This is a genomic window from Herminiimonas sp. KBW02, assembly GCF_003852535.1.
GTDB lineage: Bacteria > Pseudomonadota > Gammaproteobacteria > Burkholderiales > Burkholderiaceae_D > Oxalicibacterium.
Genome location: NZ_QAJP01000008.1, coordinates 179,026 through 236,696 on the forward strand (window position 1 = coordinate 179,026; position 57,671 = coordinate 236,696).

At 53.8% G+C, this 57,671-nt stretch carries 56 protein-coding genes, 1 tRNA gene and 1 riboswitch (2 of these 58 only partly in view); of the genes, 14 read left to right on the plus strand and 43 right to left on the minus strand.

Going from position 1 to position 57,671, the window contains the following annotated elements:
* The 23 genes from nagZ to DBR37_RS14205 all read right to left on the minus strand — a co-directional run.
* On the minus strand, nt 1-193 hold the start of the coding sequence (nagZ, locus tag DBR37_RS14100; protein WP_124575119.1) for a beta-N-acetylhexosaminidase. It extends 881 nt beyond the left edge of the window; the window shows 193 of its 1,074 coding nt (coding positions 1-193); its start codon is at nt 191-193; its stop codon lies off the left edge, out of view.
* Nucleotides 190-582, minus strand: coding sequence for a holo-ACP synthase (gene acpS, locus DBR37_RS14105; RefSeq protein WP_124575120.1), 393 nt, complete (start codon nt 580-582; stop codon nt 190-192). Before acpS ends, nagZ begins: the two co-directional genes overlap by 4 nt.
* Nucleotides 579-1,346 (minus strand): pyridoxine 5'-phosphate synthase, encoded by a 768-nt coding sequence (pdxJ, locus tag DBR37_RS14110; RefSeq protein WP_124575121.1) that lies wholly within the window; start codon nt 1,344-1,346, stop codon nt 579-581. The genes acpS and pdxJ overlap by 4 nt, the downstream gene beginning before the upstream one ends.
* A gap of 13 nt (nt 1,347-1,359) precedes the next feature.
* Nucleotides 1,360-2,235 carry a DNA repair protein RecO gene (gene recO / locus DBR37_RS14115; RefSeq protein ID WP_124575122.1) on the minus strand — a complete coding sequence of 292 codons (876 nt, stop codon included), beginning with the start codon at nt 2,233-2,235 and terminating at the stop codon, nt 1,360-1,362.
* A 63-nt stretch (nt 2,236-2,298) separates the two neighbouring features.
* Nucleotides 2,299-3,201, minus strand: a complete 903-nt coding sequence (gene era, locus DBR37_RS14120; RefSeq protein WP_124575123.1) for a GTPase Era — start codon at nt 3,199-3,201, stop codon at nt 2,299-2,301.
* Nucleotides 3,198-4,166 (minus strand): ribonuclease III, encoded by a 969-nt coding sequence (rnc, locus tag DBR37_RS14125; RefSeq protein WP_124575124.1) that lies wholly within the window; start codon nt 4,164-4,166, stop codon nt 3,198-3,200. The genes era and rnc overlap by 4 nt, the downstream gene beginning before the upstream one ends.
* Nucleotides 4,167-4,199: 33 nt before the next feature.
* Nucleotides 4,200-4,589 carry a DUF4845 domain-containing protein gene (locus DBR37_RS14130; RefSeq protein WP_124575125.1) on the minus strand — a complete coding sequence of 130 codons (390 nt, stop codon included), beginning with the start codon at nt 4,587-4,589 and terminating at the stop codon, nt 4,200-4,202.
* 19 nt (nt 4,590-4,608) lie between these two features.
* The gene (gene lepB / locus DBR37_RS14135; protein ID WP_124575126.1) at nt 4,609-5,532 is read right to left on the minus strand and encodes a signal peptidase I; all 924 of its coding nucleotides are present in this window, start codon (nt 5,530-5,532) and stop codon (nt 4,609-4,611) included.
* A complete protein-coding gene (gene lepA, locus DBR37_RS14140; protein ID WP_124575127.1) occupies nt 5,529-7,322 on the minus strand; it encodes a translation elongation factor 4 in 1,794 nt (597 codons plus the stop codon). The genes lepB and lepA overlap by 4 nt, the downstream gene beginning before the upstream one ends.
* A 219-nt stretch (nt 7,323-7,541) precedes the next feature.
* A complete protein-coding gene (locus DBR37_RS14145; protein WP_124575128.1) occupies nt 7,542-7,796 on the minus strand; it encodes a glutaredoxin family protein in 255 nt (84 codons plus the stop codon).
* A gap of 70 nt (nt 7,797-7,866) precedes the next feature.
* Nucleotides 7,867-9,351, minus strand: coding sequence for a DegQ family serine endoprotease (locus DBR37_RS14150; protein WP_124575129.1), 1,485 nt, complete (start codon nt 9,349-9,351; stop codon nt 7,867-7,869).
* 14 nt (nt 9,352-9,365) lie between these two features.
* Nucleotides 9,366-10,382 (minus strand): MucB/RseB C-terminal domain-containing protein, encoded by a 1,017-nt coding sequence (locus tag DBR37_RS14155; RefSeq protein WP_124575130.1) that lies wholly within the window; start codon nt 10,380-10,382, stop codon nt 9,366-9,368.
* A 5-nt stretch (nt 10,383-10,387) separates the two neighbouring features.
* Nucleotides 10,388-10,936 (minus strand): sigma-E factor negative regulatory protein, encoded by a 549-nt coding sequence (locus DBR37_RS14160; protein ID WP_124575131.1) that lies wholly within the window; start codon nt 10,934-10,936, stop codon nt 10,388-10,390.
* A 65-nt stretch (nt 10,937-11,001) separates the two neighbouring features.
* A complete protein-coding gene (rpoE, locus tag DBR37_RS14165) occupies nt 11,002-11,604 on the minus strand; it encodes an RNA polymerase sigma factor RpoE (protein ID WP_124575132.1) in 603 nt (200 codons plus the stop codon).
* Nucleotides 11,605-11,686: 82 nt separating this feature from the next.
* Complete coding sequence (locus DBR37_RS17430; RefSeq protein WP_370454264.1) at nt 11,687-12,181, minus strand: protein YgfX; 495 nt, start codon at nt 12,179-12,181, stop codon at nt 11,687-11,689.
* A 52-nt stretch (nt 12,182-12,233) separates the two neighbouring features.
* On the minus strand, nt 12,234-13,475 hold the full coding sequence (gene fabF / locus DBR37_RS14170; RefSeq protein WP_124575133.1) for a beta-ketoacyl-ACP synthase II: 1,242 nt from the start codon (nt 13,473-13,475) through the stop codon (nt 12,234-12,236).
* Between the two features lie 29 nt (nt 13,476-13,504).
* The gene (gene acpP, locus DBR37_RS14175) at nt 13,505-13,744 is read right to left on the minus strand and encodes an acyl carrier protein (RefSeq protein ID WP_009664389.1); all 240 of its coding nucleotides are present in this window, start codon (nt 13,742-13,744) and stop codon (nt 13,505-13,507) included.
* A gap of 126 nt (nt 13,745-13,870) precedes the next feature.
* Nucleotides 13,871-14,614, minus strand: coding sequence for a 3-oxoacyl-ACP reductase FabG (gene fabG / locus DBR37_RS14180; RefSeq protein ID WP_124575134.1), 744 nt, complete (start codon nt 14,612-14,614; stop codon nt 13,871-13,873).
* Entirely contained in the window at nt 14,614-15,546 is a 933-nt protein-coding gene (gene fabD / locus DBR37_RS14185) for an ACP S-malonyltransferase (RefSeq protein WP_124575135.1), read from the minus strand. Before fabD ends, fabG begins: the two co-directional genes overlap by 1 nt.
* A 52-nt stretch (nt 15,547-15,598) precedes the next feature.
* Nucleotides 15,599-16,585 (minus strand): beta-ketoacyl-ACP synthase III, encoded by a 987-nt coding sequence (locus tag DBR37_RS14190; RefSeq protein WP_124575136.1) that lies wholly within the window; start codon nt 16,583-16,585, stop codon nt 15,599-15,601.
* Nucleotides 16,586-16,593: 8 nt separating this feature from the next.
* Complete coding sequence (gene plsX, locus DBR37_RS14195) at nt 16,594-17,679, minus strand: phosphate acyltransferase PlsX (protein WP_124575137.1); 1,086 nt, start codon at nt 17,677-17,679, stop codon at nt 16,594-16,596.
* A gap of 147 nt (nt 17,680-17,826) precedes the next feature.
* Nucleotides 17,827-18,009, minus strand: a complete 183-nt coding sequence (gene rpmF, locus DBR37_RS14200) for a 50S ribosomal protein L32 (RefSeq protein WP_012079211.1) — start codon at nt 18,007-18,009, stop codon at nt 17,827-17,829.
* 124 nt (nt 18,010-18,133) lie between these two features.
* Entirely contained in the window at nt 18,134-18,631 is a 498-nt protein-coding gene (locus DBR37_RS14205; RefSeq protein ID WP_124575138.1) for a DUF177 domain-containing protein, read from the minus strand.
* 107 nt (nt 18,632-18,738) lie between these two features.
* On the opposite strand from DBR37_RS14205, the gene DBR37_RS14210 reads away from it, so the two are divergent.
* Nucleotides 18,739-19,353 (plus strand): Maf-like protein, encoded by a 615-nt coding sequence (locus DBR37_RS14210; RefSeq protein WP_124575139.1) that lies wholly within the window; start codon nt 18,739-18,741, stop codon nt 19,351-19,353.
* A gap of 24 nt (nt 19,354-19,377) precedes the next feature.
* A complete protein-coding gene (locus DBR37_RS14215) occupies nt 19,378-20,133 on the plus strand; it encodes an SAM-dependent methyltransferase (RefSeq protein WP_124575140.1) in 756 nt (251 codons plus the stop codon).
* 271 nt (nt 20,134-20,404) lie between these two features.
* Here the strand turns inward: DBR37_RS14215 and DBR37_RS14220 are convergent, their stop codons facing one another.
* From DBR37_RS14220 to DBR37_RS14235, 4 genes are all read right to left on the minus strand, one after another.
* A complete protein-coding gene (locus DBR37_RS14220; RefSeq protein ID WP_124575141.1) occupies nt 20,405-21,409 on the minus strand; it encodes a S49 family peptidase in 1,005 nt (334 codons plus the stop codon).
* A 27-nt stretch (nt 21,410-21,436) separates the two neighbouring features.
* Nucleotides 21,437-21,811: a Rieske 2Fe-2S domain-containing protein gene (locus DBR37_RS14225; protein WP_124575142.1), complete on the minus strand. Its 375-nt coding sequence runs from the start codon at nt 21,809-21,811 to the stop codon at nt 21,437-21,439.
* 6 nt (nt 21,812-21,817) lie between these two features.
* A complete protein-coding gene (locus DBR37_RS14230) occupies nt 21,818-22,477 on the minus strand; it encodes an HAD-IIIA family hydrolase (protein ID WP_124575143.1) in 660 nt (219 codons plus the stop codon).
* Nucleotides 22,478-22,569: 92 nt separating this feature from the next.
* A complete protein-coding gene (locus DBR37_RS14235; RefSeq protein WP_124575144.1) occupies nt 22,570-23,589 on the minus strand; it encodes an RluA family pseudouridine synthase in 1,020 nt (339 codons plus the stop codon).
* A 708-nt stretch (nt 23,590-24,297) separates the two neighbouring features.
* On the opposite strand from DBR37_RS14235, the gene DBR37_RS14240 reads away from it, so the two are divergent.
* Nucleotides 24,298-27,207: an Rne/Rng family ribonuclease gene (locus DBR37_RS14240; protein ID WP_124575145.1), complete on the plus strand. Its 2,910-nt coding sequence runs from the start codon at nt 24,298-24,300 to the stop codon at nt 27,205-27,207.
* Nucleotides 27,208-27,407: 200 nt separating this feature from the next.
* On the opposite strand, the gene DBR37_RS14245 is transcribed toward DBR37_RS14240, so the two are convergent.
* The 4 genes from DBR37_RS14245 to DBR37_RS14260 all read right to left on the minus strand — a co-directional run bounded on the left by DBR37_RS14245 (nt 27,408) and on the right by DBR37_RS14260 (nt 32,768).
* Nucleotides 27,408-27,920, minus strand: a complete 513-nt coding sequence (locus DBR37_RS14245) for a 6,7-dimethyl-8-ribityllumazine synthase (protein ID WP_124575146.1) — start codon at nt 27,918-27,920, stop codon at nt 27,408-27,410.
* A 76-nt stretch (nt 27,921-27,996) separates the two neighbouring features.
* Nucleotides 27,997-28,171: riboswitch (FMN riboswitch) on the minus strand.
* A 123-nt stretch (nt 28,172-28,294) separates the two neighbouring features.
* Nucleotides 28,295-29,764 (minus strand): DNA recombination protein RmuC, encoded by a 1,470-nt coding sequence (gene rmuC, locus DBR37_RS14250; protein ID WP_199739125.1) that lies wholly within the window; start codon nt 29,762-29,764, stop codon nt 28,295-28,297.
* Nucleotides 29,765-29,810: 46 nt separating this feature from the next.
* Complete coding sequence (locus DBR37_RS14255) at nt 29,811-30,215, minus strand: group II truncated hemoglobin (protein ID WP_175626602.1); 405 nt, start codon at nt 30,213-30,215, stop codon at nt 29,811-29,813.
* A gap of 51 nt (nt 30,216-30,266) precedes the next feature.
* The gene (locus DBR37_RS14260) at nt 30,267-32,768 is read right to left on the minus strand and encodes an ABC transporter permease (RefSeq protein WP_124575148.1); all 2,502 of its coding nucleotides are present in this window, start codon (nt 32,766-32,768) and stop codon (nt 30,267-30,269) included.
* 357 nt (nt 32,769-33,125) lie between these two features.
* On the opposite strand from DBR37_RS14260, the gene DBR37_RS14265 reads away from it, so the two are divergent.
* Nucleotides 33,126-33,410: a hypothetical protein gene (locus DBR37_RS14265; protein ID WP_124575149.1), complete on the plus strand. Its 285-nt coding sequence runs from the start codon at nt 33,126-33,128 to the stop codon at nt 33,408-33,410.
* A 15-nt stretch (nt 33,411-33,425) separates the two neighbouring features.
* Here DBR37_RS14265 and DBR37_RS14270 read toward each other — a convergent pair whose 3' ends face one another.
* Nucleotides 33,426-34,112, minus strand: a complete 687-nt coding sequence (locus tag DBR37_RS14270) for an RES family NAD+ phosphorylase (protein ID WP_199739126.1) — start codon at nt 34,110-34,112, stop codon at nt 33,426-33,428.
* Entirely contained in the window at nt 34,112-34,549 is a 438-nt protein-coding gene (locus tag DBR37_RS14275) for an antitoxin Xre/MbcA/ParS toxin-binding domain-containing protein (RefSeq protein WP_124575151.1), read from the minus strand. Before DBR37_RS14275 ends, DBR37_RS14270 begins: the two co-directional genes overlap by 1 nt.
* Before the next feature lie 176 nt (nt 34,550-34,725).
* On the opposite strand from DBR37_RS14275, the gene DBR37_RS14280 reads away from it, so the two are divergent.
* From DBR37_RS14280 to DBR37_RS14290, 3 genes are all read left to right on the plus strand, one after another.
* Nucleotides 34,726-35,115 carry a helix-turn-helix domain-containing protein gene (locus tag DBR37_RS14280; RefSeq protein WP_158610255.1) on the plus strand — a complete coding sequence of 130 codons (390 nt, stop codon included), beginning with the start codon at nt 34,726-34,728 and terminating at the stop codon, nt 35,113-35,115.
* 243 nt (nt 35,116-35,358) lie between these two features.
* The gene (locus tag DBR37_RS14285; RefSeq protein ID WP_124575153.1) at nt 35,359-35,934 is read left to right on the plus strand and encodes a hypothetical protein; all 576 of its coding nucleotides are present in this window, start codon (nt 35,359-35,361) and stop codon (nt 35,932-35,934) included.
* A 303-nt stretch (nt 35,935-36,237) separates the two neighbouring features.
* Nucleotides 36,238-37,923, plus strand: coding sequence for a methyl-accepting chemotaxis protein (locus DBR37_RS14290; protein WP_124575154.1), 1,686 nt, complete (start codon nt 36,238-36,240; stop codon nt 37,921-37,923).
* A 150-nt stretch (nt 37,924-38,073) separates the two neighbouring features.
* Here DBR37_RS14290 and DBR37_RS14295 read toward each other — a convergent pair.
* From DBR37_RS14295 to DBR37_RS14320, 6 genes are all read right to left on the minus strand, one after another.
* Nucleotides 38,074-38,163 (minus strand) — tRNA-Ser (locus tag DBR37_RS14295).
* Between the two features lie 152 nt (nt 38,164-38,315).
* A complete protein-coding gene (hemW, locus tag DBR37_RS14300; RefSeq protein WP_124575155.1) occupies nt 38,316-39,560 on the minus strand; it encodes a radical SAM family heme chaperone HemW in 1,245 nt (414 codons plus the stop codon).
* A complete protein-coding gene (gene rdgB / locus DBR37_RS14305) occupies nt 39,557-40,141 on the minus strand; it encodes an RdgB/HAM1 family non-canonical purine NTP pyrophosphatase (RefSeq protein WP_124575156.1) in 585 nt (194 codons plus the stop codon). Before rdgB ends, hemW begins: the two co-directional genes overlap by 4 nt.
* Nucleotides 40,142-40,268: 127 nt before the next feature.
* Nucleotides 40,269-41,003, minus strand: coding sequence for a ribonuclease PH (gene rph, locus DBR37_RS14310; RefSeq protein WP_124575157.1), 735 nt, complete (start codon nt 41,001-41,003; stop codon nt 40,269-40,271).
* A 6-nt stretch (nt 41,004-41,009) separates the two neighbouring features.
* The gene (locus DBR37_RS14315) at nt 41,010-41,939 is read right to left on the minus strand and encodes a PP2C family serine/threonine-protein phosphatase (protein WP_012079188.1); all 930 of its coding nucleotides are present in this window, start codon (nt 41,937-41,939) and stop codon (nt 41,010-41,012) included.
* Nucleotides 41,940-41,972: 33 nt separating this feature from the next.
* Nucleotides 41,973-42,980, minus strand: a complete 1,008-nt coding sequence (locus tag DBR37_RS14320) for a serine/threonine-protein kinase (RefSeq protein WP_124575158.1) — start codon at nt 42,978-42,980, stop codon at nt 41,973-41,975.
* Between the two features lie 179 nt (nt 42,981-43,159).
* Between DBR37_RS14320 and DBR37_RS14325 the strand changes: the two genes are divergently transcribed.
* From DBR37_RS14325 to DBR37_RS14340, 4 genes are all read left to right on the plus strand, one after another.
* A complete protein-coding gene (locus tag DBR37_RS14325) occupies nt 43,160-44,062 on the plus strand; it encodes a YicC/YloC family endoribonuclease (protein ID WP_124575414.1) in 903 nt (300 codons plus the stop codon).
* Between the two features lie 75 nt (nt 44,063-44,137).
* A complete protein-coding gene (gmk, locus tag DBR37_RS14330; protein ID WP_124575159.1) occupies nt 44,138-44,782 on the plus strand; it encodes a guanylate kinase in 645 nt (214 codons plus the stop codon).
* A gap of 22 nt (nt 44,783-44,804) precedes the next feature.
* Nucleotides 44,805-45,008 carry a DNA-directed RNA polymerase subunit omega gene (gene rpoZ, locus DBR37_RS14335; RefSeq protein ID WP_124575160.1) on the plus strand — a complete coding sequence of 68 codons (204 nt, stop codon included), beginning with the start codon at nt 44,805-44,807 and terminating at the stop codon, nt 45,006-45,008.
* A gap of 41 nt (nt 45,009-45,049) precedes the next feature.
* The gene (locus DBR37_RS14340) at nt 45,050-47,326 is read left to right on the plus strand and encodes a bifunctional (p)ppGpp synthetase/guanosine-3',5'-bis(diphosphate) 3'-pyrophosphohydrolase (protein WP_124575161.1); all 2,277 of its coding nucleotides are present in this window, start codon (nt 45,050-45,052) and stop codon (nt 47,324-47,326) included.
* A 60-nt stretch (nt 47,327-47,386) separates the two neighbouring features.
* On the opposite strand, the gene greB is transcribed toward DBR37_RS14340, so the two are convergent.
* The 4 genes from greB to metE all read right to left on the minus strand — a co-directional run bounded on the left by greB (nt 47,387) and on the right by metE (nt 53,119).
* Nucleotides 47,387-47,938: a transcription elongation factor GreB gene (greB, locus tag DBR37_RS14345; protein WP_124575162.1), complete on the minus strand. Its 552-nt coding sequence runs from the start codon at nt 47,936-47,938 to the stop codon at nt 47,387-47,389.
* 120 nt (nt 47,939-48,058) lie between these two features.
* Complete coding sequence (locus DBR37_RS14350; protein ID WP_124575163.1) at nt 48,059-49,336, minus strand: EAL and HDOD domain-containing protein; 1,278 nt, start codon at nt 49,334-49,336, stop codon at nt 48,059-48,061.
* A 363-nt stretch (nt 49,337-49,699) separates the two neighbouring features.
* Nucleotides 49,700-50,617: a 23S rRNA (adenine(2030)-N(6))-methyltransferase RlmJ gene (locus DBR37_RS14355; RefSeq protein WP_124575164.1), complete on the minus strand. Its 918-nt coding sequence runs from the start codon at nt 50,615-50,617 to the stop codon at nt 49,700-49,702.
* Nucleotides 50,618-50,830: 213 nt separating this feature from the next.
* Nucleotides 50,831-53,119, minus strand: a complete 2,289-nt coding sequence (gene metE, locus DBR37_RS14360; protein ID WP_124575165.1) for a 5-methyltetrahydropteroyltriglutamate--homocysteine S-methyltransferase — start codon at nt 53,117-53,119, stop codon at nt 50,831-50,833.
* Between the two features lie 97 nt (nt 53,120-53,216).
* Between metE and DBR37_RS14365 the strand changes: the two genes are divergently transcribed.
* From DBR37_RS14365 to putA, 3 genes are all read left to right on the plus strand, one after another.
* Entirely contained in the window at nt 53,217-54,140 is a 924-nt protein-coding gene (locus tag DBR37_RS14365) for a LysR family transcriptional regulator (RefSeq protein ID WP_304999920.1), read from the plus strand.
* A gap of 262 nt (nt 54,141-54,402) precedes the next feature.
* Nucleotides 54,403-56,586: a TonB-dependent siderophore receptor gene (locus DBR37_RS14370; RefSeq protein ID WP_124575167.1), complete on the plus strand. Its 2,184-nt coding sequence runs from the start codon at nt 54,403-54,405 to the stop codon at nt 56,584-56,586.
* A 166-nt stretch (nt 56,587-56,752) separates the two neighbouring features.
* Nucleotides 56,753-57,671 carry the 5' end (the start) of a bifunctional proline dehydrogenase/L-glutamate gamma-semialdehyde dehydrogenase PutA gene (gene putA / locus DBR37_RS14375; protein ID WP_124575168.1) on the plus strand. It continues 2,792 nt past the right edge of the window, so 919 of the gene's 3,711 nt are visible here — the first part of the coding sequence; its start codon is at nt 56,753-56,755; its stop codon lies off the right edge, out of view.

Here is a 57,671-nt window from a genome sequence, read left to right on the forward strand (position 1 = left end):
TAGCAGCCGTCAACGCGGTCAATTGCGCGCGATCCGTATAGTTGCGCGCAAACAGAATCACACCACCGGTCAGCGGATGCTGGATACGACGAATATCGTCTGTATTCAGTGTCGTGCCAACCACGTCCAGCATTACCGGGCCAAATTTTTCTGTAGCATTTATAGCTGCTGTACCTAACACCGCTGCGTTCATTTTTTCTCCACAATCACAAAAGCGACCGCATACTCGACTTCATCCGTAATCGAAACCTGTGCGGTCAGTCCATTTTCCTGCATGAATTCTTCCAGCTTGCCGCTGGTTACCACGATAGGCTTACCGCTAGGCGCATTCAGTATCTGTGCCGCGCGCCAGGTCATAGGCATGTGTATGCCCAGCCCTATCGCCTTCGAGAATGCTTCCTTTGCAGCGAAGCGCGTCGCCAGGAAGCGCAAGCCGCGTGCCTCTACCTTGGCTTTGCGTCTATGATATTTCTCCAGCTCTTCCTTGCCCAGAATGCGCTCGGCAAAACGATCACCATGACGGCCCAGCGCCGCTTCTATGCGATCGATTTTAATAATGTCAGTGCCTACGCCGTATATCATTTTTTCATTCCGGCCAGGCGTGCGGCGATCATGATCGCTTTCATTTCGCGCACTGCGTTTTGCCAACCGACAAAGACCGCGTGTGCAACGATGGCGTGGCCGATATTAAGTTCGGCGATATCCCGGATCGCTGCGATGGCCTGCACATTGGTGTAGTGCAAGCCATGGCCTGCATTGACTTTCAAACCACGTGCGATACCTTCCGTCACGCCACGCTGCACGCGCTCCAGCTCCGCCTGCTGTTGCTTGGCATCATGCGCATCAGCATAACGGCCGGTGTGCAACTCTATGACTGGCGCACCTGCTTCAGCCGCCGCCTGAATCTGCTCGGCATCGGCGTCGATAAAGAGACTCACTCGTATGCCTTCCGCTTGCAATTGACGGATTGCGGCAGCAACCACATCGAAATACTTAACGATATCCAGTCCGCCTTCGGTGGTCACTTCTTCGCGTCGTTCCGGCACCAGGCAAACATCTTGCGGCTTGATACGGCAGGCGAAATCGACCATCTCCGTCGTTACTGCCGATTCCAGGTTCATGCGTGTCAACAACCTAGGACGAATCAACTCGACATCCGCATCCTTGATATGGCGGCGGTCTTCGCGCAAGTGTAGCGTGATCGCATCAGCACCGGCCTCTTCCGCCAGCAAGGCGGCTTGCAGCGGATCCGGATAGACGGTACCGCGCGCATTGCGCAAAGTGGCAACGTGGTCGATGTTGATGCCGAGATCGATGATGGTAGAAGCTGGTTGAAGATAGCTCATGGTTGTGGTTCCGTTATAGCTGCAGCAAGTCGATCAATATTTGACGGGTGTTAAGAGGTGCACCATTGAGATGATGCGCCAGCAGGAAACGCATCAGGAATTTACTCTGCGTTTGCGTTTGCGCATCACTGTAATCTTCGTTTTCCATGTCCAGCAAGGTCTTGCCTGAGACGCGCGGCCAGACATCGGATGGACGTGCAGGACGCGGGCCACGCTCCGGGTCCAGCACATAAATTTGCTCAAGGGCGATTGCCTTGCCGCTGGCAGCACAAACACGCCAGTCACTGGCGACGCCGGTTTCCTGCAGCAAGGCACGCTCGAATTTGCGCAAGACGATGGCGGCGGGTTCATCGTGCGCCAACTGGTTCAGGGCACTGATGTAATGATCAAACAAAGCTGGATGCGGATCATCACGCGCCAGCAGTTTCACCAGTAATTCGTTCAGGTAAAAGCCGCACAGCAAAGCCGACTTCTCCAGCGGCAGCAAACCGCCGACCCACTCGGCCGCAGTCAGCGTACGCACTTCCGCCTTACCGCTCCACCCCACCGATAAAGGCTGGAAGGTTTGCAGGACGCCGCGCAATTGCGAATGCGGACGCTTGGCACCCTTGGCGACCAGCGCAATGCGGCCATGATCGCGTGTAAACACGTCGACGATCAGGCTGGTTTCTTTGTAGGGATAGCTGTGCAGCACAAAACCGGGTTGTCCGGCGATGCGAAATTCTTTTTCGGGATTGCGGGCACGGCGAGGTGCCGCTTTGGCAGGCTTGGCGACTTTTTCGACTGGTGCAGCAGACGGATCTGCTGCACTTTCTTCTGCACGCAGCGCCGTCTGCTCCCCGGGTGAAGATTCGTTTTGAGAACTGACGTCGGCGCTGAGTGCAGGCATCTTTAATTAGAAATTCATTTCGTCAACAAGCGAACACAACTAGCCACGAAATGAATACTCACCTTATTCGTATCCGTATGCGCGCAGACCGGCTTCATTATCAGCCCAGCCTGATTTGACCTTGACCCAGATTTCCAGATACACCGGGCCACCGAACAGGCGCTCCATATCGAGACGCGCCTGGGTAGAGATATCTTTCAGACGAGCGCCCTTGTTACCGATGACCATGGATTTATGCGTGTCGCGCTCAACCAGGATCGCAGCGAATACGCGACGCAGATTGCCTTCGACTTCAAACTTCTCGATCAGCACGGTGCTGGTGTACGGCAATTCATCGCCCACGAAACGGAATACTTTTTCGCGCACGATTTCAGCAGCGAGGAATTTTTCGCTGCGGTCAGTGATGTCGTCTTCACCGAAGACAGGTGGATTTTCCGGCAGATATTTTTTGATTTCGCTCTGCAAACCATCCAGCTGGAAACGCAGCTTGGCCGATACCGGCACTACTGCTGCGAAGTCATGCTTGGCGGCGATTTGCTGGGCGAACGGCAGCAACACTGCTTTGTCCTTGGTGCGATCGGATTTGTTAATCACAAGTATGCAAGGAACGTTTTTCGGGATCAGATCCAGCACTTGCTGATCAGCCTGGCCGAAGGTACCGGCTTCTATCACGTACAGGATGACGTCCGCGGCAGTCAGCGTATTCGTCACCGTACGATTCAGTGTCTTGTTCAAGGCATTCGCATGGCGCGTCTGGAAACCAGGCGTGTCGACGTACACAAACTGTGCATCTTCCACAGTCTGGATACCGGTGATGCGATGGCGAGTGGTTTGCGCCTTGCGCGATGTGATGCTGACCTTGGCGCCGATCAACTCATTCATCAAAGTCGATTTACCGACGTTAGGGCGACCGACGATCGCGATATAACCGCATCGGAAGTGAGACAGTGCGGCAGATTCAGTCATGCAATTTTGGAATGGGAAGTGGTAGAAGATTTTGTTGCGCCATCATCGGATGCGACATCCGTCGTTTTCGCGGCATCATGCTCGGCGATCAGACTTTTTTGCCCATCGTTAGTCGGCGCTTCAGTTGATTCAGTGACAGGCTTGATTTCTGCCTTGCCATGTTTGGCGTCAGTTTTTGCAGGTGCCTTGGCAGCGGTTTTATCCGCTTCGTCCAGTTGCACCGTCGCGATACCGGCCAGCTTCAGTTGTGCGGTACGTGGCTTGGCTTTGCGGCTGGCAGCAGGCGCTTTGACGAAAGCGGCCTGTACTGCTTCCAGTGCCAGCTTGGCCGCAGCCTGTTCACCGGCGCGACGGCTGCCGCCAGTGCCAAACACCTGGATGTCGAGCTTGGGTACCAGGCATTCGATTTCGAATTCCTGATTGTGAGCCGCACCATGCGTGGCGACCACATTGTATTGCGGCAAAGCGATTTTTTTACCCTGCAGGTATTCCTGCAATAAAGTCTTGGCGTCCTTGCCCAGGGTCTTGGGATCGACACTATCGAGTATCGGGATGTAGAGCGCACGGATGACATCGCGTGCGGTATCGAAACCGGCATCGAGGAAGATCGCGCCAAACAGCGCTTCCAGCGTATCGGCCAGGATGGATGGACGGCGGAAACCGCCCGATTTCAACTCACCCTCACCGAGGCGCAGGAACTGCGACAACTCGAGGCGCTGGGCAATTTCGTACAGCGATTGTTGCTTGACCAGATTCGCGCGCAAACGCGATAAGTCGCCTTCGTCTATTTTGCTGTAGCGATCAAACAAGAGCGAGGCAACCACGCAATTCAAAATGGAGTCGCCGAGAAACTCGAGACGTTCGTTATGTACACTACCGTGGCTGCGATGCGTCAAAGCCTGCTGTAACAAGACAGCATCCTTGAAAGTGTGGCCGAGCCGGTTTTGCAATAACGTTAAATCCATTTTTCTATCGCTTTTTTCTATCGCTTCATCGCCTTAAGGTAGAGCTTTCTTTGCCACGCCATTGCCAGTCGAACCCGCGTAATCGATCAGCAAACTGACCGGTCCGCCGAGCGGTATGATTTTTTGATAAGCAAAGCTGATTTCAGTGTCATCGCCATTCTTGACGATGTCCAGATCCTTACCATCGATCGCATCGATATAACCTACTTCAGCCTGGCGGTTAAACGCTGCACGCATTTCCGGCACCGAACCACCTGCCGCCTTGACGCTGGCTATCGCCTTCTTAATAGAGAAATACTCAGTCACGGTAGGCGTTACTTTCATCGCCAATACTGCAATTGCACCTATCACAGCCAACACCACGATCAACCCTACCAGGGTAATGCCTTGTTGATAACGACTGTTCTGCAACGGGTATGCCATGTACGCGCTCCTGATGGAATTACTGGAAATTACCGATACGACCGAGGTTGCTCGGGAAGTTGTTCAGGTTCAACCAGATAAAAAATGCCTTTCCGACAATATTTTTATCCGGAACGAAACCCCAGTAACGGCTATCCAGGCTGTTATCCCGATTATCACCCATCATGAAATATTGTCCAGCGGGGACCTTGCAGGTAAAGCCTTCTACGTCGTAATTACACAATTCCCGGTTCGGGAAGTCGTGCGGATTTGCCACATAGGACGGCGCACGCGGATTATTCAGGATTTGATGGGCGACACCGTTCAAATCTTCGCTCAGATGCTTGGAGTAGCTCAGTGTTTCTTCATCCAGGTAGTCCGGCAAAGGCTTGTAGGACACTGGCTTGCCGTTCACGATCAGGCGCTTGTTACGGTACGTCACGGTATCACCCGGTACACCAACCACGCGCTTGATGTAGTCCAGTGCCATGTTTTCCGGGTATTTGAAGACCATGACATCGCCGCGTTGCGGATTGCCGATATCAATGATTTTTTTGTTGATGATAGGCAAGCGTATGCCGTACTGATATTTGTTGACCAGAATCAGGTCGCCAACTTGCAGCGTCGGCACCATCGATGTCGATGGAATCTTGAATGGTTCGTACAGGAAGGAACGCAGGAAGAACACCAGCGCAATCACCGGGAAGAAGCTGCCCGAATATTCTATCCATGCCGGTTGCCGCAGCAGGCTCGCTTCCAGTGCAGCACGGCCGGTGGTATCCGGCTTAATACCGTCACCTGCCAGCTTGGCATTGCGTGCATCGTACTCGGCCAGCACTGCGTCTGCCTTGGCACGACGTTGCTTCTTCAGGTACAGCACATCGAGGAACCAGACGACGCCGGTTCCAACCATCAGGATGAAAAGAATCAGCGAAAAATTACCTAAGATGTCTTGAAACGTCATTTCTCATCCACTTGTAGAATTGCCAGGAACGCTTCCTGCGGAATCTCTACCGAGCCCACTTGCTTCATGCGTTTCTTACCAGCTTTTTGTTTTTCCAGCAGCTTGCGTTTACGGCTGATATCACCGCCATAACATTTCGCCAAAACGTTTTTACGCAGCGCTTTCACGTTTTCACGCGAAATAATGTTGGCGCCAATAGCAGCCTGAATCGCGACGTCAAACATTTGACGCGGAATCAGCTCGCGCATCTTGGCAGCTACTGCACGTCCGCGATACTGACTGTTGGCACGATGCACGATGATCGCCAGCGCATCGACCTTCTCGCTATTGATCAACATATCGACCTTGACCACATCGGACGAGCGATATTCCTTGAACTCGTAATCCATGGATGCGTAACCGCGCGAGGTGGACTTCAGCTTGTCGAAGAAGTCGAGCACAATCTCCGCCATCGGCATTTCATAGATCAGCTTGACCTGCTTGCCGTGGTAGCTCATGTCCATCTGGATACCGCGCTTTTGCGTACACAGCGTAATCACCGAGCCGACATATTCCTGCGGCATGTAGAGATTGACGGTGACGATGGGTTCACGGATTTCTTCGATTTTCGAAGGATCAGGCATCTTGGACGGGTTATCCACCATCAGGATGGAACCGTCGCGCAAGACCACTTCGTAAATAACGGTAGGTGCCGTTGTAATGAGATCCATATCGAACTCGCGTTCGAGACGTTCCTGCACGATTTCCATATGCAGCAAACCAAGGAAACCGCAGCGGAAGCCGAAGCCCAGCGCCTGCGATACTTCCGGTTCGTACATTAACGCTGCATCGTTCAGCTTCAGTTTTTCCAGCGAGTCGCGCAAAGCGTCGTACTGGTTGGCTTCGACCGGGAACAGACCCGCAAACACTTGCGGCTGCACTTCCTTGAAACCTGGCAATGGCGCGGCCGCCGGACGGCTGACCAGGGTCACGGTATCGCCGACCTTGGCTGCTTTGAGCTCTTTGATACCAGCGATAATGAAACCTACCTGGCCAGCGGTCAGTGTGTCACGCGAAATCGATTTAGGCGTGAAGACGCCGACACTTTCAACCAGATGCTGCGATTCGCTGGCCATCAGCAAAATTTTGTCTTTCGGACGCAAGGTACCGTTCATCACGCGTACCAGCATGACCACACCGACATAGTTGTCGAACCATGAGTCAACGATCAAAGCCTGCAACGGCGCATCCGCATCGCCCTTAGGCGGCGGCACCTTGGTGATCAATGACTCCAGCACGTCTTGCACGCCGAGGCCGGTTTTGGCCGAGCAATGCACGGCCTCGCTGGCGTCAATCCCGATCACTTCTTCGATTTCTGCAGTCGCGTTGGCCGGATCGGCGGATGGCAAATCGATCTTATTCAGAACCGGCACCACTTCCACGCCAAGGTCCAGCGCGGTATAGCAGTTCGCCACGGTTTGCGCTTCCACGCCTTGCGACGCATCCACTACCAGCAAAGCACCCTCGCAAGCGGACAGCGAGCGGCTGACTTCGTAGCTGAAATCGACGTGACCCGGCGTATCAATCAGGTTCAGGTTGTACACCTGGCCGTCGCGCGCCTTGTACATCAGGGCCGCAGTCTGCGCCTTGATGGTAATGCCACGCTCACGTTCAATGTCCATGGAATCAAGGACTTGCGCCTCCATTTCGCGATCAGACAAGCCGCCGCACAATTGAATAATGCGGTCGGCAAGAGTCGATTTACCGTGGTCGATATGGGCGATGATGGAAAAATTGCGAATGTTGTTCATTAACCAAGTGACAATTACAAAAAAAGCGCTCCATGCTGGGATGTTTTCCCCAAGCGAGCGCCTTGTTACAGAGGGATGACGGCCACGGCATTTTACCGGATTTCAGAGGGGAAATCCCGGAAATTCCCCGCTTCGGCGTTTGGTGTGACAATTTCGTGCGAAATAAGATTCCCCCGCCAACGTTTCATCCTCCATCACCACCCAGGCTACTCATACCGTTTATGAATGTGCAACAAAGGCACGAACGGCAGCCTCGTCCAGAAAATAGTGGCAAAGCTGTTGCGTCGCCTGCCCTTCCTTATGACCCAGCAGCACCGGCACCAATTCATCGTATTGCGCGACCAAGGCGTCATCCGCATCGACATCCAGCACCTGAATCGGATAGGTATCCGGCCCGAGCAAAGTCTGCAGTGCCTGCAGCATGTCTTCGCACAGGTGGCAGTAGGAACGCGAATAAAGTGTGAAGTGAATCAAGGCTGACCTTCGCAGGCAAAAGAAAAGGCTGCAAGCTTTTCAGCAGGCAGCCTCATCGTCGTTAGCTGGCTTACTGGGCCAGAGGTTTGATCGTCACGAATTGTGAAGAGTCACCGCGACGCACCAGCAGCAAAGTGGTTTTCTTGGTATCCAGCTTCGCTACCAGGCCATTGAATTGACGGGCATCCTTGATGTCGGTGTTGTTCAGGCGCAGGATGATGTCGCCGGCACGCAAGCCGGCACGCGCTGCAGCACCTTCCGTCGCTTCAAGCAAGATACCGCCGTCTATCTTCAGCTCCTTGAGTTGCGCTGCACTCAGGTCACTGACGATCATGCCGAGCGCATTCGCTACCTGCTCAGCCTTTGGCTTCTTCTCTTCTTTCTTCACGACTTTATCTGCTTCCAGCTCGGCCACAGTCAGGTTCAGGTCGCGCATTGCGCCCTTGCGCCATACCGAGATCACGGAACGGGTTCCTGGCTTGGTACCACCAACCAGGCGCGGCAAATCGCTGGAGCGCTCGATGCTGACGCCATTGAATTTCAAAATCACGTCGCCCGCTTCCAGGCCACCTTTTTCAGCCGGGCCACCCGGTTCCACACGTTGCACCTGCGCACCTTGCGGACGTGGCAAACCGAGGGATTCGGCCACGTCTTTCGTGACTTCACCGATCTGCACACCAATACGACCACGTGTCACTTTACCGGTAGCGCGCAATTGATCTGCCACGCGCATCGCTTCGTCGATAGGCACCGCAAACGAGATACCCATGTAACCACCGGAGCGGCTGTAAATTTGCGAGTTGATACCGATCACTTCACCACGCATATTGATCAACGGGCCACCCGAATTACCAGGATTGACGGCCACGTCAGTCTGGATCAGCGGCAGGTAATCACCGGTATCGCGTGCTTTCGCCGACACGATACCCGCAGTCACGGAGTTATCCAGGCCGAATGGCGAACCGATCGCGATGACCCATTCACCGACACGGATCTTGTTGGAATCACCCATAGCCAAACGCGGCAGATTGCTGCCTTCAATTTTGACGACTGCAACATCGGTACGGATATCCGCACCAATAATTTTTGCTTTGTACTCACGCTTGTCAGTCAGTGTGACGTAGACCTCGTCCGCACCATTGACGACGTGCGCATTGGTCATGACGTAACCGTCAGCGGAAATGATGAAACCTGAACCGACGCCGCGCGGTACTTCTTCTTCCGCATCAGGCACGGCCTTGCCACGGCCACGTGGCGCAGGCTGTTGCTGGCGTGGTGGAATCGGTGCACCAAAGAAGCGGCGGAAAAATTCCTGCATTTCCTCATCTTCAGTCGCAGCATTCCCTTGCTGGCTGACCTTGGCTTTTTCCGTGGTGCGGATATTCACCACCGCCGGGCCGGTCTTTTCAACCAGGTCGGTAAAGTCTGGCAAACCGGCAACCGATGGTGCAGCTACAGCGGGCGCGACACCTGCAAGAGCAGGAATAAAGAATGCACTCGCAACACCGAATAAAACCACGGAAAGCTTTTTGTGTACGAGAGGAATTGTTTTCATAAATTCAAAAATTCTTATTTAGACTTGAACTCAATCGAATTGGAAACCTGCTTGATCGCTGCCGCAGGCACCTCGCCCACTACCGTCAACCAATAATCGCCCTGCCGCTTGCCAACGATATTCATCGCGCCTTGCTGCATCGATCCTTCAGTCCGGCTTTGTGTACCCGACTCGATAAAGACCGAGATCGCGGCCAGTCCGTCCGAAAAAACAATCTGCGACACTTCACGCTGCGTAGGCGGAGTGTTCTCCGCTGCACTGGCAGGCGCGGTATCCGTCACCAGGCGCTTCATCTCACGTATTTTCTTGAAGCCGGGCGGAATATCCTTCACTGTCCAGCCGGACAGATTGGTTTCACTCATGACTGCATTTTCTACACGCCAGCCCTGGGTATTTGGGAAGCTCGACTTCACACGGCTAGGATCGATATGTCCGATGGAGAGCTGGGTAAACGCGATCTGCTCGACCACATCGTTTTTCTCGTTCAGGGTCTGTGCCTTGAGCAAAAGACCGGTCGATTTATCCGCCCACAGCTTGTAGCCGTAACGCAGCTTGTCCTTGGGCTCCAGTATGATGGCTTGGCAGTCGAAACCGGCTATGCGACCAGTCTCGCCTTTTTTGAAATGGTAGTGCTCAGCCAGGTCAGCCGGATTGGCACCAAGGATGGCCGGGAAGACATCTTTGGTGACACGCTTTTCTACGCGTATCGATTTGTTTTCCGGGATGTAGCAGGCAACCTCTTCATTGTTGCGAATGTATTCACGCGGCTTGCCATCGAGTATCTCGAGTTTCTCAAGCTCGTTCTTGCCATTGAAGATGTGCGTGATACGCGAGGTGCGTACATGATTGCCTTGCTGGTAGACGAAGGTGCCCGAGTAATTCAGCTTCTGTGCAGATGACTGGATTTTCTTCAGCCATATCTGCGTATCTTGCTGTTCGTGACCAGCGCCCGTGTCCTCCGCATAAGCGGTGAACGCCATGACGCTGGAAAAAAGCACAACGAATTTAAAAAAACCTAATGTTTGCCGCATATTTATTACTTGTCTGAGTCAACAGCGAACGTAGCTGCGCGGGCATACTGCGCACTGCTGTACACAGAAGGTGAGAAGCGTTGGTGTGCCAACAGATAGTCGTCTATGCGCGGATCGCGCAAGACTTCGCCATCCTTGCTGGCCACTGTAATCGTTTCTGGCGCTACCGCAGCCGTTACCACAGGAGTGTTGCTTGTCATCATTTGCGGTACGGTCAGGAAAGCAGCAACCGCGACGGCTGCAGCCATACCGGCCGGCATCGCAAAACGGCGGAATGCGGCATCCTTCCTGGCCACTGCTACGCGCTTCTCAGCAGGCACCATGATGGTCGGCTCCGCATCCAGCATGGCAAACATGCGGGTATTGAAATCTGCACTCAACTGCGTATTCAAATCGTCAGAACGCAGGGCGTCGCCGATTTGATGATACATATTCCACGTATCGCGCCCTTCTTCCTGGCGCAATGCAGCCAAAGCGATATCGACATGCCCATCAGACAATTCGTTATCGGCAAAAGCTGATATCTGTTCCCGCGTCATATTCATCGTATTCATCACTACCTCGAAAAAATTAAGGCTACCCCTATATTTGCAGCAAAAAGCGTTTCTTTATTTATTTTTCACCAACGTTTATCGAGTGCCGTATCCAGCAACGGCCTTAATTTTTCCGAGATGGCTTCACGCGCCCGGAAGATCCGGCTGCGTACCGTACCGATAGGACAACCCATCGATTCAGCTATCTCGTCGTAACTCAGTCCTTCGATCTCTCGCAAAGTAATCGCCATTCTTAACTCTTCTGGCAACTCCTCCATCGCCACATTCAAAGTCTGTGCGATTTGTTTAGTTGCCAACAACGATTCCGGTGTATTGATATCTCTTAGGTGGTCTCCGTCGTCAAAAGTTTCTGCTTCTTCGACATCTGCTTCAGTTGATGTCGGTGCACGACGACCCTGGGTGACCAAATAGTTCTTCGCGGTGTTAATTCCAATACGATATAACCAGGTATAAAACGCCGAATCACCGCGAAATTGCGGTAATGCGCGATACGCCTTGATGAATGCTTCCTGCACTACATCTTCAGCCTCAGCCTGGTCGCGGACAAGCCGCGACACCAGTCGCATCAATTTCCGTTGGTACTTGATCACTAATAGCTCGAAAGCCTTTTTGTCGCCACGTTGTACACGCTCGACAAGTTGCTGATCAATATCGCGTTCTGTCGTCAATCCATTCCCTTGTTATTTTGCAACACGCACGCGGCTCGCCTAATTGACTGGACGAAACCTGTTTGGTTCAAAAAATTCGCAACTAAATCCCGCTGGCAGGCTGCTTATCAGCGTCTGCATGCCGCATCACTATCCAGCGACAAGCGACCATTAACGCCCTGAAACTCTCTGCCGCAAGCGAATCCGGCAATATCACCACATTATGCGTTTGCCGGGCGGCATTTTGTAGTCGTAAGAGTAACAAACCTGGCCATAAAGTCGAGTCCGGCAGCAATTCCACCAACTCGCCCTCGCCCAACTCCCCGCCACTGCCTTCAAGCACGCTAGCCAGACGTATCTGGCCGCTACCCGATATGTGTATCTTATATATTTTTCTATTCTTTAGAGTCCGGAAAAATACATAAGACCCACATGCCATGCATATCGCGGCAAGGGTCCCCCTCACCACAACACTGACATCCTCCGCCTGCCCGAACCACAGCACGCCGGCAGTCAAAAACGAGCTTGCGCACATAAGCATCAGCAGCCCGGCTAACAATCTGGACTGCTGCACTACGGCTGAGACCGCAATAGACATGAGAGGGATAAGTAAAAAATCCGATTACCCTTACGGGATAATCGGATTTTGATCAGACTTTACCAAAAATCAAGGTACCGTTCGTACCGCCAAAACCGAAGTTATTTTTCATGGCGTACTGAATAGGAATCTCGCGCGCGGTGTTTGCGCAGTAGTCGAGATCACATTCCGGATCCTGATTGAAGATATTGATCGTAGGCGGCGAAATCTGATGATGCAAGGCAAGTACGGTAAATACCGACTCCAAACCACCGGCACCACCGAGCAAGTGACCTGTCATCGATTTTGTCGAGTTGACTGTCAGCTTCTTCGCATGTGCGCCAAATGTGGCTTTCACTGCATCCGTTTCGTTTTTATCGCCCAATGGGGTCGACGTGCCATGCGCATTCAGGTACTGCACTTGATCGGCAGCGATTTCCGCGCTCTTCAGTGCATTCGTCATGCTGCGACGTGGGCCATCCATGTTAGGAGCAGTGATGTGATAAGCATCGCCACTCATACCGAAACCGCACAGTTCCGCATAGATTTTTGCACCGCGTGCTTTCGCATGCTCGTACTCTTCCAGCACCATCACGCCCGCACCCTCGCCCAGGACGAAACCGTCACGGTCTTTATCCCATGGACGGGAAGCCGTAGCAGGATCATCGTTGCGCGACGACAAAGCGCGTGCAGAAGCGAAACCACCCAGACCCAGCGGTGAAATCGTCGATTCGGCACCACCTGCAATCATGACGTCTGCATCACCGTATTCGATCATGCGACCGGCAGCGCCAATCGAATGCAAACCAGTGGTACATGCAGTCACAATCGCCAGATTCGGGCCCTTCAGACCATAAATGATCGACAGGTGGCCGGAAATCATGTTGATGATGGACGCAGGCACAAAGAACGGGCTGATGCGACGCGGGCCGCGATTGGTCAGTTCAGCGTGGGTTTCTTCGATCAGCGGCAAACCACCGATACCGGAACCGACGATGACGCCAATACGCTCGGCATTCTCTTCCGTCACAACCAAACCGCTGTCTCGCATTGCCTGCATGCCAGCTGCCACGCCGTAGTGGATGAATGTATCCATGTGGCGCGCTTCTTTACCGGGAATGTAGTCCTCGATATTGAAGTTTTTTACTTCTCCAGCAAAATGTGTGCTGAAGGGTGTCGCATCAAACTTGGTGATGGTTGCAATGCCAGATTGCCCTGCAAGAAGCGAATTCCATGCGTCTGCGACAGTGTTGCCGACGGGAGAAATACAACCAAGACCAGTGACGACGACACGACGTTTACTAGAGCGGCTCAAGCAATTCTCCTAGAGTCGTTCAAAACAACTTACGCTTTTACGTGTGCCTTGGCGTAATCAATCGCCTGCTGCACTGTAGTGATTTTTTCGGCTTGTTCGTCAGGGATTTCCATTTCGAATTCGTCTTCGAGCGCCATCACGAGTTCAACGGTGTCGAGCGAGTCAGCGCCCAGATCGTCAACGAAAGACGATTCGATTTTGATGTCTGCTTCGGCGACGCCCAGTTGTTCAGCGACGATTTTCTTAACGCGTTGTTCGATATCCGACATGTTTTAACTCCAATGGGTGGTTACAGAAAGTGCGCGCATTTTAGCAGGTTTGCGCACCGAAAATTCATTTTTAGCTTTTGTCATCAAGAAACCTGAAACTTCGGCTAAAAGTGACTAATTACAAATTTAGTTCATGTACATACCGCCGTTGACATGCAACGTGGTACCAGTAATGTAACTCGCCTGAGGCGATGCAAGGAAACTCACTGCAGCAGCGATGTCTTCCGGCACGCCCAAACGTCCTAACGGAACCTGTTGCAGCAAGGCAGCAATTTGCTGCTCGCTCAGGGTTTTCGTCATATCCGTATCAATAAAACCAGGTGCGATGCAATTGACGGTAATGTTGCGGCTACCGATCTCACGTGCCAGAGCACGACTCATGCCAGCCACACCAGCCTTGGCCGCAGCGTAATTCATTTGCCCAGCGTTGCCGGACGAGCCGACAACTGATGTTATATTGATAATACGACCAGTTTTCGCCTTCATCATGCCGCGCAATACCGCACGCGACAAGCGTCCGACCGCAGTCAGGTTGGTCGCAATAACGCTATCCCACTCTTCGTCCTTCATGCGCATCGCCAGTTGATCCTGGGTGATGCCTGCATTATTGACGAGAATGCTGACTGCGCCGAATTCTTTCTGGATCTCATCGATCAGTTCGACCGAACGTGCCGCGTCATTAACGTCCAGCACGACACCCTTGCCACCTGCACCCAGATACTCGGAAATCGCGCTGGCGCCGGATTCCGACGTAGCGGTACCTATGACCTTGGCGCCCAGCTTAGCCAATTCCTGTGCAATTGCACGACCGATACCGCGCGAAGCGCCGGTTACCAGGGCGACCTGGCCGCTCAAATCAACTGTAGTCATTATTTCAAAAGCTCCAAAACAGCGTCCAGCGACGCTTGATCGACAATCGCGTGTCCGGTCAACTCACCGTTGATACGCTTGGTCAGGCCTGCCAATACCTTGCCCGGACCGCATTCAACCACGTCCTTGACACCATCTGCAGCCATTTTTTGCACCGATTCAACCCAGCGCACCGGATTAGCAGCCTGACGCACCAATGCATCCTTGATGCCTTCAACATCGCTGACGATAGCGACATCAACGTTATTGATCAATGGAATCTGCGGCGCGTTGAAAGTCAGCGTCGCCATGTATTCACGCAAGCGATCCGATGCAGGCTTCAACAAAGACGAATGGAACGGCGCAGAAACCGGCAGCGACAATGCGCGTTTAGCGCCCTTCGCCTTGGCCGCTTCGCATGCACGTTCAATCGCAGCCTTGTGGCCGGCGATCACGACTTGCGCCGGCGCATTAAAGTTAACCGCCTCGACCACATCACCCTGCGCCGCTTCAGCACAGACAGCCAGCACATCCGCGTCGGACAAACCGAGGATAGCAGCCATACCGCCCTGGCCGACAGGAACTGCTTCCTGCATGGCTTTGGCACGGAAACGCACCAGTGGAACCGCATCCTTGAACGCGATCACGCCAGCAGCAACCAATGCGGAATATTCACCCAGGCTATGACCAGCGACCAGCGCCGGGGTCTCGCCGCCAGCAGCGATCCACGCGCGATACATCGCGACTGCTGCCGTCAGCATGACAGGTTGGGTATTGGTAGTCAGGTCCAGCTCTTCCTTCGGACCTTCGGAAATCAGTTTGGCCAGATCGAACTGCAATGCGTCCGATGCTTCTGCCAGTGTTTGCTGTACGACTGCGTTGTCAGCGAAACCGTTGAGCATGCCGATCGCTTGCGACCCTTGCCCTGGAAAAACGAATGCGAATTTGCTCATGCTTGTTTTCTAGTTTTAATAAAAAAAACGATTTGCGTCCCTGTCTCCGGGATCACATCCGTGCCAGCACCGCGCCCCAGGTGAAGCCGCCGCCTACGCCTTCCATCATGACATTCTGGCCTGGCTGAATACGACCATCACGCACACCAACGTCAAGCGCCATAGGAATCGAAGCAGCTGAAGTATTGCCGTGCTGATCAACAGTCACGATCATTTTGTCCATGCCCAGGCCCAGCTTTTTGGCTGTGCTTTGCATGATACGGATATTGGCCTGATGCGGGATGATCCAGTCAACTTCGGAAGAATCCATGCCTGCGATTTCCAGCGCTTCGTGTGCTACTTTATCCAGCACCGACACGGCCATCTTGAACACTGCAGGACCATCCATATACAGGAAGGCACTACCTTCAACTACGCCCTTATTAACCTTACCAGGCAAGCACAGGATATCGCCGTAGTTACCATTTGCATGCAGCTTGGTTGCCAGCACGCCAGGCTCTTGCGAAGCCGTCATCAGGACAGCACCGGCACCATCACCAAACAAGACGCAGGTGGTGCGATCTTCAAAATCGATGATGCGCGAGAACACTTCAGCACCGATGACCAGCACGTTTTTGTGCGTACCGGCCTTGATGAAGTTATCAGCAATCGATACCGCGTAGACGAAGCCACTGCATACCGCTTGCACATCGACAGCTGCACAATCATTCGTGATACCCAGTTTGCGCTGCACGACGCAGGCAGTGCTTGGGAAGCCACCGAAGAAATCCGGGGTCGAGGTTGCCAGGATAATCAGGTCTACATCATTAACGCCGAGCTTGGCCATATCCAGCGCACGCTTTGCAGCTTCCACTGCGAGGTCGCTGGATTGCACGCCTGCATCTGCATAATGACGTGCCGAAATGCCGCTGCGCGAAACGATCCATTCGTCGGAAGTTTCTATGCCATTGCTGGCCAATTGCGCAGCCAGTTCCTGATTGGTAACGCGGTTAGGTGGCAGAAAGCTGCCTGTACCGATAATCTTGCTGTAAATAGTCATGCGCTTTTCTATTTTTCTATTGATGTTGCGTTAGATATTGCCACAGCGGAATCTTCTGGCGATGCATCGGATTGCGGCATCAAATCGGCAATCTTGGTCGAAATACGCGTCAGCACATCGTACTTGGCGGCATCAAACGCACGCTTGATCGCCCATTGATAACCATAAGCATCCGCACCACCATGACTCTTGAATACCAGGCCACGCAGACCCAGCAAACTGCCGCCATTGTAGCGAGAAGGATTCATTCGTTGTGAAATTGCTTTCAGGGCACCACGCGCAATCAATGCGCCCAGCAAATTCAGCGGGCTGCTTTTGAATTCAGTGGTGAGTACGCTCTTGACGAAACGTCCCAGTCCCTCGGAAGCCTTGAGGGTAACATTACCGACGAAACCGTCGCATACGACGATGTCGGTCGTGCCTTTGAAGATGTCGTTGCCTTCCACGTTACCGTAGAAGTTCAGCCTGCCCTGTTCGTGATCAGCACGCAGCAACACTGCGGTTTGCTTAACGACCTCGTTGCCCTTGATATCCTCTTCGCCGACATTAAGCAAACCAACGGTAGGACGCGGATTGCCTTCCATCGCCGATACCAGCGCAGAACCCATCAATGCAAACTGATGCAAATGCTGCGACTCGCAATCGACGTTTGCGCCGAGGTCGAGCATATAGGTAGGGCCGTCTTTTTGATTCGGGAGGATGCTGCAAATAGCGGGACGATTCACACCCGGCAAGGTCTTGAGCACGTAACGCGAGATCGCCATCAAGGCGCCCGTATTACCGGCAGAGACACAGGCATCAGCGTCGCCCTGCTTGACCAGATTGATCGCGACGCGCATCGAAGAATCCTTCTTGCGGCGCAAAGCAATTTCGAGGGGGTCGTCCATCGTCACGACCTCGGTCGCATTCACGATCGATAGACGCGGATGTTCGCTAGCCTTGTGTTTTTTCAGTTCGGCCAATAGCGATTCTTCCAGCCCGACTAGAATAAGCTCGGCATCTGGCTCGCTTTGAACAAACGAAATAGCGGCAGGAATAGTGACTGAGGGGCCATGATCGCCACCCATGCAGTCGATAGATATTTTAATTGTCATTGGATTGACTCAGGGCGTCACTCTAACCGCATTATGGGCCAGATTCAGCTTGATTCAAAATGACGGAATGTGCTGTTTTAGCATATTAAAAAACGGCGCAAAGTTATGAACTTACCGCGCCGCTTTCTTTGCCTGAAAGACGAATGATTATTCGTCGTTTTTGGTTTTCAGGACTTTACGGCCACGATAAAAGCCGTTAGGGCTGATATGGTGACGCATGTGTGTTTCACCGGTGGTTGGCTCAACGCTCAGTTGCGGAGCAACCAGGAAGTCGTGCGAACGGTGCATACCGCGTTTCGACGGTGTCTTTTTGTTTTGTTGAACAGCCATGATAACTCCTAAACCTTAAGTTCTAAAATTCTAACACATCCGTTTTGCAAACTCACGGCAAAACCGATAATCCTTACTACAAAATCTCAATATGCCCGCTTAAGGCCTCACAGCTGCAGCGAATCTATTGCTTCATACCTTTCAGCACGTCGAAGGGCGATGGTTTTCTTGCATTCATCGCACTCTCAACTGCTGCATTGTCTGGACACACATCATGCTTAGGCGCCTGAGGAAGCGACAACAAAGCCTCATCCTCAATCAGATCGCTGACATTCAATGTCTTCGAACCGACTATCACATCTATGGTGTCGTCTGCCAGCAACGCGTCTATTTCATCAGCGTGCTCATCGTTTTTTGCAAGAACCAGCACGGATTCCGATGCAATATCGAATTTCAGTGGCGTCATGCAACGCTGGCACATCAAATGAACTGAGCCGGATACCGACATAATCAGTTGCGGGTGGCCAAGTCCATCTGTGCCACCATGCAAAGACCAATGCAGCGATGCAGGCATATTTACGGATTCTGCAGCAAGCCGCGGCAAATCAGCGATTGCAACGTCGCCTTCACGCTGCTCTCTATGCCGACTGAACTCGAAGGCGTCAATTACAAAAGCATTCATAGGCTTAGCCGAACCCGGAAAACCTGCGATAATAACAGGCTTTTCCTTTATTCGTCAAAGCGTTAGCGCAGTTTTTTTGAGCGCTCATTCAAATAAACATCAAATAAATGCCCTCTTCCGCCCCGCCAGCACGCCTGATACTCGGTTCCAGCTCGGTTTACCGCAAGGAATTGCTCTCCCGGCTCGGCCTGCCATTTGAAGTCATGACGCCGGACATAGACGAAACCGCACTTGCCGGGGAAACGCCATCAACCACTGCATTGCGATTAGCACAACAAAAAGCTGCTGCTATCGCCGCCAGAGCACCAAACTCACTAATCATAGGTTCGGATCAGGTCGCCACACTGGATGGTGAGCAAATAGGCAAACCGGGCAATCATGCCAACGCCTTGCTGCAATTGCAGAAAATGCGTGGCCGCGAAGTCGTATTCCACACAGCGCTGTGCCTGTTCGATGGTCGCGCCGGCATCTCGTCACCGCACATCCAGCTGGAAAACATCCAGACCTTCGTGACATTCCGCGATTTGCCGGATGCCGAACTCGATGCCTACCTGCGGATAGAACAACCGTATGACTGCGCGGGCAGCGCAAAAAACGAAGGCCTGGGCATCGCCATCCTGGAAAAAATCACCAGCAGCGATCCGACCGCCCTCACCGGCCTGCCTCTGATCGCCTTGACCGGGATGCTGCGCCGCGCCAACATCACATTCTTCAACACTTAATATAAGCAGCGCATTACAAACGACATGCCAGGCATTCTCTACCTCATACCAAATACGCTGGGCCAGACCGAGGTCGCCGACACCGATCCGCTGGCACACATCATTCCGCAAGAAGTACAAAGCATCACTGCAAAACTGGATTACTTCGTCGCCGAAAATGCCAAGACCACGCGCGCCTTCCTCAAACTGATAGACACTCGCAATACCCTGGCCAAACCGATACAGGAAATCCGCATCGCCGAACTCAACGTCAACACCGAAGCCAAGGCATTACCGGCATTACTTGAACCCTTGCTGGCCGGACAGGATGCTGGCCTGATTTCAGAAGCCGGTGTACCCGCCGTTGCTGATCCTGGTGCAAACCTGGTACGCCTCGCACATGCACGCGGCATACAAGTGCGCCCACTGGTCGGCCCTTCATCTTTATTGCTTGCAGTAATGGCCAGCGGCTTGAGCGGGCAGAATTTCGCTTTCAATGGTTACTTGCCTATCGATGCGGCAGCACGCAGTAAGCGCATCAAACAACTGGAAGATCGCTCGCGTCAGGAAAAGCAAACGCAGTTCTTTATTGAAACGCCGTATCGCAACGCCGGTTTGCTCGAAACCCTCGTCAACACCTGCAATCCGAATACCCTGATCAGCGTCGCCACCGATCTCACGCTGCCATCCGAAGCCATCAAGACGCAAACCGCTGCGCGCTGGAAAGCAGATTTGGCATCCGGCAAAACGCCCGACTTCCACAAAAAACCTACCGTGTTTTTATTGCTCGCAGATAGCTGAGCAGAAATGCAAAACGGCGATGTTTCATCGCCGTTTTGCCTGTCTCCGTAGGAGACATTAGGAGAGGTCGAAGACCTTCATTTTTCCAGCATAGACACGCTACCAAAATGCGAGCGGATGCCCCTTAGCAGTTGCAGACGTTGTTGCATTCACATCTCCAGATGCTGATAGCGCACTACCAATATAGGCAAGCGCAAAGAGAATACAAGCTCGGTTACACTCTTGCGTCGTCGCATTAATGCAGCGACGCAATGCTGCATTTGCAACTGCCTTATTTCAGGACAGGAGCAGCTTGTTCGGTAATGGCTTTGATCGCCGAAGCACCGGCAGCCGCACCAAACTTCCGCAATACGCGATCAGACAAACCTTCGCGCTGCGTGTAATCAACGATATTCGTTGACTTGAATTCATCGCGCGCCACGCTTTCAACGGTACCGAAACCATCCGCCAAACCCAGCTCCACTGATTTGGCGCCGGTCCAGACCAGGCCGGAAAAAGTCTCTGGTGTTTCCTTCAGGCGACTACCACGTCCTTTGCGCACTACGTCTATGAATTGCGCGTGAATTTCATTCAGCATCTCTTGCGCATAATGTTTTTGCGTTTCGGTTTGTGGGCTGAACGGATCCATGAAGCCTTTGTTATTACCGGCGGTCAGCATGCGGCGCTCTACACCCAGTTTCTCCATCGTGCCGGTGAAGCCGAAGCCATCCATCAACACGCCGATAGAACCGACGATACTCGCCTTGTTAACATAGATCCGATCAGCCGCCGCCGCGATGTAGTAACCACCGGATGCGCACATCTCATTGACGACGACATACAAAGGTTTTTGCGGATATTTTTTACGCAGGCGCGTGATTTCATCATTGATGATGCCAGCCTGTACCGGGCTGCCACCCGGGCTATTGATTTGCAAAATCAAACCGACCGAACCCGGATCTGCGTAGGCTTTGGTCAAAGCGGAAATCACGGTATCTGCATCGCCCGCGCCCTTCGCTTCTATCGTGCCTTCGATCTTGATCAGCGCAGTATGCGGGCCGACGTTTTCCATATCGCCGACGGATGGACCGAAGCTCATCCACAGCGCGAAAGCAACCAACGCAACCGTGACAAATTTAAAGAAGATGCCCCAACGTCGACGCGCCCTCTGCTCCTTGAGCGTGGCAAAGGCCAGTTTTTCCAGCACTTCGCGCTCCCAGCCTTCCTTCTTCGGCGCAGGTGCCGCGGATGACTGCCATGCAGACGGCTGATTCAGGTTGTCGTTATCGTTGCTCATGATGTCGTGTGTTTTGTTCCGCGCCGCTTATGCGAGCGCGGGTCTTACGTATTCGTCTGCTTGCCAGAATACCTGATTATCCTTTTCGATGACGACAATTGCGCGCAAGCGCCCGCCGCGACATGGGCCACCAGCACAACGTCCGGTTTCAGGCAGATAAACCGCACCATGCGTGGAACAGATCAGATAACGTCGTTCCGACTCGAAAAACTCGCCGTTATTCCAGTCCAGCTCAATCGGGATATGCGCACAACGGTTGAGGTAACCATAAGCCACACCGTTATAGCGAATCACGAAAGCGCCCGCATCCTCACCACCAGCCGTCACCGGGAAACGCACTCCCTTGCCGCCGTCTTCGAGGACAGTCGAGTCACAAACCGGAATCAGGATTTCAGTAGTCAATCTTGCTTACCCGTTTTCATTGAGCCAGGTATGCAGCTCTGCCACAGACGTTGCCGAATACATCGGATTGAGCGCCGTCAGTTCAGACGGCGTATGCGCGCCGTAATGTACGGCAACGCCAGCCGCGCCTGCATTTTGTGCCAGCAATAAGTCATGCGTGGTATCACCTACCATCACCGTACGCTTCATATCCTGTCCTAGTTCACGCGTCAGCTCCTGCAGCATTGCCGGATGCGGTTTGGAGAAGGTTTCATCAGCGCAGCGTGTCGCGTCAAACAAGGACAGCAGCTTGGAAACATCCAGCGCCCGGTTCAGGCCAACCCGGCTCTTGCCGGTCGCCACCGCCAGGAAATAGCCTTGCTGCGACAGATCTTCCAGCATCTCGCGCACGCCTTTGAACAGCGTCAGGCCACCATCCTGATTCAGATAGTGATAACGGTAGCGCTCGACCATGCGTGGGTAGTATTTAGGATCGATGCCCGGCAACGCCGCTTCCATCGCTTTTTGCAGGCTCAGTCCGATCACATGCGCGGCAGCCTGATCTGCCGGAATCGGCAATCCCAGATCCTTGGCTGCTGCTTGTATACAGTTAACGATAACTGCCGTGCTATCCATCAAAGTGCCATCCCAATCGAAAACGATGAGATCAAATTGCTTTCTTGCCATGTAACCTGACAGCGCGCTGCCAGCTCCTTTAACTATATTTACTATATATACAGGTATGACGTGTTGGCCGACTCGCGACTGGCACGCATCAATTAATTAGCGGACTTCTTCAAACTTTTCAGGAAGCGCTCGCATTCCGGCGGCAAAGGCGCGTTCAGCGTCACTGATTTGCCCGTTTCCGGATGAATGAATGTAATTTGATGTGCGTGCAAAAACATGCGTTTCAAGGGCACTCGTTCGCCATCGGCTTTCTGCAAATCACGATTCAGCGCGAAATCACCATATTTATCATCGCCGGCAATCGCAAAACCGCTGGATGCCAGGTGCACGCGGATCTGATGGGTACGGCCGGTTTTCAATTCAGCTTCCAGCAAGGCAAACGGGCCGTAACGCTGGATCAGGTTAAATACCGTATGCGACTCCATACCATCCGCTTGCACGCGCACCCGACGCTCGCCTTCCGGCGTCGTATATTTATGCAGCGGCAGGCGCACATGCTGGCGCGCATTCTTCCAGTCGCCATGCACCAGCACCAGATACCGCTTGTCAGGTTCACCGCCACGAATTTGTTCGTGCAAATTTGTCAACGCCGAACGTTTCTTCGCCAGCACCAGCACGCCGGAAGTATCCCGGTCCAGGCGGTGCACCAATTCCAGGAACTTTGCATCCGGACGTGCTGCCCGCAATTGCTCGATCACACCATAGCTGACGCCTGAACCGCCATGCACGGCAACACCCGCCGGTTTATCAATCACCAGCAAATGATTGTCTTCTAGCAATATTTTGAATTCGGCACCGGGCGCAGTGGATGGTGCTTTTTCTGCAATCCGGATCGGCGGGATGCGGACGATATCGCCTTCAACCAGACGATAGGTTTGATCTATGCGACCTTTATTAACGCGCACCTCTCCGGAGCGCAAAACGCGATAGATGTGGCTTTTCGGCACGCCTTTACAAATACGCAACAAAAAGTTGTCTATGCGTTGTCCGGCGTCTTCATCATTGATCGTAACAAGCTGAACTTGAGCCGGAACGGGTGATTGGACCTGTGATGACCGGGAGGGCGAGCGGGTTTGAGCCTCTTTCCCAGAAAATATCGCTAAGTCCTTCATTTTGAATATATAATCAATTCGCAATGGTTACTCACCATTGCAGGTGTAAGAATAAAAAGCACATTCTACACAGGGGCGTCTCCATCGGCCTCGCCAATTTGCAAATTCGATGGAAAAGATGTGTATGCAGCGCCCCTGTGCGAGTCAAGGTTGCACCGTTGTTGTAATCGGATAACGCGCAAGGGTGTTGGTCAAGAATGTTTGGATTGTTAGGATAAGTCCGGCAAGCTCGCCGTTTAATGGCAAGCTTGCTGGTTGATAAAGTTGAAACTGTTTGCCGATTCTGCCCATGCTCTGTATGGCTCAACCAATTTGCTCACCACTCGCGATTGTGTTTGTAGCGCTCGATTCAATCGACGCGCACGATGCAGATCAAGTGCGCATTCGGCATCCGCTTCACTTTATCCGCGCCCCGTTGTGACTACAGCGCATTTGCGCTAAGTATCACACACCAAGGCAATTCCCTCCCCAAACCTTCCTGCCCCGCGTACATCCCTGTACTGTTGCTGTAGATGGCGCATATCGCCGTTGATGCCACATAGAAACGCACTGTAGAACTGCAGCTTGCTGCGAATTTTCCCGATAGCCATAGCTGTCGCCACTATTCGCTTCACGCAGAACACACGCTTGCGATTCGCTTGTGCCTCGATGGTTATATGTAGTGCTACTGCACATAAAAAAACGGCCTTAGAGCCACGGAGCACTTACATGAAACGCATGTTATTTAATGCAACACAGCAAGAAGAATTGCGTGTTGCCATTGTCAATGGGCAAAAACTCATCGACATCGATATCGAAACAACCGGACGCGAACAACGCAAGTCCAACATATATAAAGGCGTCATCACCCGCATCGAGCCTTCGCTCGAAGCCTGCTTTGTCAGCTACGGTGAAGATCGTCACGGCTTTCTGCCATTCAAGGAAGTCGCCCGCACCTACTTCAAGGAAGGCGTCGATGTCCGTAACGCCTCGATTAAAGATGCGTTGCGCGAAGGCCAGGAAATCATGGTCCAGGTCGAAAAGGAAGAGCGCGGCAACAAAGGCGCGGCACTCACCTCCTTCATCTCGCTGGCTGGCCGCTACCTAGTCCTGATGCCGAACAACCCACGTGGTGGCGGTGTATCGCGTCGCGTCGAAGGTGAAGATCGCCAGGAACTGCGCGAAACCATGGACAAGCTGGACTTGCCGCAAGGCATGTCTGTCATTGCCCGTACCGCTGGTATCGGCCGCAATGTCGATGAATTGCAATGGGATTTGAACTACCTGATGCAATTGTGGCGTGCGATTGAAGGTGCTGGTCAATCCGGCGGCGGCGCATTCCTGATTTACCAGGAATCCTCGCTGGTCATCCGCGCAATCCGCGATTACTTCCAGCCTGATATCGGTGAAATCCTCATCGATACTGACGAAATCTACGAACAAGCTCAGCAGTTCATGAGCCACGTCATGCCGGACATGGTGCACCGTGTGAAGCGCTACCGCGACGACGTGCCACTGTTCTCCCGCTTCCAGATCGAACATCAGATCGAAACCGCGTACTCGCGTACCGTTCCGCTGCCATCCGGCGGCGCGATCGTCATCGATCACACCGAAGCCCTGGTCTCCGTCGACGTCAACTCGGCGCGTGCTACCCGCGGCAGCGACATCGAAACCACAGCCTTCCATACCAACTGTGAAGCAGCTGAAGAAGTTGCCCGTCAATTGCGCTTGCGCGATCTGGGTGGCCTCATCGTCATCGACTTCATCGACATGGAAAACGCCAAGAACCAGCGTGAAGTCGAAACCCGTCTGAAAGACGCACTGCACTACGATCGTGCACGTGTACAAATGGGCAAGATCTCGCGTTTCGGCCTGATGGAATTGTCGCGCCAACGTCTGCGCCCATCCTTGTCCGAAGGCAGCCATGTAACCTGCCCGCGTTGCAACGGCACCGGCCACATCCGCGATACCGAATCGTCCGCATTGCAAGTCCTGCGCATCATCCAGGAAGAAGCAATGAAGGAAAACTCGGCGTCCATCCATGTTCAGGCACCAGTCGACGTGGCAGCTTTCCTGCTCAACGAAAAACGTGGCGAAATCCTGAAGATCGAAACACGTCACCGCGTTTCCGTCATCCTGATCCCGAACAAGCATCTGGAAACACCACACTACAAGCTGGAACGCATCAAACACGACGATCCACGCCTGGAAGAAACACAAGCCAGCTACGCGATGACGGAAGAAGCAGACACCGACATCAGCTACGGCAAACGTCAAAAAGAAGAAAGCAAGCCACGCCAGGAAGCCATGGTCAAAGGCATTACGCCGGATCAGCCAGCGCCTATCGTGGAACGCAAACCGGCAGAAGCCGCCAAAGCAGCGCCTGTTGAATCCAAAGGTTTCTTCCAGAAACTGTTTGCCTTCCTCGGCGGCGGTGCTGAACAGCCGAAAGCGGCAGCAGCCCAGCCAGTAGCAGAAGACAAACAGCAACGTAACCGTGAACGCGGTGAGCGCAATAATGCGAACGGTGGTCGCAATCAACGTAACCGCAGCCGCGGTGGTCGTGGTCGTGATCGTGAAGAGCGCGAAGAAACAGCTAAACCAGCTCAAGCACCAGCCGCAGCGGAAACACAACAAGCCCGCCCGCCACGCCCACCGCGTGAGCCACGCGAGCCGCGTGAACCACGTGAAGGCAATGCTGAAGGTCAACAAGGTCGTCGTGAACGCACACCGCGTCCGCCACGCGAAGAACGCAAGGAAGTTGTTGAGGATTCGGCATTGTTGCAAGGCGCAGTAATTGCTGCCAGCGTTGCACCTAACCGCAACCCGGCTCCAGCCAGCGAAGCAACTGAAGCAGTCGTGGTACTGGATGCAAACGGCATCCCTGTTCCAGCCGCTGAAGGCGAAGAACAGCCACGTCGTCGTCGCCGTCGCGGTGGTCGCAACCGTAATCGTCGCGATCGTGACAATACCGAAGCAGGTGCTGAAAACGAAGGTAGCGAAGATGGCGTAAGCGCATCACAAGAAGACGCAGAACAAAGCGCTGCGGCACCACAAGCTCAGGCCCAGGAAGCTGCTCCGGTCGTCGTCAGCGAAGCTGTCGCAACTGAAGCACCAGTCAGCGCCCTCACCGCAGCAATCGCGGCGCCGGTGGCACCGCAGGAAGTAGCCAAAGTTGAAGGTGAAGTCGCTGTACCTGCAGTCGTATTTGTCCCTGCTCCTGCAGCAGCGCCAGTCGTGGAAGCGGCTCCGGCAGTGGTAGCGGCACCAATAGCAGTGGTCGCAGAAGTTGTAGCAGAAGCTGCACCGGTCGCAGCACCAGTTGAAGCTGCTCCAGTAATAGCTGAACCCGCTCCGGCACCGGTTGCTGCCGCACCAGTCGTTGCACCAGCGCCAGTCGCACCTGCTCCTGCACCAGTTGCCGCAGTTGCACCTGTCGCAGCAGCACCGGCAACAGACAACCTGACAGCGGTTCTGGAAGCTGCAGGCCTGGTACTGGCTTCTACCAACCCTGAAAAGCTGCGTGCTGCTCAGGAAGAAGCTGCCAAGTATGTAGCACCGCCACGCGTACCGCGCGAACGCAAACCATTGCCGCCGCAATCCACTGAACCACTGGTTCAGATGGAAACGAAACGGTAATAAGTAAAAAGGGAGCTTCGGCTCCCTTTTTTATTGTTGGTCTGGTTTGCGTGTTGATGATGCTGAGTCTTTTCTCTCTTCGTGGAGAGAAAACCGAATCAGCAACACCAAACCACAAACCAAACAACCAATAAAAAAAGCCGCCCAATACATCCGAGCGGCACGTCCATTTCCTCGAAACTAAACGAGAAAAACCTACATCAGGCAGCAATCCGCTCCTGCGTCAGCGCTTCAATTTTCTGCAAGCGCGCAATCGTATCCGCACAAGCATGCGCCGCTTCCTTACCCTTCACCAGGAAGTGCTGGAAGAAGAAGTTTTGATGCTCATCGTGCGAATGGAAATGATGCGGTGTCAGCACTGCAGAAATGACCGGCACTTCTGTTTCAAGTTGCACCTGCATCAGGCCACTGATGACTGCCTGCGATACAAACTCATGGCGATAGACGCCGCCATCCACTACCAGGCCCGTACCGACCACAGCCGCGTAACGACCAGTCTTGGCCAATACTTTGGCGTGCAGCGGGATTTCAAATGCGCCGGCGACTTCAAAGAAATCGATGCTGTCTTCGGTATAGCCGCGTTCGGCCATTTCAGCGATGAATGCGATACGGCATTGATCAACAATTTCCTTGTGCCAGCTGGCTTGTATGAAGGCGATACGACGTACTGCTGATTTAGATTTGATATCTATAGCTTGTTGCGTGTGTGGCATGTGAAACTCCTGTTTGCAAATGAAATGCAGGGCGTACAGGAATGGCAAAGCGCACGTTACCGTGCGTGTAAAGTCATTCCGTTCTCTATCATCCGGACTATGACCGTCGGCCTCGGGATCACACCGAGTCTGCTGACCTTGTTGAAGTTGTCTGCAGAAAGCAGACAGAGGACTCCAGCAAGCGCTCGCGGGCTATACGCCTAAACGTAATTACCGCCGGTGGGGAATCGCACCCCGCCCCGAGAACGTTAAACTGATGCGAGGTATGCGCGGATACGTCAGCACACACATCGCATCAGATGTCGACAATTTATCATGATTTAAAAAAGGCTGCAGGCGAGCAACGAATTTGCAAGATGCCTGCTATTCCGCGGCTACTCTTTCTCGTCCAGCAGATCGCCCAAAGGCAGGTCCACACCGAGCAATTGCTGCGCGGCTTCACTCGGCAAGGCTTCGACTGATTTAAGTTTGCGCGTCATCTGACGGCTGCGTGTTTCAGCCTGTTCGATATTCTTGGCAGCACGCTCCAGCGTAGTCTTGGTCGCTGCCAGTACATCGCCAAATTTGCCGAATTCAGTTTTAACCGCGCCCAGTACTTGCCACACTTCGGACGAACGTTTTTCCAGCGCCAGCGTACGGAAGCCCATCTGCAAGCTATTCAGCAAAGCAGACAAAGTCGATGGACCAGCGATGCTGATGCGATGCGTGCGCTGCAGATCATCTGCCAGGCCAGGGCGACGCATGACTTCTGCGTACAAACCTTCAGTTGGCAGGAACAGGATCGCAAAGTCGGTGGTTAATGGCGGCGACAAATACTTCTCGGCGATTTTCTTCGCCTCAAAGCGCACTACCCGCTCCAGCTCACGTCCTGCCAGCAACACGCCATCTGCATCGGCGCGATCAGCAGCTTCGGCCAGACGTTCATATTGTTCTTTCGGGAATTTCGCATCAATAGGCATCCAGATCGGTGTCTGACCATCGTCAGTACCTGGCAGCTTGATCGCGAATTCGACACGCTCACCGGAACGCGGAACGGTTTCCACATTCTTCGCGTACTGATCCGGTGTTAACACCTGTTCCAGCAACATTTCCAGTTGCACTTCACCCCAGGTACCGCGTGTTTTGACATTCGTCAGCACGCGCTTGAGATCGCCCACACCGATCGCCAGTTGCTGCATCTCGCCCAGGCCCTGATGAACTTTCTCGAGGCGATCCGAAACCAGCTTGAAGGACTCACCCAGGCGTTGCTCCAGCGTCGCATGCAGCTTCTCATCGACGGTCTTACGCATCTCTTCCAGGCGTGTACCGTTATCGGTTTGCAAGTCCTTGATCTTGGCTTCCAGCGTCGCACGCACTTCAGCCATGCGTTGCGCATTCGATTCGGTCAGCGTGCTCAAGGTTTGATTCAGCGTATCGCCGAAATTCTTTAATGCAGTCGCCTGCTCTTCGCGTCCGGCTTGCGCTTGCGCACCTATCGCCAGGCGCATCGCTTCCAGCTGCTGGGCATTCGCTTCATTCAGCTTGGCCAGTTGCTGTGCAAAGGAATCGATCTGATTGTTTTGCAGTGTCGCGACGCTGGTGAGCTGGGTCGCCAACGCTTGCTGGAATTGCGTAAAGTTATTACCTAATTCCTGCCGTGTCGATTGCGCAGTTGATTGCACTTGCTCACGCAGCTCACGCTCCATGCGTTCAGCGCCTTGTTGCTGATGCACTTTAATTTCATTCTGCAGTTGCGTTAATTGCGGTGTGATATCGGTGCTGCGCGCGCGCAGCATGACCACTATCTGCAGCACGATGATGACTGCAGCAAGCACTGCCAGGATAATGAAATGCAGTTGGGTCATGATTGGACTTTATTCGGGTGTAACGGCAGAGAAAACGGCAGGATGCTTAACCGTGCGTATTACGCATCCAGTCGGCGGTGTCATAAAACGCTTGTTGCAAACGTTTTTGGATACGTTCTTCGATGCCGACATCCTGCATCGCGGTTTCCATGCAACGCAACCACTGGTCACGTTCATCGGTCGCAATGGCATAAGGCAGATGGCGTGCACGCAAGCGCGGGTGGCCAAAGCGTTCGACAAACATATTCGGACCGCCGGTCCAGCCGGACAGGAACCAGTAAAGTTTGTCGCGCGAACCTTCGAGCGTGGTCGGGTGCATCTTGCGTATGCCGGCATAAGCCGGCTCGAGATCCATCAAGTCATAAAACCGGTCTACCAGTTCGCGTACCTTGGCGTCGCCGCCTATCATTTCATAGATAGTTGCAGGCTGAGTTTCTTGTTCAGTAGTCATAGCCAGCATGATACCGCATCGCTATTCGATACGGCATCACGCCCATGAAAATCAGGCTTCGCGCAGGGTCTGTAACGGCGGTTGCTTGAGGACATGGCGCAAACCTACCCAGCCACCGATAAAGGCGCACGCAGCGCCGATTCCCAGGCCTGCCAGCCACACCACCGGGCTGAACATCCATTCGAAGTCGAACACAAAATGCGCCAGACTCCAGCCGACTGCGGTCGCTCCCGTTGCCGCCAGCAAACCTGCCAGGCCACCCACCAGCGCAAACTCGATCCATTGCGATTGCGACAACTGCTTGCGTGTCGCGCCCAATGCCCGTAACAAGCCCGCCTCGCGGGTACGCTGATCCTGCGAACTGGCCAGCGCCGCATACAAGACCAGCATGCCGGATGCCAGTGTGAACAGGAACAGGAATTCAACAGCTGTCACCACCTGGTCTATCACGTCCTGCACCTGCTTCAGCATGCTGCCGATATCGACCACAGTCAGGTTAGGGAAATCACGCGTCAATTGGTTTTCCAGTCCGCTATTCGTCTGCGGCAGATGGAAGGCCGTGATCCATGTTTGCGGCATATCCTTCATCGCAGCCGGATTGATGATGACAAAGAAATTCACCCGCATCGAACCCCACTCCAGCTTACGCAAGCTGGTAATCGGTACGTCTATGGTTTCGCCTGCGACATCGAATTTCAAATGATCACCCAGCTTCAGGTTCAGCGTCTTGGCCAGGCCGACTTCGACTGAGGCTTCCGGTTTGCTGTTGTCATACCAGCGTCCGGCGGTGATTTCATTTTGCTCAGGAATCTTGAGCATGGTCGACAGATTGAACTCCCGGTCAACCAGACGCTTGGCGCGATCTTCGATGAAGGTATCGCCGGTAATCTCCTTGCCGTTAATGGCCAGCAAGCGCCCCCTTATCATCGGATAAAGATCATTCCCGGCAATATTGTTCTGTGCCAGACGTGCTTCTATCTGCGCTTTCTGCTCAGGTTGGATATTAATTACAAAACGATTCGGCGCGTCCGGCGGCGTCGCATTGCGCCAGGCAGAAACCAGATCGCCGCGTATTACCGTCAGCAACAACAAAGCCATCAAACCCAAAGCCAGTGCCACGACTTGTACCACCGTCGCGCCAGGACGTCGCTGCAAGGCCGTCACGGCAAAACGCCAGCCCGGATGATTGATCAAGCCACGCAAGGATTGCAAAGACTTCAGTGCAAACCAGCTAATCACCGCAAAGCCTGCCAGGCCACCGAGAAAACCTGCTGCCGTCAGCAAACCCAGCTTCACATTCCCCGCTTGCCACAACAGCAAGCCGACAAAGGTCAGTAGACCCAGTGCGTAGGTTGCTATCGTGATTGGCTGCGGCATGTCCTGTTCACGACGAATCACACGATTGTGCGGCACGTTGCGTAACTGCAGGATAGGCGGCACCGCAAAGCCGATCAGCAGCAGCAAACCGGTTACGATGCCCTGCACCGCAGGCAGAAAGGACGCCGCAGGCAACACATTTGTCACCAGCTTGCCCAACCATTCAATCAACACAAAATGCGCAGCAAAACCGATCGCAGCACCCAGCGCGCTGCCCACCAAACCAACGATCAGGAATTCAATCAGGTACAAGCTGGTCACCTGATTCTGCGTCATGCCAAGGCAACGCAGCATTGCGCAGGCATCCACATGGCGCAGCATGAAGCGACGTGCCGCCATTGCGACTGCAACCGCGGCCAGCATCGCCGACAGCAAGCCAACCAATGACAGAAATTGCTCGGCGCGTTCCAGCGTCGCGCGCATTTCCGGACGTCCGGATTCCAGTGATTCGGTGCGCACTCCCTTGAGGTTTTGCTTCTCTATCTGCTCCTGCACCTGCTTATCGAAAGCGCTGACATCAGCCTGCTTGCCGGCGACCAACAAGCGATAGCTGACACGTGAACCGTTCTGCACCAAATTGGTTGCAGCCAGATCAGTTTGTGCCAGCATCACACGTGGCGCGAAGTTCATGAAGCCTGCACCACGGTCCGGCTCAAAGTGGAGCACCTTGGCAATCGTGAACGTTTTATCTCCCAGCTTGAGCGGACTACCGACGGCGACGCTCAGGCTTTCCAGAATGCCCGGATCTACCCATACCGTACCCGCCGCAGGGATGACATCTGTCACCTCACCCTCACCAACCGGCACATCCGCCACTTTCAATTTGCCGCGCAGCGGATAACCGGTCGTCACGGCCTTGATCGAAGCCAGCTTGGATACTGCCTGCTCACCTTCACCGGCAATTGCCATACTCGGGAACACGGTCGTATCTGCAAGTTGCAAACCGCGTTGCTGCGCCTCTTTGCGCATGGCCGTGGCTATCGGTTCATCGGCTCGTATCACTAGGTCGGCACCCAGCAATTGATGTGCGTCGCGATTCAGACCGGCACGCATGCGATCAACAAAGAAGCCGACGGAAGATAAAGCAGCCACCGCAACAATCAGCGACACCAGCAGGAAACGCAGTTCACCGGCACGCCAGTCGCGTTGCGTCATACGTAGGGATTGCACAAACATGAGTTCAGGCACTTTCTAAAAAACAGCAACGACAGCCGCAACGGGTATGACAAAACGGCAAACCCGCAGTGCTAAAGAATTCTGATGGGAAAGACATCAGCAGAGCCAGTCTGCTGAGTTGGGCTTATCCAGGCCAGGTTGCATAAGACTAACTTAAAAATGCCTATCTTGTGGCGGGCGGGCAAAACCGCAATGTTGGCCACGGGCAAATGGAATTTTTGCCAGTCGGCAGAGTCGGTACTATATTAAGGATAGCGTACTCAAGATAACGTCAGCACGCATGCTTAAGCCCAAATGTACATGGCCGGAAGCTGCAGCGTACATCTGCCGCCGTCCCATAGAAAAAAGGATGATCGCATGACTGTTACCAGAAACAAATTCGGGGTTCCACAGTATCCGCTGGATGATGCGCGCAGATTATTTGTACTGGCTTCCGCAATCGATTTACTGGAACGCCCTACTCCGACTGCCATCGACGATCTGACCGGCATCGACAAAAGTTCGATTGATGAACAAGTCGATAAACTGCGCGAACAGTACGGCATGATCATCCACAAATTTGGCGATATCTACCGCATCGAGTCGTGGGGCGAGGTCCTGAACAAGGATAGCGTGGCGAAAGCAATGCAACACGATGCCTGACATCTTGCGTATCGACTATTTACGCACAGCCTTCACCTTGGGTTGCGGCGTCCCCGACCAGGTCAGTTCATACGCCTGACCGCGTCGCACATTCCCTACCAGCGCAGGACGGAAGCAAGCCAGATTGGTACCGCCCGCATGCCGTACACTGGGATAAATAATCCCCAGCGAACCTGCTTCCAATAATTGCACTGCCAGTTTTTGCGACGCCAGGTAGCTATCAGGCACCAGGCATTTGGCATAACGCGCAGCACCGCGTAGGTCATGGAATTCGCTATTGAAATCTGCCAGCAACACCTGATAACGCACGCTATCGTCAAAGCGGTCTATCTCGTAATACTCGACAGTTTTATGAAAGACGATTTCATCCAGAGCCGTCTGCAACTCGAAAGCGCAATACCACGCACCCCGCTCATCCGTGTTGAAACGACTCCCTTCCGGTCGCGCATAGGTGTAGGCCGCATTGATCATGCGAAAGTTAGGCACGCCAAATACCAGCTCATCCACGCCTATGCCGGTAGCACCGCCATGCTCGGCGATCAGGCGCGCATTGGTTGCATTATCAAGCTCAAAGATATCGGCCAGATGCCCGGCATCTTCAGAAAGCGCAAGCAGTACTGAATCTTCTTTATCGACAAAACGCGAAGGGATTAAACGGCAGGTATCAAACTGACGCAATTGCACTAGCGGCAGTGACGCCATCACAAACCTCCGCGTCGCGCATCCAGTAATTTACGTACGGTCTGCATCGCGAGTAAGCCACCGGCCTGCATATAAACCAGCGGCGAGAGGCCAGAGAAAATCACGTTTTTATTCGGCAGGCTGACCCATTCATCTGCCAACTTATCGCCGTACAAAATGTGCAATGCCTTATAGATACCTATCAAGTAGGAAATGCGCGTGATGCGATCGACCTCAAGCAGACGATCAGGATTCTTTTTCCACTCGTAGAAGGCACTGCTGGATAAACCACCCAACAACTCGCGGGCATCTTCGTCGCGCAACTTCCATGCAGCGGCCAGCAAGAAGAAACCTTTGAGCGCGGAACGGGACAAACGCTCTCTTTCTGACTTCGCGTTCAGATCCACCAGCGCTGCTGGCTCAAATCGACTCTTCGGATAGGCGTATGCTGCACTCATGATTTCCTCCATATATGGATATAATATACTCCGAATATGGAATTTCAAGTTTACCCCATGCCATGCCAAATCTAGGAAAGCATGTATATTCCCGTGCATATGCATGAATGGATTGATTTCTATGCGCAAATGATTGCCTCTTTGATCGTGATTATGCGCATATGTATAGTCTTTGCATGACTATAGGAGACCGCCTGGATCAGGCCATGAAGGCAGCGCGCATCAAATCGCAAAGCGAACTCGCCCGACTTTCCGGCGTACCGCAAGCGACGATTAGCCGCATCCTGAAAGCCGTCGGTAGTAAAGGTCCGGAAACCGAAACCATCAAAAAGCTGGCAAAGGCTTGCCGGGTTTCGTTCTCATGGCTGAACGAAGGCGTGAATGATCCGGACTCACCAGAAGTCGCTACAGACAGTTATCCTGCTATGGATAAACGCATAGCGCATGCAGTCAAGCTGATGCAGCAAATGTCGGAATATCAGCTCAATCAAATGATCAAAATCATCGATACCATTGCCGAACCCATGCACGGCAACGGCTCGGACAAACCAGGCTCCAATAGCTAATCCCCTGCCCCGCGACAACGTCTCCCGGTCGCCACACCACCACTCTCACGATGCCATTTGTCGCCTTCGCACAGTTGAGCGACATTCTTCCAGACTAGTCCCGCGTAATTTCTTCATTAAAAGATCCATTATTCTATTCATTCACGAATAGAACATCAGCTAGCACGGATACTCACCAAATCAATATGCTGCTCTGAAGAATTGCAGATCAGCCGACATGCTTACAACTGAAAAGCGAGACTCATGAAGAAACCCGTACACCGATATTCTCCTCGCCCTGGCAGCAAGGTCGCAGAAGCAATCGATGCACTCAGCAAGGGGCCAATGACGCCCAAGGAATTGGCCAAGGTATTGCAACGCGAAAGTTCTGCGATCAATACCCTGCTGTTGCGGGCACTTACGCACGAAGCCATCATCAAGGTGAAGGACACTCGTGGCCGCCTCTACTTCGCAGCTCCCGATACGGTCCTGGAAGGACAATTTATCGCGGTCAATATGCATGACGCAGTGACCGGCAGCGTCGATACACCATCGAAACAAAACATCCTGCAATTGCAGATCGCTTCATCCGGAAAAGTACCTGCCCTCATATCATCCAATGTGCATGCAATCAACGGCCATGAAAATGGCGAAAAATATACGACTGAGCACGCAGAGTCACCACCACCTGGCATCAACCCGACGTCCCCACCCGTCATTGCAGGTTTGTTTTCTGACGGTGAGCTGACCGTCTCGATAGGCGGCGAATGTCTGCAACTCGATACTGCGCAACGTCAGCAACTTTATGCCTATCTGCACAAGATCAGGTACCTCGAATAACACCATCAAAACTGCCTAACTGACACGTCACAACGTATCAATTTGGTGCACTTCTTATAAAGCCCCTATTAAAAATAGTCGGGCTTTATTTCATTTGAGGTTTTTTATCAAAAACCGTCGCAAATCCGCATCAAATCTCATATTTATGGGAGCGTTTATTTCCATACAGCATGGTAGCTTCATAAAAATTTCCTCGCGGCATCACGCATTTTTCTAGTCTATGGACCACTTTTTTTCACAAACGCGTTTCGTACTCATCATCACTCAGCGAAGAATTTCAATGACGTACATTGGGAGATAACGATGTTTGCAAATATGAAGGTAGGAACCAAGCTCAGCCTCGGATTCGGCATCACTGTACTGCTCACATTGCTGATCGCGATATTCGCCTTAATGCGAATAAACCAGATCGACGGTGTCATAGCCGCACAGAACGAAATTCGCACCCAGCAACTTGAACGCCTCTACACTGCGCGCGAGGCACTGGGCCAGACTGGCCTCGCGGCGCGTAACGCGTATATCTTTACGAACAAGGCAGACGCTGTAAAAGAGCTAGACATCCTGGATGCGCAAAAAGCCATCTACCTGGATGCCCTGGCACAGATGACACCCCATTTCAAAGGCGACGCCAACTTTGAAAAAGTCAGCACAGGTTTGCTGACCATGGCAGAAGAACTCAAACGCCCGCGTCAGTTCCGCGATGCGGATCAAATGGAAGCCTTCGGCAAATTTCTCGTCAATGAATGCAGTCCCTTGCGTCGACAAATCGTTGCAGACATCGGTGTTGTCGTCACCTCGATGCAGAAAATAGTCGAAGCAAAAAGTAATGAAGCCAACCTCGCTGCCAAACAATCCATCACCGTCATCATCGCGATCTCAGCCGTTGCGCTGCTCCTGAGCATAGGCCTGGGCATCTTCATCAGCCGCTCGATTACGCGTCCGCTGAACGAAGCAGTGCTGGTTGCACAAACCGTAGCCAGCGGCGATCTGACCAGCAAAATCGAAGTCAAATCCAAAGATGAAACCGGCCAGTTGCTGCAGGCGCTGAAGAACATGAACCAAAGCCTGATCGGCATCGTCGATGAGGTCCGCAGCGGCACCTCCACCATGGCCACGGCATCTAACCAGATCGCCAGCGGCAATATGGATCTCTCTTCGCGTACAGAAGAACAAGCCAGCTCACTGGAAGAAACTGCCTCGTCGATGGAAGAACTCACCTCTACCGTCAGACAAAATGCAGATAACGCACGTCAGGCGAATAGCCTGTCCTTGTCGGCTTCCGAAATAGCAATCAAAGGCGGCAACGTCGTCAGCGAAGTCGTCGTCACCATGAACGGCATCAATGACTCCGCCAAGAAAATCACCGACATCATCGGCGTCATCGACGGCATCGCCTTCCAGACCAACATCCTGGCCCTGAATGCGGCAGTCGAAGCGGCACGTGCCGGTGAACAGGGCCGCGGCTTTGCCGTCGTCGCCAGCGAAGTGCGCAATCTGGCACAACGCTCCGCTGCCGCAGCCAAAGAAATCAAGGCACTGATAGACGACTCGGTCGGTCGTGTCGATACCGGCAGCAAACTGGTGGCACAAGCCGGTTCGACCATGACAGAAGTTGTTGACAGCGTAAAACGTGTGACCGACATCATGGCTGAAATCATGGCCGCCAGCGAAGAACAAAGCGCAGGCATAGTACAGGTCAATCAGGCCATCTCGCAAATGGACAACGTCACACAGCAAAATGCGGCACTGGTAGAAGAAGCAGCGGCTGCAGCGGACTCGCTCAAGGATCAGGCGGTCAAGCTTGAGCAAACCGTCAGCGTCTTCAAAATCGACGCCAACGCAGTCCATGTGGAGCAGCAACAGCAGGAAGCGACGCACGCGACACCAGTCCGGCCTGCCCTTACCTCCAAACTATCCAGCATCAAACGCGCGGTATCGCCACCACGCCATCGACTTGCCGTTGTCGCGACGGCAACCGGTATCGATTGAACACAATTCAATTCGGTTTCGGATCAACAAGAGCGGCTACAGTCATTAATCTGACCGGGCCGTAAAAAATAGCAGCAAAGCATTTCCCGCCCTGAGCAATCTCGGCGGGATTTTTTTGTCTGTTGGATTGGAATGGCAGGAACGGAATAATGGCGGAAGCGGTGAGATTCGAACTCACGAACGGGATAAACCGTCGCCAGTTTTCAAGACTGGTGCCTTCAACCACTCGGCCACACTTCCGTTTTGAGATGTTGACGAACAAACCACATCCGTCCGATTTACTACGCATTGCACGAGCGTGCAATTAACCGGCGAAGCAGTCCATCAACTTCCAAGAGGTCGCATTATACCTAACTCCCCTGGAATTGCCGACTGTCCGGCGATTATTTGTTTCAATCCGCCAAAAACATTTCCTGCAAATCATTCAGGAAACGCTGGCCCAGCACCGTCGGCTTGATGGTTTTATGGTCGCGGTAGAGCAAACCCTTGGCTTCGGCCTCGTTCAGCGCCCGCTCCACCGCATTGAGTGGCATACCGGTGCGTTCGGCGAACATGTTGACCTCCACGCCTTCCACCAGACGCATCGCGTTGAGCATAAATTCAAAGCCGAGTTCGTCGCGCGTGATTTCCTTTTCTTCCTGGATAGGATTGCCCAGGCGCATTTGCTCCATATAGCTCTTGGGCTGCTTGTAACGCGCCTGCCGGATCACGCGGTGCGGGAATGACAGTTTGGTGTGCGCTCCGGCACCTATGCCAAGGTAGTCGCCGAACTGCCAGTAGTTGAGGTTATGCCGTGCCTGGCGCTTGGGCTGCGCATAAGCCGAGACTTCGTAGTGCTGGTAACCGGCTGCACTGGTTTCCTGCTCTATCATGTCCTGCATGTCGGCACTGGTGTCGTCATCCGGCACGTTGGGCGGATACTTGGCGAAGACTGTGTTCGGCTCCATCGTCAGGTGATACAGCGATAAATGCGGCGGTGCATAGCTGATCGCCGTTTGCACGTCCTGTCGCGCCTCGTCCAGCGTTTGCGATGGCAACGCATACATCAGGTCGAGATTGAAGTTATCGAAGTTGCTGGCAGCGATGTCCACTGCACGACGTGCTTCGTCGCCGTCATGGATGCGGCCCAATGCCTGCAGATGCCGTGGATTGAAGCTTTGTATCCCTATCGACAGGCGATTGATACCGCTGGTACGGTAGGACTTGAATTTCTCCGCTTCAAAGGTACCCGGGTTAGCTTCCATCGTGATCTCTACCGCCCCGTCCAGCGGCAGCAAGGTGCGGATGTCGGAGAGCAAGCGATCCAGTCCTGCAGCAGACAACAGACTCGGCGTACCGCCACCAATGAAGATCGTATAAATCTTGCGGCCCCAGATCAGTGGCAAGGCCATCTCGAGGTCGGCGCGCAAGGCAGACAGGTATTCATCTTCCGGGAATGCGCCGGTCGCTTCATGCGAGTTGAAATCACAGTACGGACATTTCTTCACGCACCACGGGAAATGCACATACAGCGACAGCGGTGGCAATGCGGTCAGGCTTAATGCACCCGGCTTCAGATAGGTCGTGGCAACGCGTGCCGGTCCCGAGTGATCGAGCGCAGCAGCGACATCGGCGCTGATCGGTTTAATCGGGATCATCGCAATTTTTCTATCAAGGCACGCAAGGCCTGGCCGCGATGCGACAGGCGATTTTTTTCTTCGGCGGTCAGTTCTGCCACGGTTTTTTGCTGTTCCGGCAACCAGAAATAAGCGTCGTAACCAAAGCCGCCCTGCCCGCGTGGTTCTGCCAGCATTTCGCCATTCCAGCGGCCTTCTGCGATTACAGGTTGCGGGTCGTCAGCATGACGCACGAAGACCAGCACGCAATAGTAGTAGGCGGATTTATCCGCGTGCGCGGCGAGGTCCGCGATAAGTTTTTCATTGTTGCGTTGATCTGATTTTGGCTCGCCGGCATAGCGTGCCGAGTACACCCCGGGAGCACCGCCCAGTGCATTGACGCAGACACCAGAGTCGTCGGCGAGTGCCGGTTTGCCGGTCAGGCGTGCGGCGTGGCGGGCTTTGGCGATCGCGTTTTCCACGAAGGTGACATGCGGCTCTTCCGCTTCCGGTACGTTGAATTCGCCCTGCGCATGCACATCAAAATTGATGGACGACAGCAAGGCGCCGAATTCTTTCAATTTACCTGCATTATTAGAGGCGAGGATAAGGGTACGCGACATGATGATCCGAAATTAAAAACGATAAAAAACCCGGCCTCAAATACAGCCGGGTGATTTGACACTGTCCGCTGGGGCCGAGCGCTGCAGCATTTGCATAAAAGCAAGTCCGTGCAGCGCAGGCTCTATTTTACGCAGCTATTGCTAACGCCTGTTTTTGCAGCACGATCAGGTCGCTGATGCCGTCTTGCGCCAGATCCAGCAATTTGTTCATGGTCGCGCGGTCGAAAGCAGCGCCTTCTGCCGTGCCCTGTACTTCGATGAAGTGGCCGGCATCGGTCATGACGATGTTCATATCGGTATCGCAATCCGAGTCTTCCGTGTAATCGAGGTCCAGCACTGGCTGGCCTTTATAAACGCCGACCGAGATCGCAGCCACAAAATGCTTGAGCGGGATTGCCGGGATGACGTTTTGCGCGACCAGTTTGCTGAAGGCGTCGTAAGCGGCAACCATGGTGCCGGTAATCGCTGCGGTACGTGTACCACCGTCAGCCTGAATGACGTCGCAATCCAGATGCAGGGTACGCTCACCAAATCCCTGCAGATCAAAAGCGGCGCGCAATGAGCGACCGATCAGGCGCTGGATTTCCTGGGTACGACCGGATTGTTTGCCGCGTGCCGCTTCGCGATCCATGCGTGTGTGTGTCGAACGTGGCAGCATGCCATATTCAGCTGTCAACCAGCCCTGGCCTTTGCCCTTGAGGAAGCCGGGCACGCGGTCTTCGATGCTGGCGGTGCAGATGACTTTGGTATCGCCGCATTCGATCAGGACCGAACCCTCGGCGTGCTTGGTGTAGTTACGGGTCAGTTTGATGGCGCGCAAGGCATCAGCGGCGCGTCCGCTGGGACGATTTTCATACGACATGTGGCTTTAATTCCTGGAAGTGATACGTGATGATTTATCGATAGCGTTGCGGATTTCCTCAATCGCTTTTTCGATTTCTGAATCGTTATAGGTGTCTGCATTTTCCAGATCGAGGTGCCGCGGCGCCTGGATCGTGGTGGTGACACTGCCTATCGGCAAGGTGTGCGTGGTGATGGTGCTGTTGCCATGCAGGTTTTCGCTGCTTTCCCACATCATCGCCAGAGCGGTGACATTATCCCCTGTTTTACCGGCGATGCCAGTAGCAGTCGTGAGTAATTCAGGAACTGCACGCACGATGGTGTTGTTATGCAGACGCTGCGCCAGTTCGTGATCCGGCAGCACCGACCACAAGCCGTCCGAGCACAGCAGCATGATGTCGCCCGCCTGCAGGCTGGCACGGCGCGAGATTTCGACGATGGGCATGTTCGGCGCACCGAGGCAGTTGAACAACTTATTGCGCTCCGGATGCGTATCGCGCTCCGATGGATCAACCTTGCCTTGTGCAATCAGGGTTTCTATCCGCGAGTGGTCGCGCGTGCGCGCCAGGATCTGGCCGTTACGCATCCAGTACAGACGCGAATCACCGCAATGCGCCCACATCGCACTATTGTGCTGGATCAGGCAGGCGACGATGGTGGTACGCGGTGTTTCCGGCAGATTATTGATGGCGCGGTAGCGATGGATTTCGCGATGCGCGGCAAAGAAACTGTCTTCGAGGAAGCGCTCCGGCTTCTTGACGTAAGGCGTGGCATTTTCCTGGAACAGCGAGGCGATGGTTTGCATCGCAATCTGCGCCGCCATTTCACCCATGATGTGACCACCCATGCCATCGGCTACCAGCAAGAGCAAGGCATCGCGCGTGAAGCTGTAGCCCATGCGGTCCTGGTTGTTCTTGCGACCGCCTATATGGCTTTCTTGGTAGACAGAGAATCGCATGGTTGGGTCGGGTTGGAATGAGTTAGGGTAAGTTTAACGCGTATGTTCTTGTATCGTAGTCGATACGTTGGCCGAGCGTTTACCCATATTGTTGAATATGTTTTTAATCTTGCGTGCCACTTGCTGCAGTCTGGCGTCATTTTGCTGCTCCGGCACCGGCTCACGCAAGGCCTTCTGCAAGGCAAATACGCTTTGCGGACGTTCCAGCGGATCCACCATCAGGCTCCAGCGGATGACCTTGATCAGGTCGGATGAATACACGCCTTCCAGCTTATTGAAGTGGCCATCCATCTTGTCATTCAGCTTGCGCTGGTCTGCCGGTTGCGGCGGCGCGCCCACCATGCAGGCAAACATCGACGCACCTATGCTGTAGATGTCGGTCCATGGTCCGAGGTTGCCGTTCTTTACGTATAGTTCCGGCGCTGCAAAACCCGGTGTGTACATCGGATACAACTTGGGCATATCGGATTGCAGCGTCTGGCGTGCTGCACCGAAATCCAGCAGGATGGGCGTGCCGTCTACACGCAGATAAATGTTGGCCGGCTTCAAATCCAGATGCAGCAATTTATTCGTATGAACTTCGCGCAAACCGTTCATCACGTGGCTGAACATCTTGCGAATGAAGCGTTCCGATACCAGCGGTTTCTCGCCCTTGTCGCGGCGGCGCAGGATGTGATCCTGCAAGGAGCGGCCAGACTCGTAACCCATCACCATATACACAGTTTCATTGGCGCGGAAGAAGTTGGTCACGCTCACCACGTTCGGGTGTGCGATACGTGCCAGCGCACGGCCTTCTTCAAAGAAGCATTTCAGGCCGATACGGAAGACCGGCAGATTTTCCGGCGAAATCGCAGGAACCAGTTCACCCGGCTGGCGCAGCGCCAGTGAGCTCGGCAGGTATTCCTTGATGGCGACTGCATTGCCATCCTCATCGTAGGCCAGATAGACAATACTGAACCCGCCAGACGCAATCTTCTTTACAATGCGATATCCAGCGATTTCCAAACCATCCGGCAACGGGGCATTGTTTTGCGCAGCCATGTCGTCCTATAAATAATGTCAAGCGAGCCTGGGAAATACAGCACGGCAAAAGCGAGGCAGCACCACGGCTCGCCCCTTTTACGGCTACCGGTATCCGGCAACCTTGTTCGTTGTGGATTGTGTGGACAAATCGCCGCTTTGTAAAGAAAAACGAGGAACTCATTTTGACCATTTGCAGCATGACCGGCTATGCCGTCACCACCCATGAGACCAGCAGTGGCACCCTGACCATAGAAGTCAAAAGCGTCAACTCGCGCTTCCTTGATTTGCAGTTCCGTATTAACGACGATTTACGTGCACTGGAACCTGTGTTGCGCGAAGCCATCATGGCACGCCTCACCCGCGGCAAAGTCGAATGCCGCCTGAGCTTCGGCCGCAAAGTCGCAAACGGCGCCACACAGGCGCTGAACCAGGGTGCACTGGACGCTGTGACTACCCTGCAAGCCGAAATACGCCGTCGCTTCACCGATGCCGCACCACTCTCGGTCCATGAATTACTGCGCTGGCCCGGCGTCATCGAAGAAGCCGAGATGAGCCAGGAAACCCTGCAGGCGGACGCTGCCGCAGCGATGCAAACCACCATGAACGCTTTCGTGGAAAGCCGCGAACGTGAAGGCCATGCATTGCAAACCATGCTGTTGTCACGTGTGGACGATATGGAAGCCATCGTGCAAAAGATTACGCCGCTCATGCCGCAAGTCGTTGCCCAGTTCCAGCAAAAAGCCACCGAACGCATGATGGAAGCGCTGGGTCTGGCTGCCGGTAATGGCAGCGGCAGCGCACAAGCCAGCGTCACACGCGAAGAAGCGCTGGATCGTATCCGTCAGGAAGTCACGCTTTATGGCATTCGCGTCGACGTAGCCGAAGAGTTGACCCGTCTGGCCGCGCACCTGAGCGAAACCCGCGCCATCCTGAAAAAAGGTGGGCAGGTCGGCAAGCGCCTGGATTTCATGATGCAGGAACTGAACCGCGAAGCCAATACGGTCGGCTCCAAGGCCGCAGTCAAAGAGCTGTCTGATGCGTCGATGGCGATGAAACTGCTGATCGAACAAATGCGTGAACAGGTACAAAATCTGGAGTAATTCCGCAGGCAGCGGCGCTACAATCGCACATCAGCGATAGTCATTTTCATATTCAACCATTCATCAAGGACACCGATGTCTGAGCAAGTCCATTCTTCCGGCAGCCTGTTTTTAGTCGTTGCTCCGTCTGGCGCGGGCAAATCCAGCCTGGTCAATGCCCTGCTGCAACAGGAACCGGCCATCAAACTGTCGATTTCCTACACCACCCGCCCGCCTCGTCCCGGCGAACAGCATGGCCGCGAATATTTCTTTACGACACCAGATGACTTCCTGGTACGCCGCCAGGCCAATGAATTCCTGGAATCGGCTGAAGTTTTTGGCAACTATTACGGCACCTCCCGCATACAAATTGCCGATCAGATCGCCGCTGGTACCGATGTATTGCTGGAAATTGACTGGCAAGGCGCGCAACAGGTCAAAAAGCAATTCCCGCACGCCGTCGGCATTTTTATCCTGCCACCATCGATAGCCGCACTGGAAGAACGCCTGAAAAAGCGCGGGCAGGACGAAGATCACGTCATTACCCGTCGTATCCTGGCTGCGGGCGGTGAAATCGCGCACGCTTCCGAGTTCGAATATGTTATTATCAATCAAGACTTTACCGTTGCTTTAGCAGAGTTGAGCGCAATCGTAAAAGCCGCTCGTTGTCGCTTTGCACAACAGTCAACTCGCAACGCATCCCTGTTCGCCCAATTGGGCATTCATGCCAATTTAAGCTGATATCGAATTTTTAGGAGTACGTATGGCCCGCATTACTATTGAAGATTGTCTCAAACAAGTTCCTAACCGTTTTCAACTGACCCTCGCTGCGACCTATCGTGCACGTCAGTTGTTGCAAGGCCACACACCTAAAGTCGATGCCAAAGACAAGCCAACCGTCATCGCCCTGCGCGAAATCGCTGCTGGCCATGTCGGCCTTGAAATGTTGAAAAAAGTCCCTAGCTAATAATCTCTGGCTAACCGCGATGCGGCTGATAGACTATCAGTATGAACCTGACACCTACAGATTCAACAGCATCCATCGCTTCAACTAACCGAGCGGTTCCTGATCGCTCGGCCAAAATGCCTCAAAAGAAAACCGCATCCGCCTCCACACCAGCACCTGTCGCTGGTGTCGCATCAGTCACGCAACTCACGACCAGACTTGCCGAGTACCTGACGCCTTCCGAACTGAAGAAGGTCAAGGAAGCTTATCGCTTCTCGGACGAGGCACACCTGGGTCAGATGCGCATGTCGGGCGAGCCTTACATCTCGCACCCGATCGCTGTCGCGGAAATCTGCGCCGACTGGAAGCTGGATGCACAAGCCATCATGGCAGCGCTGCTGCACGATGTGATGGAAGACCAGGATGTCCGCAAGGATGAGCTGATCGAACGCTTCGGCGCACCGGTCGCGAATCTGGTCGATGGTCTGTCCAAGCTGGAAAAAATCGAATTCCAAAGCCAGGTAGAAGCACAGGCGGAAAACTTCCGCAAAATGCTGCTGGCGATGGCGCGCGATGTGCGCGTCATCCTCGTCAAACTGGCCGACCGCCTGCACAATATGCGCACGCTCGGCTCGATGGCACCGGTCAAGAAACGTCGTATCGCACGCGAAACGATGGAAGTCTATGTGCCGATTGCACATAGACTCGGCCTCAATAATATTTATCGCGAATTGCAGGATCTCGCCTTCTCGCACTTGTATCCGATGCGTTATAAAACGCTGGCCAAGGCAGTCAAGGCGGCGCGCGGCAATCGTCGCGAAGTGGTCAGCAAAATCCTCGAGTCGGTCAATAACACGCTGGATGCCACCGGCATCCCGGCGCAAGTCTATGGCCGCGAAAAAACCTTGTACGGTATCTATACCAAGATGCTGAACAAGCGTCTGTCCTTTTCGCAAGTGCTGGATATCTACGGCTTCCGTGTGGTGGTCGACAGCTTTGCGAATTGCTATGTCGCGCTGGGCACCCTGCATGCGCTGTTCAAACCGATGCCGGGCAAGTTCAAAGACTACATCGCCATTCCTAAACTGAATGGCTACCAGTCGCTGCACACTACACTGATCGGTCCTTACGGTACGCCGATTGAATTCCAGATCCGCACCCAGGACATGCATCGCGTCGCGGAATCCGGCGTGGCTGCGCACTGGTTGTACAAAGACGATGAAGGCAGTCTGTCCGACCTGCAGCAACGTACGCATGCATGGCTGCAATCCTTGCTCGACATCCAGAAACAGACTGGCGACTCCGCCGAGTTCCTGGAACACGTCAAGGTCGATCTGTTCCCTGACTCGGTGTATGTGTTCACGCCGAAATCAAAAATCATCGCGTTGCCACGCGGTGCGACGGCGCTCGATTTTGCATATACGATTCACACCGACATCGGTGACCAGACCATCGCCGTCAAAATCAATCTGGAACAGGTACCGCTGCGCACCGAATTGCGCAACGGCGACATCGTCGAAATTATTACTTCGCCGACCTCGCGCCCGAATCCGAACTGGCTGGGCTTCGTACGTACCGGCAAGGCACGCTCGGCGATACGTCATCACCTGCGCACCATCAACCTTACGGAATCGATAGAACTGGGACGTCGCCTGCTGTCACAAGCACTGGTGACCCTGAACCTGGATCCCGAACTGCCGGCACCGGTAGCAGAACGTCTGCTGAATGAATCGAGCGCGAAATCGCTGGACGATTTGTATGCCGACATCGGCGTCGGCAAACGCATGGCCGCACTGGTGGCGCGTCATATCCTCGGCATGGTCGAGAACGATCAATTGGTACCGCGCCCACAGATCGACGCCAACGGCGAAGTACTGCCGAAGAAAATCGATCCTGTCGTCATCTACGGCAGCGAAGGTATATCGGTACAACTGGCTTCATGTTGCCAGCCTATCCCGGGTGACACCATCATCGGGCAGATGAAACGTGATCAGGGACTGACCATACACACGCATGATTGCGACGTCGCCAGAAGGCAGCATTCCAAAGAACCGGATCGCTGGATCGACGTAGTCTGGGGTTCGGATATCGATCGCCGTTTCGACTGCAGCATCACACTGCTGGCACGCAATGAAAAAGGCATACTCGCACGCGTCGCTGCCGAGATCGGCGAGTCCGACTCGAACATCACGCATGTCGGCATGGATGAAGACAAGGATCACATGATCACCTACCTGCACTTCACGGTACAGGTCGAAGATCGCGTGCATCTGGCGCGCCTGATGCGCAATCTGCGCAGCATCCCGGGCGTTACCCGTTTGTTGCGCGACAAAGGCTAAGTAGTCTTAGCCTTCCGCGTTTTACTCCCTGCTTACTTCTGCTTCATTTCTGATCTGGCCTCACTGCGGGGCCGGATAGCTTACTTCCAATATCAATAATTCTTCCAGGCCGCCTGGTGTTTTCAGGATCACGGTATCGCCTTCGCGCGCCTTGGTCAGTGCGCGCGCAACCGGCGATATCCAGCTGATCTTGCCATTCAAGGGGTCCAGTTCATCGATGCCGAGTATGGTGACGGTCTGTTCTTCACCTGCCTGCGTTTCGTAGCGTACGGTCGCGCCGAAGAATATCTGATCGCTGCCGTGATGGATGCTTGGGTCCACGACTTCGGCCAGATCCAGGCGTTTGGTGAGAAAGCGTATACGGCCATCTATCTGGCGCAGGCGGCGCTTGCCATAAATGTAGTCGCCATTTTCTGAACGATCACCATTCGACGCCGCCCAGGAAACGATTTGCACGACCTCTGGGCGGTCTACATCGATCAGCTTCAGCAGTTCAGTTTTCATGCGCAGATGCCCCTGTGGCGTCATGTAATTTTTCGAGCCGGCAGGAATCGGCGGCGCACTGTTGTCGCCATCATCATCGTTGTCGTTGGTATTTGCTGGATTCGTCATGCCGCTATTCTAACGTCATGCGCGACGACAAGTCGTACGACTGCATGGCGATATCGTGAACGGAAGGAAAACGAGAGGAACGTGCGGAGGAAGAATCAGACAGAAGCGATCAGCAAAAAATCAGACGCAACCAGATACGTTATTGCTCCACTCAAATGCAGTCAATTGCAAGGCGTACAGATCCTCTATCGACAACTCTAGCTTCTGCAAGGTAGGAATCAGCAAGGCGCCAGTCTTTTCTATTTGCTCTATGTATTCGGCCAGCTTCAGCAAATCACCGTAAAAACCCTTGCGATATAGCAAGGCGTCGGTCACCTCGTCCACGACCGAAACCTGATCCAGGATTTCTTCCATCGACTGGCCAAACAAGGTATCCATCAGCGACATGATGCCGACGGTGAAAGCCGTATCCGCCATCGAACGATTATCCGGGCGCAGCTTCTCGGTAATCAGTTCGAGTAATTTGCCGCGTGTGGTCGCCAATTGCAGCAAGGGCGACGTGAAGTGACTACCTTTGTTATGTTCGGCGTACAGGATGATCTGCAGCCAGCGCTGCAGTTGACGACGACCGAGTACGGTCAGCGCTTGTCCCAGCGAATCTATGCGCTGTGTGACGCCAACACCGGGCGTATTGGCCAGGCGCAGCAAAGTCAGCACCAGCGAAGCATCTTTCTTGATATTGCGTTCGATTTCCGCGGTCTCTGCATCCGCCATGATGAGCGCCATCAATTGCATGATCGCGATTTGTGACGGTGCGAGTTTTTTACCGGAAAGAATGACCGGACGCGCAAAGTAGTAACCCTGAAAATAATGGAAACCGAGCTCCAGGCAGGACTGGAATTGCTCGACTGTTTCCACTTTTTCCGCCAGCAAGAGCTTGCCCTCATGACGGAAATGATCCGCCAGTTTGGCTAACTCGCTGTAGCTCATGGCAGTGATATCGATCTTGATGATCTTGATCAGCGGTAGCAAATTTCTCAATTCTTCCGAATGCGAGATGACGTCGTCCAGCGCAAATGTAAAACCCTGTTCGACCAATATAGCCACACGCTCTACCAGCTCATGCGTGATCTCTACCGTTTCCAGAATTTCCAGCACGACCTTGTCGCTCGGCAGGAAGTTTACAAAATCACACATCAACACAGCGGCATCGACGTTGAAGAAACCCAGCGAGTTGCCGATGACGTTGCTTATCCCCAGCTCGGATGCATGTGCGATCACCGAAGCGGTCGCGGCCAGATCATCCACTACATTGGCAGGGCCGGATGAGGCGCGACGGAACAAAAGTTCATACGCAACCAGATCCTGCTCATTGTTCAATATAGGTTGTCGCGCCAGGAAAAACTCCTTTACGCGGGGATGGTTATCAGGCAAATGCTGATTGAGGTTGGTGATCATCAAGATTGTTGTCTCTGTCTATTAAGCAGAACGCGTAGATCAACCAAGGCACGTCCCTGTCAAATCTTGAGAAATATCCGCCATGCACCAGCATCGCAGCATTTACATATGATCAAACATTCAGTACATCCAGACGATATCTGCATTCTTATTCTTTAGACGATACCGCATGGATAGATGGTGTCTCACCACAGACTGCGAGTCATCAAACGAACCGGCAATTTGTAGCTGCTGCTGCAAATCTATTCAGGCCATTATTCCGTTAATATTTCCATCACGCAAGCCTTCCGTTTCTCTTGTGTTTTCTATATTACAAAAACAGAAATGTCTGTGGTTTTTCGGTGCAACAACTTCTCCCTGCCTTTATACCCGCCGCGTGCCCGTATTTGTCGCCACGGTTTGCCCTGATTCCAGCGTAAAACCAGCGCCCTCGTCACCGCCCAGGACTTTGACCAGATACGGCATCAGCTCGCGCAGCATCGGTTCCAGCGTCCATGGCGGGTTGTGCACAAACATACCACTGCTATGCAAACCGAAGCCGTCCGGCGATGGTGTCGTCACAGACAATGTGACATTCAGCCAGCCATTTGCGCTCAGGCGTTTCAACTTATCCGGCATCTGACGTGATTCAAGACGGTTCAGTACCGGATACCAGACTGCATAAGTGCCCGTCGCGAAACGCGTCAACGCATCGGAAACAGTTTGCACCACGGTGCGGTAATCAGTCTTGTCTTCATACGGTGGATCGATCAGCACCAGGCCACGGCGCGATGGCGGCGGCAGCAGCGCTTTCAGGCCCTGGAAACCGTTTGCCCGCTCTATCATGATGCGTTTGCCACGCACGGTCGGACGCTTGCCCTGCTCCGCAGCATGCGCTTCCAGCTTGCGGAAATTGTCTGCCAACAGCTTGCTGTCTGCCGGATGCAGTTCAAACAGACGCAATCTGTCCTGTTCACGCATGACGGCATCCGCACAGTAAGGCGAACCCGGGTAGTAGCGCAGCTTGCCGCTAGGATTCAGCGCTTTGATGACTTGCACATAATCGGCCAGCGGCTCAGGCAAATCCTTGCGATCCCAGAGCTTGGAAATACCGGTTTCGAACTCAGCATTTTTAGCGGCGTAATTGCCATCAAGTGCATATACACCTGCACCCGAATGGGTATCGATGTACATATACGGCGTGTCTTTTTGATTCAGATATTTCAGCAACTGAATCTGAACCAGATGCTTGAGTACATCGGCGTGATTGCCTGCATGAAAGGCATGACGGTAACTCAACATAGGGAATGTCTATCTTGGCAAGAATATGGGAGGAAAGCCGCGCAATGCAGACTGCGCAGCCCCGTAATACGCCATTCTAACAATTACCGGCTTGAATACATACGATTACCGCACCTGCAGCCCTCGCACGCCCTGCAGTTCCCGGCTTCAGCATGAAAAAACGGGTACAGCGCCCCAGCCCTGTACCCGTTTTGCTTAGGTTGACTCAGCAGCTCAGGCTGCCTGCTCCTGCTGCGCAACTTCTGCACGCAAGGTACGAGCTGCCAGCACCATGTTTTCCAGAGCTGCAGTGGTTTCCGGCCAGCCCCGCGTTTTCAGCCCGCAATCCGGATTCACCCACAGCCGCTGATCAGGAATCACGCCACGCGCCTTGCGTAACAGGCGCTGCATTTCTTCCACTTTAGGTACACGTGGCGAATGGATATCGTAGACGCCGGGGCCTATGTCATTCGGATAGGCAAACTCGCCGAAACCGTCCAGCAACTCCATGTCCGAACGCGAAGTTTCGATGGTGATGACATCGGCATCCATCGCCGCGATCCACGGCAGGATGTCGTTGAATTCCGAATAACACATATGGGTATGGATCTGCGTGTCGTCCTGTACGCCGGACGCAGTGATGCGGAAAGCCTTCACAGCCCAATCCAGATAGTGCGGCCAGTCGGCTGCTTTCAGCGGCAAGCCTTCACGGAATGCAGGTTCATCAATCTGGATCATGCCGATACCGGCCTTTTCCAGATCAATCACTTCATCACGCAAGGCCAATGCAATTTGCAAAGCAGTCTGGTCACGTGCCTGATCGTCACGCACAAAAGACCATTGCAACATGGTGACCGGTCCAGTCAGCATCCCTTTCATCGGCTTGGCCGTCAGGCTCTGCGCGAATTCACTCCAGCCCACGGTCATGGCTTCCGGCCTATACACATCGCCATAGATAAATGGCGGCTTGACGCAGCGTGAACCATAGCTTTGTACCCAGCCGTTCGCAGTGAAGGCATAGCCCCATAGCTGTTCACCAAAGTACTCAACCATATCGTTGCGCTCCGGCTCGCCGTGCACCAGCACGTCCAGGCCGATTTCTTCCTGCTTCTGCACCACCAGACGCACTTCTTCACGCATGCAGTTGAGGTAATCCAGATGCCCCATCTCACCGCGCTTGTACTGCGCACGTGCCTGACGGATATCTGTCGTTTGCGGGAAGGAACCGATATTCGTGGTCGGAAACGCAGGCAGATTAAAACGCGCTTGCTGCCTGACGATGCGGTCGGCAAATACTTGATTGCGATTAACCGAAATGCCATCAATCTGACTCAGGCGTTTCTGCACCAAAGGATTATGTATGCGCGGCGATACCTTGCGTGCGGCGAATGCCAGGGCAGCGGCAGTGAATTGCGCACTCACTGCTTGCGTTTCACCATTCAAAGCACGTTTGAGTGCAGTAACTTCCGATACCTTTTGCGTTGCGAACGCCAGCCATCCTTTGAGTTCTGCATCCAGCTTATTCTCGTGCGCCAGATCGACAGGTACGTGCAACAGGGAGCAGCTTGCACTGACCCACAGACGTTCGCCCAGAACAGCATGCAACGGCGCTAACAGGGCCAGCACACTATCCAGATCGGCACGCCAGATATTGCGACCATCCACCACGCCAGCTGACAGCACGCGATCTTGCGGCCAGTCTTGCAGGAATGCTGGCAACTGGCCGACACCCCGTACCAGATCCAGATGCACGCCAGCTACCGGCAAGTCACGCAACAAGGCGCTGTGCTCACGCACCTGGTCGAAGTAGGTAGCCAGCAATAGCTTGGGCGCGACCGGCGACAAAGCCTGATACGTCGGCGCAAACGCAGCACACCATGCAGCGTCCAGTTCCAGTGCCAGGATAGGTTCATCAATTTGCACCCATTCGACACCAGCCTCCTGCAAGCGTTGCAGTACGCGTTGATAGCCAGCGATCACCTTAGGTAAGAAATCGAGTTTGTGCGCGACACCGGATTTGATTTTGCCGAGATACAGCAAGCTCAGTGGGCCGACCAGCGTGACCTTGGTCGCATGACCGAGAGCGATTGCTTCTGCATTTTCTTCAAACAGCCAATCCACACCGCCATCGAAACTGATATCAGCCGTGAATTCAGGTACCAGGTAGTGATAATTGGTGTCGAACCACTTGGTCATCTCCATCGCGAAGTGCTCAGGATTGCCGCGCGCCAGCGTGAAGTAGTCAGCCAGCGTCAGCTTCTTCGGATCGAATTTGAAACGGGTAGGTACAGCCCCGAGCAAGGCCAGCGTATTCAAAACCTGGTCATACCAGGCGAAATCACCAACCGACACCACATCCAGCCCGGCGTCCGCCTGTACTGCCCAATGACGCTGGCGCAGGATTTTGCCGGTTTCCTGCAATGCTCCGAGCCCGATATCGCCGCGCCAGTACGATTCGACGGCGAATTTCAATTCGCGCTGGGCTCCGATACGGGGGAAACCCAAAATATGCGCCTTTGCCATGCCCAACTCCGATATAGATTTTTGAAGCTTGCCATGGTGCGCGCAGATGAACTATGATTCAAACGATAATTTTTAAGATTCATCATGAGAAAAATTCATAGTGCAATCCATCCTTGAATTACGCCACCTGAAAACCCTGCTGGCCCTGCGCGAAGCAGGCAATCTGCTGCGTGCGGCCGCCCTGTTAAATGTCACCCAATCTGCTTTATCGCATCAAATCAAGCAGTTGGAAGATCATCATGGCACCACGCTGTTTGAACGCAAGACGACGCCCGTGCGCTTCACACCCGCGGGCGAACGCCTGCTGAAGCTGGCGGACACTGTCTTGCCGCAGGTAGCGGAAACCGAACGCGATCTGGTGCGGCTGGCACAGGGTGCAGCCGGGCAATTGCGCATCGCGGTCGAATGTCACACCTGCTTTGACTGGCTGATGCCGGCCATGGACGTATTTCGCGGACGCTGGCCGGAAGTGGAGCTGGACATCGTCTCCGGCTTCCAGGCCGATCCGGTAGGCTTGCTGTATGAACACCGTGCCGACGTTGCCATCGTGGCAGAGATCGATACTGATGAAAAAGTCGATTACCACGCACTGTTCCGTTTTGAAATCGTCGCGCTGGTCGCACATGACCATCCGCTGGCCGACAAGGAATTCCTGACAGCAGAAGACTTCATCGGCGACACGCTGATTACCTACCCGGTACCGGACGACATGCTGGATGTCGTGCGTCAGGTACTTAAACCAGCGGGCGTTCAAGTCGCGCGTCGCACCACCGAATTGACCGTCGCCATGCTGCAATTGGTCGCCAGCAAACGCGGTATCGCGACCTTGCCGGTGTGGGCGGCACAAAACTATCTGAACCGTGACTACGTCAAAGCCAAGCGCATCACGCATGACGGCCTGACCGGACGACTATATGCCGCGTGCCTGCCCGAGATATCGGACAAGCCCTATCTGGCAGACTTTGTGAGTACCACGCGCGAGAGCTGCTACCTGAATCTGGATAGTGTTGAGTTACTTTGACGGTGCCCCCGCACATGTCTGCACGCTAAGCACTCCCTTTTATCCAAAGCCGCTCCCATAAGAATGGCCTTTTTATGGCAAGCGAAATAACGAGATGATTCTGGCACACAGAAAAATCACTCTCACTATCATTGATCGCTCAATTCTCTGCGTTACCAGCCTGCAAGCATACCCGGCAGGTTAGGACGACACAACGCAACGACTCGTAACAGCCAGCCAAGCGTATTGCCAGCCAGCCAGATACCTTCCAGACAGGCTGATCATGATCCCATTCCGACATAACACCGCGGCGTTGCTCGCCGCTTTCATCTCCCATGCAGTTTTCGCACAGACTGCCAGTGACCCGTCCCTGCCGGCCATCTCCGTCACCGCCGACAAAATTGATAACGCGGCACAAAGCGCACATGCCGCACGGCATGAAGCCATCAATCAAAAAACCGTGATTGATGCAGAACAATTGAACCAGTTTGGCGATCAGCCTCTGGGCGATGCAATGCGTCGTTTGCCCGGCGTATCGTTCGATGGCGCCAACCGCGCCCGCGAAATCCAGCTGCGCAATATTGGCCGTGAATATACTCAGGTCACGATCAATGGCCGCCGCATACTGGATGGCAGTTCAGAACGGACAGTACAGGTTGATCGCATTCCCAGCTCCATGGTGGAGCGTATCGAAATCATCCATACACCCCTCGCCAGCCAGGATGCACAGGGTGCTGCAGGTACCGTCAATATCATCCTGAAACAGGGCGGCAAGGCCTTGCCAAATGAAGTCAGTGTCGGCGCCGGTGCCTTGCAGCACAACGGACCGGTAGGGGATGCCACGATTTTCTACACGTTAGGTAATGACAAAATCCGCATGACGCTTACCGGTGGTGTACAACAGCAGCGCCGCTCTGAAAGCCGTGACACGTTTATGAGCAACGCCGGCGGCACCTCCATTAAAGATAGCAAGTTAAATGTCAACAAACGCCGCTTTGAGCAAGCCAACTTCACGCCGCGCATAGACATCAATATCAATCGCAATAACAGCCTGGTTCTGGAACCGTCCTACCTGCGTACAACCGAGTACCGAGACGACACTACTCGCACCCTGGCGGCCGATCGGCAAACCGTTACCCGTCTCGATAACGAAGATCGCAAACGTACCAGGGAAAACAAGGGGCTGTACGGTGCCTGGAAACATCAATTCTCAACGAGTACAGAAATCAATGCATCCTTTGATCGTCAAAGTGCCAGTGAAAACACGACCCGCGATTCCAGGCGTTACGATAATGGTGCATTTAAAGAAGCACGACAACGTTCTGAATCCATAGACCTCGATCTGTTCAAAACCAACATATCGGCAACCACCTCACTTGGAAAACATAAACTGGAATACGGTATCGGCCGGTCGTCGGAAGAACGCGGTGAAGATAACCGCAACAGCACCAATGGCGTGGCGACAGCACCTACCGTGAATCGTCGTTACAACATAAAGGAAGAGATTACCAGTCTCTACATTCAGGACAGCATGCGTTTGCTACCAGGGAATCTGCTGACTATCGGCCTGCGCCAGGAACGTGCTTCCGTCCGTACCCGTGATTTCTTTGGTGCTGCGACAACCAAGAATGACAATGTATTGTTGCCCTCTATCAGTTTGCGTCAGGCATTAAACGAGAGCACTGATTTACGTGCCGGCATAGCCAAAACAGTACGCCGACCTGTCTTGCGCAATCTATCCCCAACTGTCACCACATCCAGCTCTAATTCCTACACAAAACCCGACTCCGGCGGCAATCCCAATGCCTCGCCTGAAAGCATACTCGGCTACGATATCGCAATCGATCATTTCATCGCAGGACGTCAGGGCCTGCTGAGTGCCAAAGGCTTCAAGCGTGACTTCTCCGACAAGCTGGAAAACATCATTGCGCAAGAAGGTACGCGTTATGTGACGCGCCCGCAGAATGGCGGTGATGGCACCATGTACGGCGTGGAACTGGAAGCACGCATCCCCTTCAGTCTGATCGGCGGCTCACGCAATCTCACTTTGTGGTCCAATTTGACCGCCGTCAAAACCAGTCTGGTATCGAAACAGACCGGCGAGAAACGTCGTTTCCTGAATCAACCGGATCGCATCGCCAATCTGGGCATGGACTGGTTTCTGCCTGCGATTAAAACCACACTGGGTGCCAGTGCGAACTACTCCAGCGGCTACGATCAGCATTATCGAATCGCTGATAACAGCTATCGACGCGACAAAGTGGGATCGCTTACACGTTTTGATATGAGTGCGCGTACGCAATTGACGCCACAGACGTCGCTCAACATCTCAGCTTTGAATCTCTTTGCATCCAGGGAAAAAGGCATTACCCAGAAATTCACTACAGCCAACGTGTTAACAGACACGGCATCCATCAGCGAACCTACCTATCGCTCAGTCTACGTACGTCTTTCACACCTGTTCTGATCAGTAAATAAAACCTGATCTGCCGGCAGCCTGATGATCTCGGTGAGAGATCATCAGGCTGCTTTTATTTTGCTTCCTATAAAAGTTATAAAACTGCTTTAAACGCCGCGCGTGCCGCTGTATGCTGTCTGCTATAGGATGACTCATTCACTTGGTGCATCAGGCTATGGCTACCACTAACGATTTCGTTACCAGCGCATCAGCAACCGATCAAGACCGGACAGTTCCGGTCATCCCGCCCTTTGCCGCTCTCGCGGCAGAAGTACCCACTACCGCGACGCCCTTACGCGATGCCATCAGCAGCGCTTATCGGCTGGATGAAGTCAGCGCAGTACAAAACCTGCTTGCGCAAATGCAAAGCAATCCGGCGTTACAAAGTGCCAGCCAGGCACTCGCACAGCAACTCGTGACTGCAGTACGCGCCAAACGCAGCCGCGCGTCCGGCGTCGACGCCCTGATGCATGAATTCTCGCTGTCGTCGGAAGAAGGCATCGCCCTGATGTGCCTGGCTGAAGCGTTGTTACGCATACCTGACCATCAGACTGCAGACCGTCTCATAGCGAACAAAATCAGCCAGGGCGACTGGCAACGCCATCTAGGAACATCGTCCTCGCTCTTCGTCAATGCAGCCAGCTGGGGCTTGCTGATCACCGGAAAATTACTGCACAGCGCCAGCGCAGATGGCTTCGGGGCCGCCCTGACCCGCCTCATCAATAAAGGCGGCGAACCGCTGATACGCAAAGGTGTGGATCTCGCCATGCGTATGCTGGGCAGCCAGTTTGTCGCCGGACAGTCGATAGATGAAGCACTGGAAAACGGTCGTGAACATGAAGAGCACGGCTATCGCTACTCTTACGACATGCTGGGCGAAGCTGCGATAACGGCGGCAGATGCCGATGCTTACTATCAGTCTTATACAGCCGCAATACATGCAATCGGCAAGGCCAGCGGGCAACGCGGCATACGTACAGGCCCCGGCATCTCAGTCAAGCTGTCGGCGTTGCATCCGCGCTATGCGCGCGCGCAACGCACGCGTGTCATGCAGGAGCTGCTACCACGTCTGAAACAGCTGGTACTGCTGGCAA

Bases quoted from the DNA above. Each gene is read 5' to 3' on its own strand.
- DBR37_RS17430 (WP_370454264.1), bottom strand. From the start codon at position 12,181: ATGTCTATTGCGGTCTCAGCCGTAGTGCAGCAGTCCAGATTGTTAGCC.
- DBR37_RS14265 (WP_124575149.1), top strand. From the start codon at position 33,126: ATGACTGTTACCAGAAACAAATTCGGGGTTCCACAGTATCCGCTGGAT.
- rph (WP_124575157.1), bottom strand. From the start codon at position 41,003: ATGTCGTATGAAAATCGTCCCAGCGGACGCGCCGCTGATGCCTTGCGC.
- rnc (WP_124575124.1), bottom strand. From the start codon at position 4,166: ATGGATTTAACGTTATTGCAAAACCGGCTCGGCCACACTTTCAAGGAT.
- DBR37_RS14205 (WP_124575138.1), bottom strand. From the start codon at position 18,631: ATGAATGCTTTTGTAATTGACGCCTTCGAGTTCAGTCGGCATAGAGAG.
- DBR37_RS14340 (WP_124575161.1), top strand. From the start codon at position 45,050: ATGAACCTGACACCTACAGATTCAACAGCATCCATCGCTTCAACTAAC.
- pdxJ (WP_124575121.1), bottom strand. From the start codon at position 1,346: ATGAGCTATCTTCAACCAGCTTCTACCATCATCGATCTCGGCATCAAC.
- DBR37_RS14190 (WP_124575136.1), bottom strand. From the start codon at position 16,585: ATGACTATTTACAGCAAGATTATCGGTACAGGCAGCTTTCTGCCACCT.
- fabD (WP_124575135.1), bottom strand. From the start codon at position 15,546: ATGAGCAAATTCGCATTCGTTTTTCCAGGGCAAGGGTCGCAAGCGATC.
- hemW (WP_124575155.1), bottom strand. From the start codon at position 39,560: ATGATCCCGATTAAACCGATCAGCGCCGATGTCGCTGCTGCGCTCGAT.
- rpoZ (WP_124575160.1), top strand. From the start codon at position 44,805: ATGGCCCGCATTACTATTGAAGATTGTCTCAAACAAGTTCCTAACCGT.
- rmuC (WP_199739125.1), bottom strand. From the start codon at position 29,764: ATGACCCAACTGCATTTCATTATCCTGGCAGTGCTTGCTGCAGTCATC.
- rpmF (WP_012079211.1), bottom strand. From the start codon at position 18,009: ATGGCTGTTCAACAAAACAAAAAGACACCGTCGAAACGCGGTATGCAC.
- DBR37_RS14355 (WP_124575164.1), bottom strand. From the start codon at position 50,617: ATGTTGAGTTACCGTCATGCCTTTCATGCAGGCAATCACGCCGATGTA.
- DBR37_RS14315 (WP_012079188.1), bottom strand. From the start codon at position 41,939: ATGCGATTCTCTGTCTACCAAGAAAGCCATATAGGCGGTCGCAAGAAC.
- DBR37_RS14220 (WP_124575141.1), bottom strand. From the start codon at position 21,409: ATGAGCAACGATAACGACAACCTGAATCAGCCGTCTGCATGGCAGTCA.
- DBR37_RS14370 (WP_124575167.1), top strand. From the start codon at position 54,403: ATGATCCCATTCCGACATAACACCGCGGCGTTGCTCGCCGCTTTCATC.
- DBR37_RS14240 (WP_124575145.1), top strand. From the start codon at position 24,298: ATGAAACGCATGTTATTTAATGCAACACAGCAAGAAGAATTGCGTGTT.
- DBR37_RS14215 (WP_124575140.1), top strand. From the start codon at position 19,378: ATGCCAGGCATTCTCTACCTCATACCAAATACGCTGGGCCAGACCGAG.
- DBR37_RS14280 (WP_158610255.1), top strand. From the start codon at position 34,726: ATGACTATAGGAGACCGCCTGGATCAGGCCATGAAGGCAGCGCGCATC.
- DBR37_RS14285 (WP_124575153.1), top strand. From the start codon at position 35,359: ATGAAGAAACCCGTACACCGATATTCTCCTCGCCCTGGCAGCAAGGTC.
- metE (WP_124575165.1), bottom strand. From the start codon at position 53,119: ATGGCAAAGGCGCATATTTTGGGTTTCCCCCGTATCGGAGCCCAGCGC.
- DBR37_RS14325 (WP_124575414.1), top strand. From the start codon at position 43,160: ATGACCGGCTATGCCGTCACCACCCATGAGACCAGCAGTGGCACCCTG.
- greB (WP_124575162.1), bottom strand. From the start codon at position 47,938: ATGACGAATCCAGCAAATACCAACGACAACGATGATGATGGCGACAAC.
- DBR37_RS14260 (WP_124575148.1), bottom strand. From the start codon at position 32,768: ATGTTTGTGCAATCCCTACGTATGACGCAACGCGACTGGCGTGCCGGT.
- plsX (WP_124575137.1), bottom strand. From the start codon at position 17,679: ATGACAATTAAAATATCTATCGACTGCATGGGTGGCGATCATGGCCCC.
- lepA (WP_124575127.1), bottom strand. From the start codon at position 7,322: ATGAACAACATTCGCAATTTTTCCATCATCGCCCATATCGACCACGGT.
- acpP (WP_009664389.1), bottom strand. From the start codon at position 13,744: ATGTCGGATATCGAACAACGCGTTAAGAAAATCGTCGCTGAACAACTG.
- lepB (WP_124575126.1), bottom strand. From the start codon at position 5,532: ATGACGTTTCAAGACATCTTAGGTAATTTTTCGCTGATTCTTTTCATC.
- era (WP_124575123.1), bottom strand. From the start codon at position 3,201: ATGACTGAATCTGCCGCACTGTCTCACTTCCGATGCGGTTATATCGCG.
- DBR37_RS14155 (WP_124575130.1), bottom strand. From the start codon at position 10,382: ATGCGGCAAACATTAGGTTTTTTTAAATTCGTTGTGCTTTTTTCCAGC.
- DBR37_RS14235 (WP_124575144.1), bottom strand. From the start codon at position 23,589: ATGAAGGACTTAGCGATATTTTCTGGGAAAGAGGCTCAAACCCGCTCG.
- DBR37_RS14230 (WP_124575143.1), bottom strand. From the start codon at position 22,477: ATGGCAAGAAAGCAATTTGATCTCATCGTTTTCGATTGGGATGGCACT.
- DBR37_RS14130 (WP_124575125.1), bottom strand. From the start codon at position 4,589: ATGGCATACCCGTTGCAGAACAGTCGTTATCAACAAGGCATTACCCTG.
- DBR37_RS14150 (WP_124575129.1), bottom strand. From the start codon at position 9,351: ATGAAAACAATTCCTCTCGTACACAAAAAGCTTTCCGTGGTTTTATTC.
- DBR37_RS14275 (WP_124575151.1), bottom strand. From the start codon at position 34,549: ATGAGTGCAGCATACGCCTATCCGAAGAGTCGATTTGAGCCAGCAGCG.
- DBR37_RS14290 (WP_124575154.1), top strand. From the start codon at position 36,238: ATGTTTGCAAATATGAAGGTAGGAACCAAGCTCAGCCTCGGATTCGGC.
- rdgB (WP_124575156.1), bottom strand. From the start codon at position 40,141: ATGTCGCGTACCCTTATCCTCGCCTCTAATAATGCAGGTAAATTGAAA.
- recO (WP_124575122.1), bottom strand. From the start codon at position 2,235: ATGCCTGCACTCAGCGCCGACGTCAGTTCTCAAAACGAATCTTCACCC.
- DBR37_RS14270 (WP_199739126.1), bottom strand. From the start codon at position 34,112: ATGGCGTCACTGCCGCTAGTGCAATTGCGTCAGTTTGATACCTGCCGT.
- DBR37_RS14350 (WP_124575163.1), bottom strand. From the start codon at position 49,336: ATGATCACCAACCTCAATCAGCATTTGCCTGATAACCATCCCCGCGTA.
- DBR37_RS14160 (WP_124575131.1), bottom strand. From the start codon at position 10,936: ATGAATACGATGAATATGACGCGGGAACAGATATCAGCTTTTGCCGAT.
- fabG (WP_124575134.1), bottom strand. From the start codon at position 14,614: ATGACTACAGTTGATTTGAGCGGCCAGGTCGCCCTGGTAACCGGCGCT.
- acpS (WP_124575120.1), bottom strand. From the start codon at position 582: ATGATATACGGCGTAGGCACTGACATTATTAAAATCGATCGCATAGAA.
- DBR37_RS14255 (WP_175626602.1), bottom strand. From the start codon at position 30,215: ATGACTACTGAACAAGAAACTCAGCCTGCAACTATCTATGAAATGATA.
- gmk (WP_124575159.1), top strand. From the start codon at position 44,138: ATGTCTGAGCAAGTCCATTCTTCCGGCAGCCTGTTTTTAGTCGTTGCT.
- DBR37_RS14210 (WP_124575139.1), top strand. From the start codon at position 18,739: ATGCCCTCTTCCGCCCCGCCAGCACGCCTGATACTCGGTTCCAGCTCG.
- DBR37_RS14320 (WP_124575158.1), bottom strand. From the start codon at position 42,980: ATGGCTGCGCAAAACAATGCCCCGTTGCCGGATGGTTTGGAAATCGCT.
- DBR37_RS14245 (WP_124575146.1), bottom strand. From the start codon at position 27,920: ATGCCACACACGCAACAAGCTATAGATATCAAATCTAAATCAGCAGTA.